This is a genomic window from Pseudomonas sp. MIL19, from assembly GCF_028680365.1.
GTDB lineage: Bacteria > Pseudomonadota > Gammaproteobacteria > Pseudomonadales > Pseudomonadaceae > Aquipseudomonas > Aquipseudomonas spirodelae.
In genome coordinates this window covers 1-53,504 of record NZ_JAPPVG010000024.1, presented here as the reverse complement: position 1 = coordinate 53,504, position 53,504 = coordinate 1, and the positions used below count along the sequence as shown (strand labels likewise).

Below are 53,504 nucleotides of genomic sequence, written 5' to 3'. Positions count from 1 at the left end.
CAGCGAGATTGGCCAACTACTGCCGCATCAATGGGCACCCGCCTGAATTACGCAAGGTGAGTTCGGCAGACGCTTACGACACTTCACCTATGGCCCAAATAAAAAAAGCCACCCGAAGGTGGCTTTTCTTAAGTTAAAAAGCCTTAGGCTTTTTTAACTTCCCAACCTGTCAGCTCAGCCAGGGCTTTGCCGATGTCAGCCAGGGAACGCACGGTTTTCACGCCGGCGTCTTGCAGGGCTGCGAACTTCTCGTCTGCAGTGCCTTTGCCGCCGGAGATGATTGCACCGGCATGGCCCATACGCTTGCCCGCCGGAGCGGTTACACCAGCGATGTAAGAAACTACAGGCTTGGTCACGTTGGCCTTTATGTAGGCAGCCGCTTCTTCTTCAGCCGAACCACCGATCTCACCGATCATCACGATCGCTTCGGTCTTCGGGTCTTCCTGGAACAGCTTCAGGATGTCGATGAAGTTGGAGCCTGGGATCGGGTCACCGCCGATACCAACACAGGTGGACTGACCGAAACCGGCGTCAGTGGTCTGCTTAACAGCTTCGTAAGTCAGGGTGCCGGAACGCGACACGATACCTACTTTGCCTGGCAAGTGGATGTGACCTGGCATGATGCCGATCTTGCACTCGCCCGGTGTGATAACGCCTGGGCAGTTCGGGCCGATCAGGACCACGCCCAGCTCGTCGCACTTAACCTTGGCTTCGAGCATGTCGATGGTCGCGATGCCTTCGGTGATGCAAACGATCAGCTTGATGCCGCCCATGGCCGCTTCAAGGATCGAGTCCTTGCAGAACGGAGCTGGAACGTAGATCACGCTGGCAGTGGCGCCAGTCTGCTCAACCGCTTCACGCACGGTGTTGAACACCGGCAGATTCAGGTGAGTGGTGCCGCCTTTACCTGGGGTCACGCCGCCAACCATCTTGGTGCCGTAAGCGATGGCTTGTTCGGAGTGGAAAGTGCCCTGCGAGCCGGTGAAGCCCTGGCAGATAACTTTGGTGTCTTTATTGATCAGGACGCTCATTATTTGCCCTCCGCAGCTTTGACGACTTGCTGAGCAGCGTCGGTCAGGCTGGTTGCCGCGATGATATTCAGGCCGCTTTCAGCCAGAACTTTGGCGCCCAGCTCAGCGTTGTTACCTTCCAAGCGAACGACAACCGGAATTGTCACGCCGACTTCTTTCACTGCGCCGATGATGCCTTCAGCAATCATGTCGCAACGAACGATACCGCCGAAGATGTTTACCAGTACGGCAGCTACGTTGCTGTCGGACAGGATGATCTTGAAGGCTTCGGTCACGCGCTCTTTGGTTGCGCCGCCACCTACGTCGAGGAAGTTGGCTGGCTTGCCGCCGTGCAGGTTGACAATGTCCATGGTGCCCATGGCCAGGCCAGCACCGTTGACCATGCAGCCGATGTTGCCTTCCAGCGCAACGTAGTTCAGTTCGAACTTGGCAGCGTGGGCTTCGCGTGGATCGTCCTGGGACGGATCGTGCATAGCGCGCAGCTTAGGCTGACGGTACAGGGCGTTGGCGTCGATGTTGATCTTGGCATCGAGGCAATGCAGATTGCCGTCAGCCTTGATCACCAGCGGGTTTACTTCCAGCAGCGCCAGGTCGTAGTCCTGGAACAGCTTGGCCAAACCAACGAAGATTTGGGTGAACTGCTTGATCTGATCACCTTGCAGGCCCAGCTGGAAAGCCAGGTCGCGACCCTGGAACGGCTGAGCGCCGACCAGTGGATCGATGGTAGCTTTGAGGATCTTCTCAGGAGTGTCGTGAGCGATCTTCTCGATGTCCACGCCACCTTCAGTGGACGCCATGAACACGATACGACGGCTGGAACGATCAACAACGGCGCCCAGGTACAGTTCCTTGGCGATGTCGGTGCAGGATTCGACCAGAATCTGGTTGACCGGCTGACCGCTAGCATCTGTCTGGTAAGTCACCAGACGCTTGCCCAGCCAGTTAGCGGCAAAGGCCTTAGCGTCTTCTTTGCTCTTAACCAGCTTCACGCCGCCCGCTTTACCGCGACCACCGGCGTGGACCTGAGCCTTAACGACCCACTCGGTACCGCCAATTTTGTCGCAAGCTGCTGCGGCTTCTTCTGGGGTGTTTACCGCGAAGCCCTTGGATACGGGCAGGCCGTATTCAGCGAACAGCTGCTTACCCTGATACTCGTGGAGATTCATGCTTGTCTACCGTCTTCGTTTAGGTATTGCGCATACGGTGCTGCACTTGTGGTGCCGCACCACCTGTGACTGCTTCTAGGGCAATCCGGCTGATATTCCGCGCAGCAGCTTAAGAAGCTGAACGCGGGTCATCTGCCGTGGTTCTTCCTGTTTGAGCGGTGGACTGCGCCGGTACACAACGCCGGCGCAGGCCACCATTCAAACCAACAACGATTTAACGCTTCTTACGGTTGGCGATGTGAATGGCCTGGCCATTCACTGCCAATGCAGCTTCGTGCAGTGCTTCGGACAGCGTCGGGTGGGAGAAGACCATCATCCCCAGATCCTCGGCGCTGGTGCCGAATTCCATACCGATTGCGCCCTGCTGGACCAGCTCGGCAGCGCTCGGACCAATCACGTGGACACCCAGAACACGGTCGGTAGTGGCATCAGCAATTACTTTAACCAGGCCGCCGGTGTCGTTAGCCGCCATGGCACGACCGCTAGCTGCGAACGGGAAGGTGCCAACGTTAACGGCCACACCTTCGGTCTTCAGCTGCTGCTCGGTCTTACCGACCCATGCGATTTCCGGGTGGGTGTAGATAACGGACGGGATCAGGTCGTAGTTCATCTGGGCTTTGTGACCGGCGATGCGCTCAGCAACCATGATGCCTTCTTCCGAGGCTTTGTGAGCCAGCATCGCACCACGCACCACGTCACCAATGGCATAAACACCTGGGACACTGGTGGCGCACTGGTCGTCAACAAAGATGAAGCCACGCTCGTCCATGTCGACACCGCTATCAGCGGCCAACAGGTCAGTGGTCACTGGGCGACGGCCGACAGCAACGATCAACTTGTCGAAAACGATGCTCTGCTCGCCTTCAGCGTCGGTGAAGTTAACAGTAACCTGCTTCTTCTTCACTTCCGAACCGGTAACGCGTGCGCCCAGACGGATTTTCAAGCCTTGCTTGGTGAAGGTCTTCAGTGCTTCTTTGGCGATCTGCTCGTCGGCAGCCGGGAGGAACTTGTCCAAAGCTTCCAGCACTGTGACTTCAGCACCAAGACGCGCCCAGACCGAACCCAGCTCCAGACCGATGACACCGGCGCCAATCACGCCCAGCTTCTTCGGTACGCTCTGGAATTCCAGAGCGCCAGTGGAGTCGACGATCACATCTTGATCAACTGGAGCCGGTGGGATGTCAATCGGCTTGGAGCCGGAGGCCAGAATCACGTTCTCAGCTTCAACGATCTGCGTCTTGCCATCAGAACCGGTGACTTCAACCTGCTTACCCGCCAGCAGCTTGCCGTGACCTTCGAGCAGGGTTACGCCGTTGGCCTTGAACAGAGTAGCGACGCCACCGGTAAGGTTTTTCACGATGTTGGCTTTACGGCCAATCATTGCCGGTACGTCGATGGTAACGCCCTTGGCTTCGATACCGTGAATGGCGAAATGGTCCTTCGCTTCGTAGTATTTCCAGGAGCTGTCCAGCAGTGCCTTAGACGGAATACAGCCGACGTTCAGGCAAGTACCACCGAGGGCAGTCTTACCCTCCTTATCCTGATACTTCTCAATGCACGCTGTTTTCAGACCAAGCTGAGCGGCTTTGATCGCGGCTACATAACCGCCAGGGCCGGCACCGATGACTACCACGTCGAATTTTTGGGTCATAACGTATTCCTTCTCGAATAAACCGGACGGCCCCATTTGCAGGGCCGCCGTGGGAGAAACTGGCTGTTAGATATCCAGCAGCAGACGCGCCGGGTCTTCCAGCAAGTTTTTGATGGTTACCAGGAAGGTCACGGCTTCCTTACCATCAATCAGGCGATGGTCGTAAGACAACGCCAGGTACATCATTGGACGGATCACCACTTGGCCGTTGATTGCCATCGGGCGCTGCAGGATATTGTGCATCCCCAGGATCGCAGCTTGCGGTGGGTTGACAATCGGCGTCGACATCATCGAGCCGAAGGTGCCGCCATTAGTAATGGTGAAGGTACCGCCGGTCATTTCATCGATCGACAATTTACCGTCACGGGCCTTCTTACCGAAAGTAGCAATACCGTTTTCGATTTCAGCCAGGCTCATCAGTTCCGCATTACGCAGTACCGGTACCACCAGCCCACGATCGCTGGATACTGCGACGCCTACGTCCGCGTAGCCGTGGTAAACAATGTCGGCGCCATCAATCGAAGCGTTGACCGCTGGGAAGCGCTTCAGTGCTTCAGTAGCGGCTTTGACGAAGAACGACATAAAGCCCAGGCGCACGCCGTTATGGGACTTCTCAAACAGGTCCTTGTACTTCGAACGCAGCGCCATGACTTCGGTCATGTCGACTTCGTTGAAAGTGGTCAGCATAGCCATGTTCGACTGCGCCTCAACCAGGCGGCGGGCCACGGTGGCACGTACGCGGGTCATCGGTACGCGCTTCTCGGTACGATCACCCGAAGCGAAGACTGGCGCTGCAGCAGCAGGAGCAGCTGGCTTGGCAGCTGGGGTTGCAGGGGCGTTCTTCTTCGCGTCAACGGCGGCCACGACGTCTTCTTTAGTCACCCGACCACCTTTGCCGGTGCCCGCGATGCTGTTCGGATCGATGCCATTTTCTTCGGCGATTTTGCGCGCAGCCGGCGAAAGGATCTGGTCATCACCAGCGGCAACCGCTGGAGCAGCTGCAGGCGCAGCAGCCTGAGCGGCGGCAGCCGGGGCCGGAGCAGCAGCGCCACCCTCACCCAGCGAACCCAGCACTTCGTTACTGAGGACGGTATCGCCTTCATTTTTGATGATTTGCGCGAGGACACCATCGGCCTCGGCCAGCACTTCGATCACCACTTTGTCGGTTTCAATGTCGACGATCAGCTCGTCGCGCTTGACCGCATCGCCCGGTTTCTTGTGCCAAGTGGCCACGGTGCCGTCGGCAACCGATTCGGGGAAAGTAGGGGCTTTGATCTCGATAGCCATTGTGTGTGGTTCCTTAAATTCGGTTTCTTCTAGCAGGCGACCCATTCGGCCGCCTGCTGCACGAAGGCGTTAAACAGTAAAGGCGTCTTGCAGGAGTTTTTCCTGCTGTTCGGCGTGCATCGATGCATAACCACAGGCTGGAGCGGCAGACGCATCACGACCGGCGTACTCGAGGAACAGCGATTTTTTGTGCGCTGTTGCCACGCGACGCATGTGATGCTGGCTACAGTACCAGGCGCCCTGGTTCATCGGCTCTTCCTGACACCAGACGATGTGTTTGAGGTTCTTGTACGCAGACAAGGTCTCGGTCAAATCATCTTCCGGGAACGGATAGAGCTGCTCGATACGCACAATAGCGATGTCTTCGCGGCCTTCGTTGCGGCGTTTTTCCAGGAGATCGTAGTAAACCTTGCCGCTGCACAGGACCAAGCGCTCGACTTTTTTCGGGTCGATTGCATCGTTTTCTGGGATCACGGTCTGGAACGAACCCTCGGCGAGATCTTCGAGCGTCGAGATGGCCAGTTTGTGGCGCAACAGCGACTTCGGCGTCAATACGACCAGTGGTTTGCGCAGCGGACGGATCACCTGACGACGCAGCAAGTGGTAGATCTGTGCTGGGGTGGTCGGTACTGCCACTTGCATGTTGTGCTCAGCGCACAGTTGCAGGTAGCGCTCCAGACGCGCTGAGCTGTGCTCTGGCCCCTGCCCTTCATAACCGTGCGGCAGCAACATGGTCAGACCGCACAGGCGACCCCACTTGTGCTCACCACTGGAGATGAACTGGTCGAATACCACCTGGGCACCGTTGGCAAAGTCACCAAACTGGGCTTCCCAAATAACCAGCGCATTTGGCTGAGTGGTGGCGTAGCCATATTCAAAGGCCAGTACTGCTTCTTCCGAGAGGAAGGAGTCATACAGGTCAAAGGCTGGCTGGCCGCCATATAGGTTCTTCAGTGGCACATAGGCACTGGCATCTTTCTGGTTATGCAGTACCGCATGGCGGTGCGAGAACGTACCACGGCCGATGTCCTGGCCGGTCATGCGGATAGGATGGCCTTCAAACAACAGGGTCGCGTACGCCATTGTTTCGGCGTAACCCCAGTTGATCGACAGCGCACCCGCACCCATTTTCTGCCGGTCTTCCAGAATCTTCGCCACCTGGCGCTGGACAACCACACCTTCTGGGATTTCCAGCAGCTTGTTCGAGAGTTCTTGCAGGGTTTTCAACTCGAAACGTGTGTCGTGCCGTGCGGTCCAGGTATGCCCCAGATACGGACGCCAATCGACGAAAAGCTCCTTGTTCGGCTCTTTGACCAGACTCTTGACCACATGCTGGCCGTTATCCAGCGCAGTGCGGTACTCGTCGATCTTAGCCTGCACCTCTTCAGTCGTCTGACGCTGTGCAGCGGTCAGCGCGTCGGCATACAGCTCACGGGTGGTGCGCTGCTTGCTGATCTGCTGATACATGATCGGCTGAGTGCCGCTCGGCTCGTCGGCCTCGTTGTGACCGCGACGGCGGTAGCAAACCAGGTCAATGACCACGTCACGCTTGTACTGCATGCGGTAATCGACGGCCAGCTGCGTTACAAACAACACAGCTTCTGGATCGTCACCGTTTACGTGCAGGATCGGCGCTTGAATCATCTTCGCCACATCGGTGCAGTACTCGGTGGAACGCGAGTCCAGCGGGTTGCTGATGGTAAAGCCAACCTGATTATTGATGACGATATGGATGGTGCCGCCCGTTTTGAAGCCACGGGTCTGCGACATCTGGAAGGTTTCCATGACCACACCCTGACCGGCAAATGCCGCGTCACCATGTAGGGAAACAGGAAGAACCTTCTCACCGGATGCATCGTTACGACGATCCTGACGAGCACGCACGGAACCCTCGACCACCGGAGAAACGATCTCCAGGTGCGAAGGGTTAAACGCCATCGCCAGGTGCACTTCGCCGCCAGCGGTCATCACGTTGGAGGAGAAACCCTGGTGGTATTTCACGTCACCAGAAGACAAGCCGGCGGTTTTTTTGCCTTCGAACTCGTCGAACAAATCACGCGGGTTCTTACCGAAGGTGTTAACCAGTACGTTGAGGCGGCCACGGTGGGCCATGCCGATAACGACTTCCTTGGTGCCGTAAGAACCAGAGCGCTGAATCAGTTCATCGAGCAGCGGGATCAGGCTCTCGCCACCTTCCAGACCAAAGCGCTTGGTGCCCGGGTATTTAGTGCCCAGGTACTTCTCCAAACCTTCGGCGGCAGTCAGGCGCTCCAGCAGATGGCTCTGCACGTCGACCGAATATTGCGGACGGCTACGCACGCTTTCCAGACGCTGCTGGAACCAGCTGCGCTGCTCGGAATCGACGATATGGGTGAACTCGGCACCGATGGTGCGGCAATATGTCTGCTGCAACGCATCACGAATTTCGCGCAGAGTGGCTTCTTCCTTACCAAGGTGAAGCCCGCCGGTGCGGAATGTGGTGTCGAGATCAGCATCCGTCAAACCATAGTGATTGATCACCAGATCATCCGGAGCAGGACGTTGCCAGAGGCCAAGCGGATCGAGCTGAGCAGCCTGATGGCCGCGCATGCGATAAGCCTGAATCAGGCGCAGCACTTCGACTTGCTTCTTCTCGTGCTCACTGCTGACGCTACCAGCGGACACCGGTTGGGCGCGGCGCTGATTTTTAGCGAGCAAGACGAAATGATCGCGAATCGTTGAGTGCGATACGTCTGTAGCGGCGCTGCCGTCAGTCGGCAACTTCTGGAAGTAAGTGCGCCACTCTTCTGGCACAGCGTTGGGATCGTGCAGGTAAAGCTCATAGAGCTCTTCCACATAGGCAGCGTTACCACCGGATAGGTGGGCACTGTCCCACATGCGCTGCATCACGCTTTCTTGCATGCTTGGTCACCCTCGGTAAGGGGACACCACCGGCGAAGAAACCGTATGGCTGTCAGTCCTGAAGCAGCGACTGGTAAGCCACCACGGATCCCGCAGATAGTCCGGGCACCAGCCCGGATGCCCCTGCTGGTCGTCATATTTTTCAAGGTAGAACCACCGCTTTGTGAGCAGCAGTTCTGGCTAAAACCACGGCGCTGGATAGAAACCAGCGCCGCAGGTGTTACAGGTCTAGCAAACAATCGTGAATCAGGTACCGCTCTGCAACAGCATATTGCGTACGTGGCCAATTGCCTTGGTCGGGTTAAGACCCTTAGGGCAAACGTTCACGCAATTCATGATGCCGCGGCAGCGGAACACACTGAACGGATCGTCCAGGGACGCCAAGCGCTCTTCGGTCTTGGTGTCACGGCTATCCGCCAGGAAACGATAAGCTTGCAGCAATGCAGCCGGGCCGAGAAACTTATCTGGATTCCACCAGAACGACGGGCAGCTGGTGGAGCAGCAGGCGCACAGAATGCACTCATACAGGCCGTCCAACTTCTCGCGTTCTTCTGGGGTCTGCAGACGCTCAATGGCCGGGGCCGGTGTATCGTTCTGCAAAAACGGCTGCACCTTCTCGTACTGCTTGTAGAAGATGCTCATATCAACAACAAGGTCACGAATGACCGGCAGGCCAGGCAGCGGACGGATCACCAGCTTGCCACCTTTAAGGCCAGCAGCCGAAAGCGGCGTGATGCAGGCCAGGCCATTTTTACCGTTGATATTCATGCCATCAGAGCCACATACACCCTCACGGCAGGAACGACGGTAAGAAAACCCCTGATCCTGTTCCTTGATCAACGCCAGTACGTCAAGAACCATAACGTCCTTGCCACCGGTATCGACCTGGAATTCCTGCATAAACGGCGCAGCGTCCTGCTCCGGGTTGTAACGATAAACGCTTACTTGCAACAGATTGGCTTGCGACATATCGGCCACCCTTAGTAAGTACGAATCTTGGGTTCGAACGCCGGCACTGTTTTCGGCGTGAAGTTGACGGCACGCTTGCTGACGCGCTTCTCACCTGGGAAGTACAGGGAGTGGCACAGCCAGTTTTCGTCGTCACGCTCTTCAAAGTCTTCACGAGCGTGAGCACCACGGGATTCTTTACGAACCTCAGCGGCGATCGCAGTGGCTTCAGCCACTTCGAGAAGATTTTGCAGTTCCAACGCTTCAATACGCGCAGTGTTAAACGCCTGACTCTTATCTGCGATTTTAACGTTCGAGATACGCTCACGCAGGTCGGTCAGTTGTTCGATGCCCTTTTGCATGTACTCACCGGTGCGGAACACACCGAAGTAATTTTGCATGCAGTTCTGCAGTTCTTTACGCAGCGGCGCAACATCTTCGCCGGTTGTGCGCTCGTTGACGCCAGCCAGACGCTTGAGCGAATGTTCAATGTCCGTCTCGGACGCGCCACGCGCATCTACGCCTTCTTTCAGCGCTTTCTCCAAGTGGATACCGGCCGCACGACCGAACACCACCAGGTCAAGCAACGAGTTACCGCCCAAACGGTTAGCACCGTGTACCGATACGCAGGCCACTTCACCGACCGCAAACAGACCGTCGATGATCTTGTCATTGCCATTAGCATCCTGGGTGATCGCCTGACCATGAATATTGGTCGGCACGCCGCCCATCATGTAATGGCAGGTTGGCACCACAGGGATTGGCGCAACAACCGGATCCACGTGAGCAAAGGTCTTTGACAGCTCACAGATACCAGGCAGGCGGCTGTGCAGCACTTCCTCACCTAGGTGATCGAGCTTGAGCATTACATGGTCGCCATCAGGGCCACAGCCGTTACCGGCAATGATTTCCTTGACCATCGAGCGTGCAACTACGTCGCGACCGGCGAGGTCTTTGGCGTTTGGCGCATAGCGCTCCATGAAACGCTCGCCGTGCTTGTTGATCAGGTAACCACCTTCACCACGGCAACCTTCGGTTACCAGCGTACCGGCACCTGCGATACCCGTCGGGTGGAACTGCCACATTTCGATGTCTTGCACCGGAACGCCAGCACGCAGCGCCATGCCCACGCCGTCACCGGTGTTGATCAGGGCATTGGTGGTGGAAGCGTAGATGCGACCCGCACCGCCAGTTGCCAGAACTGTGGCCTTGGAGCGGATATAAACGGTTTCGCCAGTTTCGATGCAGATAGCGATCGTACCGACCACACCACCGTCTTGGTTCTTAACCAGATCGACCGCATACCACTCGTTCAAGAACGAAGTGCCGGCTTTCAAGTTGGCCTGATACAGGGTGTGCAGCAGAGCGTGACCAGTACGGTCAGCTGCAGCGCAGGTACGGGCTGCCTGAGTCGGGTTATCCGGCCCCTTGGACTGACCGCCGAACGGACGCTGATAGATGCGACCTTGTTCGGTACGGGAGAACGGCAAGCCCATGTGTTCGAGCTCGAATACGGCTTCTGGGCCTACGGAACACATGTACTCGATCGCGTCTTGGTCACCGATATAGTCGGAACCTTTGACGGTGTCATACATGTGCCAGCGCCAATCGTCGTTCGGGTCAGCCGAAGCGATGGCACAGGTGATGCCACCCTGTGCAGACACAGTGTGCGAACGGGTCGGGAAGACCTTAGTGACTACAGCAGTCTTGTGACCACCTTGTGCCAATTGCAGTGCAGCGCGCATACCCGCGCCGCCGCCACCAATAATGATGGCGTCATAAGAAAGAGTGCGAATGCTTGTCATGGATCAGTTACCCCAAAAAATCTGCACGCCCCAGACAAAGAACGCGAACATGGCAACGCCACACGCGGCCTGGAACAGAAAACGCACGGTAGTAGCCCACTTACCCAGCGCCATCGGCGTCAAGTAGTCGGTGGAAATTGTCCACATGCCAACCCAGGCGTGAACGCTGAGCGCCACCAGAGTTAACAGGCTAAAGATACGCATGGCGTTATTGGAGAACAGCCCCTTCCACTCGGCATAACCCAAACCTGGGTTGCACACGACAAAGCCGAGTAAAAACAGTACATAAGCCGCGAGGACAACAGCAGACACACGCTGCGCCATCCAGTCATAAAGACCCGAACGCGAGAAGTTCGTGACGTTGGTTACCATATCCACACCCCCAGTAGCACGATCACGATCGTCGATACGACGAGAACGATTTTCGAACCCAGCTTGCCGCCTTCCAGCGTCTCACCGATGCCCATGTCCATGATCAAGTGGCGAACACCTGCCACCAGGTGGTACAGCAGAGCGGACAACAGACCCCAAATCACGAACTTGGCCAGCGGGCTGGTCAAACATTCCTGCACCTGGGCAAAGCCCTCTTCGGACGCCAGCGACTTGTCGAGGCCATAAAGCAGAATGGCAATACCAACAAAGAGGATGACACCGGAGATACGGTGAAGAATGGATGTATAAGCAGTGATTGGGAGTTTGATAGTCCTAAGGTCTAGGTTTACAGGTCTTTGGCTATTCACGGCTTTTTTATCACACTGAGAGCCCCTAACTATCAGGGCAAAGTTGTAGGGAGGCGCACTGGTCAGGTACCCATCACACAAGGAGTGACAACCACCAAAATACGGGCGTACAGCCCTTGGTAGTTGGGCCAAGAGTATAGACAGTTAGGTTACTAATGACAATGCAATGCACCCTACCTAAAAGCGCATTGCAGGCCGTTAATAAAAGGCGTAAAAGGGCGATTTTTTGTATACAAACCGCCCGCAAACCCTTCTGCCGCCTAGGTTTACCTAAATTGACATTCAAATTTATGGCTCTATAGTGTGGCGGGCCCTGCGTGGGGGGCAGACAGATGATTTCAAGCATAACTAGGAGGCCACACATGGCTGACAAAAAAGCGCAGTTGATCATCGAGGGCGCAGCCCCCGTCGAGCTGCCCATTTTAACCGGCACCGTTGGTCCCGATGTAATTGACGTACGGGGCTTAACCGCCACGGGCCGTTTCACATTTGATCCTGGCTTTATGTCCACCGCCTCGTGCGAGTCGAAGATCACCTATATTGATGGTGATCAGGGCATCCTGCTGCACCGCGGCTATCCCATTGAGCAGTTGGCAGATCAATCCGATTACCTGGAAACCTGCTACCTACTGCTGAACGGCGAACTGCCGAACGCTGAAGAAAAAGCCACCTTCGTCAGCACGATCAAGAACCACACCATGGTTCACGAGCAACTGAAGACCTTCTTCAACGGCTTCCGCCGTGACGCTCACCCAATGGCCATCATGTGCGGTGTAGTAGGTGCGCTGTCTGCCTTCTACCACGACTCTCTGGACATCAAGAACCCGCATCATCGCGAAGTTTCGGCCATGCGCCTGATCGCCAAGATGCCAACCATCGCCGCCATGACCTACAAGTACTCCATGGGTCAGCCGATGATGTACCCGCGTAACGACCTGAACTACGCGGAAAACTTCCTGCACATGATGTTCAACACGCCGTGCGAGATCAAACCGATCAGCCCGGTGCTGGCCAAGGCCATGGATAAAATCTTTATCCTGCATGCCGACCATGAGCAGAACGCCTCCACCTCGACCGTTCGCTTGGCAGGTTCTTCGGGCGCCAACCCGTTTGCTTGTATCGCGGCCGGCATCGCCGCCCTCTGGGGCCCGGCACACGGCGGCGCGAACGAAGCTGTTCTAGCCATGCTTGACGAGATTGGCAGTGTCGACAACATCGACACGTTTATTGCCAAGGCTAAAGACAAGGACGATCCGTTCAAATTGATGGGCTTCGGCCACCGCGTTTACAAAAACCGCGACCCGCGCGCCACCGTGATGAAACAAACCTGCGACGAAGTTCTGAAAGAGCTGGGCATCACCAACGATCCGCAGCTGGCACTGGCCATGCGCTTGGAAGAGATCGCCCTGACCGACCCGTACTTCAAAGAACGCAACCTGTACCCGAACGTTGACTTCTACTCGGGCATCATCCTCAAGGCTATCGGTATTCCGACCAGCATGTTCACCGTGATCTTCGCCCTGGCGCGGACCGTCGGCTGGATCTCACACTGGAAAGAAATGCTCTCCAGCCCTTACAAGATTGGCCGTCCACGCCAGCTGTACACCGGCTACCCGCAGCGTGACCTGAAGAAATAATTCAGTTAATGCCGCACAAAAAAGGCTGCCCACGGGCAGCCTTTTTTGTACCTAAACACTTAGCCTTATCGTTGCTCGGCAAGCTGGCGCAGCGCCTGCAGGGTATTGAACGGCGCATCCACCACAAAGCCATTGGCCAGCCAGGCGAGCACACTACCGCCCGGTTCGGAATGCACCTGATAGATCACTTCGATTTCACCATCACGCGGCGTGAGCTGCCAGAAACCCTCGACCCTGTTAATGCGAACGAAGCCCGGCCGCACCGGCAAATAATCGGCAACGCCATGCAACTTGCGAATTACCCGCCCATCAGCCGCATGCAGCGTGGTTACTTGCACGATCGAGTCACGCGCCTTCACTGGCCAGGGCGCCTGAAAGCGACTGTAGACCCAACGCACATTTCCCTTATGCTTTAGCAGCTTCTGTTCGCCACAGGCATGCATCCAGGCACACGCTGCACTGACATCATCCTGCAAAGCTAGAAGCCTGGGCATGCTCACGCGCATCCGGGTAACGCCACGAAACGCCTGAAAACTCGACCCAGGAATGGTTTGCAGGTACACCTGAATGCCGGCTTGATCTTTGACAACGCGCCATTGCCCAGCCTGCGCAGCACTGATCACCAGCAGCGAAACAACGCCCAAGAGCAGCCTGGCCAACCGTAACATCACGCCTCCAGCAGAACCGCAATCGCGCACCAGCACATCAAACCGCAACTGACGTGCTCTGCTCCAACCAACCAATCAGCTGCAGAGCTTCTGCCGTATTACGGCCGCAAACATACTCGGCAGCCTGAAATGCCGAACAGACAGCAGGCCGCTCAGGCTGACCAAAGATCAGGCAGTGGTTATTGGCATCCAGCTGAACGCAACGCACGCCCGCAGGCTTACCGCCAGGCATACCTGGGATGGGCGAGCTGATAGAGGGCGCAATGCAGCAGGCACCACAGCCTGCACGGCAATTCATCAGGGACAAACCTCGAAACCAAGTGAAACCGAAAGAGCGGCCAAGTTTACGCCGCCTTACCTGCTTGCGGTATTCGGGCTTTTGTAGACTCAGGCGAAAGGCAATATAACGACCACACGCGACAACACTAAGAGCCGCCGCGGACCACCAACAATAAGCAGCCCTTATCGCCCCTGCAGGCGGGCCAACAGGCTGGACGTGTCCCAGCGCCCGCCGCCCATGCCTTGCACGTCGGCGTAGAATTGATCAACCAAGGCCGTTACCGGCAGTTGCGCGCCATTACTTCGGGCCTCGGCCAGCAAGATCGACAAATCCTTGCGCATCCAGTCCACGGCAAAACCGTGCTCGAACTCGCCTGCCAACATGGTTTTATGGCGATTTTCCAGTTGCCAAGACTGCGCAGCCCCCTTGCTGATCACCTCCATGGCACCCTGCGCATCAAGCCCTGCGCACTGGGCGAAATGCAGCGCCTCGGACAACCCTTGAACCAAACCAGCGATGCAAATCTGGTTAACCATCTTGGTTAGCTGACCGCTGCCGGCCTCACCCATCAGCCGCTGCATACGCGCATAAGCCTGAATCACAGGCTCAGCCTTGGCATAGGTTGCTGCATCACCGCCGACCATGACGGTCAACGCCCCGTTCTGCGCGCCGGCTTGACCACCGGATACCGGCGCATCGAGAAAACCCAACTGGTGCTCGGCGGCATAGGCGGCTAGCTCGCGGGCCACCTGCGCCGAAGCGGTGGTGTGATCGACCAACACGGCGCCAGGCTGCATGCCGGCAAAAGCACCCTGCTCACCCAATACAACGCCGCGCAAATCATCGTCATTACCGACGCAAACCATTACAAACTCAGCGCCTGCCGCCGCTTCACGCGGGGTCGGTGCATGGCTGCCGGCGTATTCGGCGGCCCATTGCTCAGCCTTAGCGACAGTGCGGTTATACACGCACACCTGATGCCCGGCGCGTGCCAAATGCCCGGCCATTGGGTAACCCATTACGCCCAGTCCGATAAACGCCAGCTTTGCCATATACACCTCTGTATTCGAACGCCATCAACAGCGCACGCTTGTGCTAAACCCCATATCAGCGCTGCACGGCTAATACGAATCCGACCGTAAGCATGCCCGCCACATGAAATCAGCGCCAGTACAGCCGCCTGGCAAAACTGTATGAATGCGCCCAGGCAACAGGCTTTACCCACAGACAACACTCATTCCATACTCGCCGCACGCTAAGGAGGGCTTATGCCGCATTGGCTGGTAATCGACCTGGAAGCCACCACCGAAGAAGGCGGCTGGCCGATCAACGAGATGGAAATCATTGAAATTGGCGCCAGCCTGGTCAACCCGGGCGGTCATGAGATCGAGCATTTCCAGCGTTTTGTAAGGCCCACCCGACGCCCGCACCTGACGCATTTCTGCCGTCAGCTCACACAAATCAGCCAGGCCGATGTCGATGCCGCGGCACCATTGAGCACGGTCTGGGTGCAATTTGAGCGCTGGTTACTGGCCCACCGGCCACAGCTGGCGGGCTGGGCAAGCTGGGGCGACTACGATCGCCGTCAGCTCGAACAGGAATGGCGCACCCATGCACTGAGCAGCTATCTGAGCGATATCCCCCATATCAACCTGAAAAAACGTTTCGCCGAAGCCCGCCACCTGCCCAGGCCAGTCGGCCTGAAAATGGCCCTCAACCTGGCCGGTTTACAGTTTCAAGGCCAGCAACACCGCGCCCTGAGCGATGCACGCAATACGGCACGGCTGCTGCCACTGGTATTGCCTGCGCAAAGCAGATGACGAAGAAATAGCGCTTGGGCATACTGGCGTGCCTTTTTATGACCGGTCTTAACGCCCCCTTCGGGCCGTTGATAGCCGCCAGCCTTTCTAATCCCCTTTCGAGGAATTGCAGATGTTCAAGGTCAATGAGTACTTCGACGGCACCGTTAAATCGATCGCCTTCGGCATGGCTGAAGGCCCGGCCACCATCGGGGTGATGGCGGCGGGTGAATATGAATTTGGCACCAACCAGCTGGAAGTGATGCACGTGGTTGCCGGCGCCCTGACGGTCAAACTGCCCGGCAGCGAGAACTGGGAAACCTTCACCAGCGGTAGCAACTTCACCGTACCGGCCAACAGCAAATTCCAACTCAAGGTCGCCGCGGACACGGCCTACCTGTGTGAATACCGCTAAGCCATAGCGTTTGCGCTGGGTGCAGAACAAATAAAACCCGATCCCTGCAGAGGGATCGGTTTTTTTATGATTCAAGGCCCAGGCTTTAAATTCACCTAGAGACGATGGCTGCACAGGTTTGCGGTTTCACTTGTAGCCGTGAAGCACAGGGCGACAGCTAGAACCTAACCGCCAGTCATGCTCATAAAACGCACGACCTGCACCTGCTCATCGGCCTGGAAGTGATGCCGCTCAGGCTTGAGCTGCAGAGCATTAAGCAAGGCCTCGCGCAGCCGCTGACTGTCACCGGGATGAGCGCGCATCAGGCCTTTAAGATCCAACGCATTTTCATGCCCCAGACAGAGCACCAACTTGCCCTCAGCGGTCACCCGTACACGGTTGCAGTCGCCACAAAAATTGTTGCTGTGCGGCGAGATAAATCCCACCTGAGTATCGCTGCCAACCACCTGCCAATAGCGCGACGGGCCGCCGGTTAACTTGCTGCTGCGCACCAAGGCATAGCGCCGCTCGATAAGCGCGCGCACCTCGTCGCTGGAACAGAAAGTCTGCTCGCGTTGATGGCTGGAAATACTACCCAGCGGCATTTCTTCGATAAAGCTGATATCCAAACCACGCGCCATGGCGAACTCAACCAGGTCGAGCACTTCGTCATCATTGCGGCCCTTCTGCACCACAGCATTGAGTTTGATTTTGTTGAAACCAGCAGCACGCACCGTCTCGATACCGTCCAACACCTGATCGAGCTTGTCGCGCCGAGTAAACGCGGCAAAGCGATCACGCTGCAGCGAGTCCAGGCTGACATTCAGCCGCTTAACCCCGGCAGCGCGCAATTGCGGCGCCAGCTCAGCCAGTTGCGAGCCGTTGGTGGTGATCGCCAGGTCTTCCAACTCCGCGCGCTGCCCAAGGCGGGCCAACAGACTGAGCAGGTTCTTGCGCACCAACGGCTCGCCGCCGGTGATGCGGATGCGCTTGACCCCAAGGCCGATAAAGGCGTCCGCCACTGCATAAAGTTCTTCAAGGCTGAGGATCTGCTCGCGCGGGGCGAACTGCATGTTTTCGCTCATGCAGTAGATGCAGCGGAAATCACAGCGATCAGTAACCGATAAGCGCAGATAGGTGATACGCCGACCGAAGGGGTCAACTAACTGATGGTTCACGGCATCTCTCCTGAGAACCTACGCAACGTCTGCTGCGCGTCGGCCCTGCTGCGTTAAGTACAGGTTTTGACGCGCAGTGAGGCGAGACGTTTTGTTATGAATACACAGGCAAGGATAAAAACAGAAAAGCCAAACCTTGTACACAACTACCTGACCCAGTAGTCAGGTAGGTCGCCAAGACCCAGCCCACTCGCCTTGAGCGCCCCGCAAAGCCGGTGCTACCATGCCGGCCGCTGCCCTGCGCCGGGCGAACGACAGAAGCAACGAGGCTTATGACCAGTATTCGCGAACGTAACAGAGCGCTGATTTTACGCGCAGCCAGTGAGGAGTTCGCCGACAAAGGTTTTGCGGCCAGCAAAACCAGCGATATCGCCGCTAAGGCCGGGGTGCCAAAACCCAACGTCTATTACTACTTCAAGTCGAAAGAAAATCTCTACCGCGAAGTGCTGGAAAGCATTATCGAACCGCTGCTGGAGGCCTCTGCGCCCTTCAACCAGCCAGGCCAGCCTGCCGACGTGCTGCGCGCCTACATCCGCTCAAAGATCCGCATCTCCCGCGAACTGCCATCAGCCTCCAAGGTATTCGCCAGCGAAATCATGCACGGCGCGCCACACCTGTCCGCCGATCAAGCCGCGCAACTCAATGCTCAAGCCAAGCACAATATTGCCTGCATCCAACGCTGGGTCGACCAGGGCCTGATGGCCAAGATTGACCCGCACCATCTGCTGTTCAGCATCTGGGCCGCCACCCAGACCTATGCGGATTTCGATTGGCAGATTTCCACCGTCACCGGCAAAGCCAGCCTCGATGATGCCGATTACGAAGCGGCCGCACAGACCATCATTCGCCTGGTCATCAAAGGCTGTGAGGTGGATGAAGGACAAGCCAGGCCGTCGGCGCAGATCATCAGCGCTTAACCCTGCCCCTCAAACGGCACCCATAAAAAACGGTGAATGCCTGCACAGCATTCACCGTTTTTATTTCTGTTTCACATACAAAAGACCTGTGCGAGGCGCTTTAGCGACGAGTTGTTAGTCGTCACAGTCGCGGCTACGACTGCATGGATGCAGGAGGTAGGGCGAAGCAGGATGCCAGAGCCGAAAGCCCCTCCTACAAGCCGCGCCCTATCAAGCGGCGATGCCTGCATCCGGCGTGAACCCAACCGACTCCACTGCACTGATGGCGCACTGTTCATCGATGTCCGAGGTATCGCCAGTGATACCTACCGCGCCGATCACCTCGCCCCGCTCATTGCGAATCAACACGCCACCCGGTGCCGGCACCAACTGGCCGCCAGCCAAGTTATTCACTGCACCGATAAACGCCGGGCGTTGCTGCGCATCTGCGGCGATCAACCGTGAGCCCTTGCCCAGCGCCAGTGCGCCCCAGGCCTTGCCGATAGCTATTTGCGGGCGCAGCAGGCTGGCGCCGTCCTCACGCTGCAAGCTAATCAGGTGACCACCGGCGTCCAACACCGCCACTGTCAGGGGCGCGGCTGATATTTCCCGGGCGACGGCCAGTGCATGGCTACTGATGCGGGTTGCGATCTGCAGATTCAACGTACTCATAGTGATGACTCCTCAAGGCTGATAAATCCGACGAAGCACCCGCGCTTAGCCGCTTGCAGAGCCTGCGGGCAAACAACGGGTAATCCAAAGCTCAGCACCACTATCCCACTAGAGACAAAAAACTCAATAGAGGAATACAATTTATTATTTTTTTGTATACATAGATAATAGCTACTGGCCACGACTTACCTGGCGCGCTCGCTAAAACGCTTGTTTTAAAAGATTTTCCGCTGAGCGAGCGCTGCTTGAGAAAACTTATTGACCAGAAGGTCAAGCCATGAATAGAATCCTAGCCAGCTGTTTTGTATACAATCTGATAAAAAACGAGGCACAAGACAATGGCCAAAATGAGAGCAATCGAGGCCGCCGTACTGGTGATGCGCCGCGAAGGCGTTGAAACTGCGTTCGGCGTTCCCGGCGCCGCCATCAACCCCCTGTACGCTGCACTGGAAAAAATCGGCGGTATCGACCACGTCCTGGCTCGCCACGTCGAAGGCGCCTCGCACATGGCAGAGGGCTACACCCGTACCAATGCCGGCAACATCGGCGTGTGCATCGGCACATCCGGCCCGGCGGGTACCGACATGGTCACCGGCCTGTACTCGGCCAGCGCCGACTCCATCCCAATTCTGTGCATCACCGGCCAAGCGCCGCGTGCCCGTATGCACAAGGAAGACTTCCAGGCCGTCGACATCACCAGCATCGTTAAGCCGGTGACCAAGTGGGCGACCACGGTGATGGAGCCAGGCCAAGTACCACGCGCCTTCCAGAAAGCCTTCTATGAAATGCGCAGTGGCCGCCCAGGCCCTGTGCTGATCGACCTGCCGTTTGACGTGCAGATGGCCGAAATCGAATTCGATATCGACGCCTACGAGCCTCTGCCACTGGCCAAACCAGCCGCCAACCGCGTCCAGGCTGAGAAAGCCCTGGCTATGTTGAACGACGCCGAGCGCCCATTGCTGGTAGCCGGTGGCGGTATCTTCAACGCTGACGCGGCTGACAAACTGGTCGAGTTCGCCGAACTGACCGGCGTACCGGTTATCCCAACCCTAATGGGCTGGGGCGCAATCCCGGACGACCACAAGTTGATGGTCGGCATGGTCGGTCTGCAGACCTCGCACCGCTACGGCAACGCCACCCTGCTGGAATCCGACCTGGTATTTGGTATCGGTAACCGCTGGGCCAACCGCCACACCGGCAGCGTCGATGTGTACACCGAAGGCCGCAAATTCATTCACGTGGACATCGAGCCGACGCAAATCGGCCGCGTATTCAACCCGGACCTGGGCATCGTTTCTGACGCCGCCGCCGCTCTGGATGCGTTCATCGAAGTGGCCAAGGAATGGAAAGCCGCTGGCAAGCTGAAAAATCGCAGCGCTTGGGTCGAGTCGTGCCAGCAGCGCAAGCGCACTCTGCAGCGTAAAACTCACTTCGACAACGTGCCGGTCAAGCCGCAGCGCGTGTACGAAGAGATGAACGAATTCTTCGGCAAAGACACCTGCTACGTCAGCACCATCGGTCTGTCGCAGATCGCTGGCGCGCAGTTCCTGCACGTTTACAAGCCACGCCACTGGATCAACTGTGGTCAGGCTGGCCCGCTGGGTTGGACCATTCCAGCAGCGCTCGGCGTGGTTAAGGCCGACCCGAGCCGCAATGTCGTGGCGCTGTCCGGCGACTATGACTTCCAGTTCATGATCGAAGAAATGGCCGTGGGCGCGCAGTTCAACCTGCCGTATATCCACGTCGTGGTGAACAACTCCTACCTGGGCCTGATCCGTCAGTCGCAGCGCGGTTTTGATATGGACTACTGCGTGCAGTTGGCCTTCGAGAACATCAACGCGCCAGAACTTAACGGCTACGGCGTTGACCATGTTGCCGTGGTAGAAGGTCTGGGTTGCAAGGCCGTCCGCGTGTTCGAACCGAACGATATTCAGGCGGCACTGGCCAAAGCCAAGGCACTGATGGAAGAGTTCCGCGTACCGGTGATGGTTGAAATCATTCTGGAGCGCGTGACCAACATCTCCATGGGTGTCGAGATCAACGCAGTCAACGAGTTCGAAGAACTCGCCGAACGTGGCGTCGATGCACCCACCGCGATTTCCATGCTCGATTGATCCAGCCGTAGGGTGGCTGTCACTTAGCACATCCACCCTACGCAAATGATAAAGGAGCACACCATGCCCCGTTTTGCCGCCAACCTGTCCATGCTGTTCACCGAAGTGGACTTTCTGGAGCGTTTTGACGCCGCCGCTACCGCTGGCTTCAGTGGTGTCGAATACCTGTTTCCCTATGACTTCGCCGCCGAAGTGATCAAGGCGCGCCTGGAGGCCAACCAGCTTGAGCAGGTGTTGTTCAACCTGCCAGCCGGCGATTGGGCCAAGGGCGAGCGTGGTATCGCCTGCCACCCTGACCGCGTCGAGGAGTTCCGTGCCGGCGTCGACCAGGCTATCGCCTACGCCAAAGTACTGGGCAATACGCAGATCAACTGCCTGGCCGGTATCCGCCCGCAAGGCTACGACTGCGCAACGATTGAGCAAACCTTCGTTGACAACCTCAAGTTTGCTGCCGAGAAGCTGCAAGCCGCCGGCATCAAGCTGGTGATGGAGATGATCAACACCCGCGACATCCCCGGTTTCTACCTGAACACCACCAAGCAGGCCCTGGCCATTCGCGACAAAGTCGCCAGCGCCAACCTGTTCCTGCAATACGACATCTACCACATGCAAATCATGGAAGGTGACCTGGCACGTACCGTCGAGGCCAACCTCGCTGTGATCAACCACGTGCAGCTGGCCGATAACCCGGGCCGCAACGAGCCGGGCACGGGCGAGATCAATTACCGCTTCCTCTTTGAGCACCTGGATCGCATTGGTTACCAGGGCTGGATTGGCTGTGAATACAAGCCAGCCACCACCACCGCTGCCGGCCTTGGCTGGATGAAAGCGCACAACGCCATCTAATCGGAGGATCTCTCACATGGCTAAAATCGGATTTATCGGCACGGGCATCATGGGTAAGCCCATGGCGCAAAACCTGCAAAAAGCAGGTCACACCCTCTTCCTTTCCGAACACCACGACAAAGCTCCGGCTGATCTGGTCGCCGAAGGCGCTATCGCCCTGGCCAACCCGCGTGAAGTGGCGCAGGAAGCCGAATTCATCATCATCATGGTGCCGGACACCCCGCAGGTTGAAGACGTGCTGTTCAGCAAAGACGGTGTGGCTGAAGGCGCCGGCGCTGGCAAAATCGTCATCGACATGAGCTCGATCTCGCCGACCGCCACCAAGGTGTTCGCCGACAAGATCAAAGCCACAGGCGCTGCGTACCTCGACGCGCCGGTTTCCGGTGGTGAAGTGGGCGCTAAAGCCGCCACCCTGTCGATCATGGTCGGCGGCTGCCCGAAAGCCTTTGAACGCGCGCTGCCGCTGTTCCAGGCCATGGGCAAGAACATCACCCACGTAGGTGGCAGTGGTGACGGCCAGACCGCTAAGGTGGCCAACCAGATCATCGTCGCCCTGAACATTCAGGCTGTCGCTGAAGCCCTGCTGTTCGCCGCCAAGAACGGCGCCGATCCAGCCAAGGTGCGCGAAGCGCTGATGGGTGGTTTCGCCGGCTCGAAAATTCTTGAAGTGCACGGCGAGCGCATGATCAAAGGCACCTTTGACCCGGGCTTCCGCATCAGCCTGCACCAGAAGGACCTTAACCTCGCCCTCGCCGGCGCCCGCGAGTTGGGCCTTAACCTGCCTAACACCGCTAACGCCCAGCAAGTGTTCAGCACCTGCTCGGCCATCGGCGGCAGCAACTGGGACCACTCGGCGTTGATCAAAGGCCTGGAACACATGGCCAATTTCAACATCCGCGGCGAGTAAGCCCCAGCAGCGTTGCTCACTGCATCAGCGGGTTGAGCCAAGGTAGGTTGGCTCAACCTGATCGCCCCCACGCGCAACACGGGTGCGGCGCTTAGGACGCTCCAGCGTCAAACGTTATGATGCAGCAGCGCAAACGCTGCCCCACGCTGGAGCGTGGGGACGATTACCGTTCTGAGTCGGGGTCAGCCGCCTCAGAATGCCCCTTTCGATCTGCCCGGTAAAACGGTGTCACGGCCTGTTTGCCGGGTGGATCGATTCTAGTGCAGAGGGCCTTCCAAGAAGGCCCTGCGCACTAGAATTGAAGTTGGTCCAGACCTAGAGAGATCGCCATGTCCATCGATCCGCAACGCCTGCTGCGCGACTTGTTCGCCAGCGCCATCGAAGCCGCCCACCCGCGCCAGGTTTTGGCCAATTACCTCCCCGCAGACCGCAGCGGCCGCGTCATCGTCATCGGTGCCGGCAAGGCCGCCGCGGCCATGGCCGAAGTGATCGAGCAGGAATGGCACGGTGAGGTCTCAGGCTTAGTGGTGACCCGCTACGGACACGGCGCCAATTGCCAGAAAATCGAAGTCGTCGAAGCCGCGCATCCAGTGCCCGATGATGCCGGTGAGCGTGTCGCCCGCCGCGTCTTGGAGCTGGTGAGTAACCTCAGCGAAAGCGACCGGGTGATCTTCCTGCTCTCCGGCGGCGGTTCGTCCCTGCTCGCCCTGCCCGCCGCAGGCATCTCGCTCGCTGACAAGCAGGCGATCAACAAGGCGCTGCTAAAATCCGGCGCCACCATTGGCGAGATGAACTGCGTACGCAAGCACCTCTCGGCGATCAAGGGCGGGCGTTTGGCCAAGGCTAGCTGGCCGGCCAGTGTGTACACCTATGCGATTTCTGATGTACCCGGTGATGAAGCAACCGTGATCGCCTCCGGCCCGACCGTGGCCGACCCCACCACCTCCGCCGAAGCCCTGGCGATTCTCGCCCGCTATAACATCGAGATCCCCGCCAACGTGCGCAGCTGGCTGCAAAGCCCCGAGTCGGAAACGGTCAAACCCGGCGATCCGCGCCTGGCGCGCAGCCACTTCCAGCTGATCGCCCGCCCACAGAAATCGCTGGATGCCGCTGCTGCGGTGGTGCTCTCCGCCGGGTTGCCGGTGCTGATTCTCGGCGACCTGGAAGGCGAGTCGCGCGAAGTGGCCAAGGTCCACGCTGGCATCGCCAAACAGGTGGTGTTGCATGGCCAGCCGATCAAGGCACCCTGTGTGATTCTCTCCGGTGGCGAAACCACTGTGACCGTGCGCGGCAACGGCCGTGGCGGGCGCAATGCCGAATTCCTCCTTAGCCTGACCGACAGCCTCAAGGGCTTACCGGGTGTGTATGCCCTGGCCGGTGACACCGACGGCATCGACGGTTCCGAAGACAACGCCGGGGCAATCATGACCCCCGAGAGCCACGCCCGCGCCGCCGCACTGGGCCTGAGCAGCAGTGATGAGCTGGACAACAACAACGGCTATGGCTACTTCGCCGCCCTTGACCAGTTGATCATCACCGGGCCGACGCGCACCAACGTCAACGATTTCCGCGCCATTCTTATTCTCGAAGGTTCTGCCCAATGAACGCCGATAAAAAAGTAAAAATTCTCGCCACCCTTGGCCCTGCCATTAAAACCATCGACGACATCCGTCAGTTGGTGGAAAACGGCGCCAACCTGTTCCGCCTGAATTTCAGCCACGGTGAGCACGCCGATCACGCCGAGCGTTACAACTGGGTGCGTGAAGTTGAGAAACAGCTGAATACGCCAATCGGCATCCTCATGGACCTGCAGGGCCCGAAACTGCGCGTCGGCAAATTTGCCGAGGGCAAGGTCATGCTTGAGCGCGGGCAAAGCCTGCGCCTGGATCTGGACAAGACCCCAGGCAACAGCGAGCGGGTCAACCTGCCGCACCCAGAAATCATCGAAGCGCTGCAGCCGGGCATGAGCCTGCTGCTCGACGATGGCCGCCTGCGCCTGCAAGTCACCGCGAAACACAGCGATGCCGTCGACACCCAGGTGATCGCCGGTGGCGAACTGTCCGACCGCAAAGGCGTTAACGTCCCGGAAGCCGTGCTGCAACTCAGTCCGCTGACCGAGAAAGACCGCCGCGACCTGACCTTTGGCCTGGAACTGGGTGTGGATTGGGTCGCACTGTCGTTCGTGCAGCGTCCAGAAGACATTATCGAAGCGCGCGAGCTGATCCAGGGCAAAGCCTTGCTGATGGCCAAGATCGAGAAGCCCTCGGCCGTGGTGCACCTGGAAGAAATTACCAAACTGTGCGACGCGATCATGGTTGCCCGTGGCGACTTGGGCGTGGAAGTGCCGGCAGAAAACGTCCCACGTATCCAGAAAGACATCATCCGTACCTGCCGCCAGCTGGGTAAGCCGGTGGTGGTGGCCACACAGATGCTTGAATCCATGCGCTTCTCCCCAGCACCGACCCGCGCCGAAGTCACCGACGTGGCCAACGCCGTGGCCGAAGGCGCCGATGCGGTCATGCTCTCGGCGGAAACCGCTTCCGGTGATTACCCGCAAGAAGCCGTACAGATGATGAGCAAGATCATTCGCCAGGTGGAAAGCGGCCCGGACTTCCAGGCCCAGCTCGACGTTAGCCGGCCGGTCGCCGAAGCCACCTCCTCCGACGCCATCAGCTGCGCGATCCGCCGCATCAGCACCATTCTGCCGGTCGCCGCGCTGGTCAATTACACCGAGTCGGGCAGTTCCAGCCTGCGCGCCTCACGCGAGCGCCCTGCTGTGCCGATCCTCAGCCTGACCCCAAGCCTCAACACCGCCCGGCGCCTGAGTGTGGCCTGGGGGGTGTATTCGGTGGTCAACGCGCGCTTGAGCAAAGTTGAAGACGTTACCCGTACGGCCCTGGAAACAGCCCGCAGCACAGGCTTAGCCAAGACCGGCGACACCGTGGTGATTACCGCAGGCGAGCCGTTCGGCCAGCCCGGCAGCACCAACAGCCTGCGTATCGAAATTCTCCACTGAGTCCTAACTGCAGCGGGTTCTAGGCCCGCTGCATCAGAGCTCCCCCTGGCTTTGCCAGTTTCAAGGCACCCTCTGTTCCCGCAGTGGGTGCTTCTTTTTTATGCCCCGCGCCCCAGGCATGCATCACTTGGGCCGTCGCTGCGTGGCGTTAAAAAGAGCCCGGTCATTTATTCAGGTTCGTCTGCATGTCGTCACTCCCGCTCTCCATCAGCACCCGGCAAGGCTTGCGCATCGTGCTCAACGGTTTCAGCCAGATTTTCCTGCAAGCGCATCCCGGCTGCGGCCTGCTGGTGGTGCTGGCCATTGCCGTTGGCGCACCGCAGTTACTGGCAGGCGCATTGCTCGGCGGCTTCAGCAGCACGTTGACGGCGCAGCGCCGCGGCTTTACTAGCGCCGATATCGAACTGGGCCTGTATGGCTACAACGGCATATTGCTCGGCATGCTGATCAGCCTGCAGTTCACCTGGTCACTGTTACTGCCACTGTTGATCATCGCCATTGCCGGGCTGTCCAGCCTGTTGCTGGAACCCTGGATGCGGCGCATGCGTCAGCAGCAGTGGTTGCCGGCCTTCACCTTACCCTTTGTGACCCTAAGCTGGCTGGTGCTATGGCTGGCCCCGGCCCTGCAATTGCAGCTGCAACAGCCGGTACCGAGCCAGCTACTGCCGCTCGATTGGCTGGCCAGTGTGCTGGCGATGGCGCGCGGTGTGGGCCAGGTGATTTTCCTCGATCACCCCATAGCCGGTGCCTGCATATTAGTTGGCCTGCTGTTGGCTGATCGGCGCGCTGCCTGCTGGGCGCTCGTGGGCTCCGCCGGCGGCTTGGCCCTGGCGCTGAACCAAGGTCTGGGACAACAAAGCGCACTTATCGGCCTGTATGGCTACAACGCTGCGCTGGCCGCGATCGCCATTAATCAAGTGAACCACCAGGTGTGGCTGCCCGCATTGGGCATTGTGCTGGCGTTGGCGCTGCAACCTGGCTTCAGCGCACTGGGGCTGCCCGCCTTGACCATGCCCTTTATTCTTACCTGCTGGCTGGTGAGCGCCAGCCAACGCCTACTGCGTAAAGCCTTAGACGGCTCCACACCTCGGCCGCCGCGTAAGGGCAAAAGCTTGCATCGTCAGGATAAAACTCCCTAGGCTGCACGCTCAGTCGTGCGCTTGATATAGGGGCGACGTCAACGGAGCAGCCAGAACACCATGGACACGCCGCACACCCTGCGTCAGCAGCTATACCGCATCATTTTCTTTACTGACACGCCAGCCGGGCAGCGCTTCGACCGCTACCTGCTGCTGGCCATTTTGGCCAGCCTGGTCGTGGTGATGCTCGACAGCATCGATACGATTCGCAGCCAGTATCAACCGCTGCTGACCGGGATTGAGTGGGCGTTTACCCTGCTGTTCGCCATCGAATACGCCGTGCGGTTGTACTGCTCACCGAAGCCACTGCGCTACGCCTTTAGTTTCTTCGGCCTGATTGATCTGCTGGCCATCCTGCCGGGCATCTTGGCGCTGTTTTATGGCGACGCGCAGTACCTGATGATCATCCGCGTGATCCGCATGTTGCGGGTGTTCCGCGTACTAAAACTCAGCCCCTACCTGCGCCAGGCCAACTTTCTACTGACCGCCCTGCGCGGCAGTAAGCAGAAGATCATCGTGTTCTTCGCCTGCATTGCCACCCTGGTCACGGTGTTCGGCACCCTGATGTACGTGATCGAAGGCCCTGCCCATGGCTTTACCAGCATTCCCAAAGGCATCTACTGGGCTGTGGTCACCCTGACCACGGTGGGTTTCGGCGATATCGTGCCGAAAACTCCGCTGGGTCAGGCGCTCTCAACCCTGGTGATGATCACCGGCTACTCGATCATTGCCGTGCCCACCGGCATCTTCACCGCCGAACTGGCCAGCGCCATGCGCGACGGCGACCAACTGAGACACGACTGCCCCAGCTGCGCGAAAAACCTCCACGAACAGGGCGCCTCCTTCTGTAGCCGTTGCGGTAACCCCTTGTACACACGCACCACCGAGCAAAGCTGAGCAACACTCAGGCAATAAAAAACCGCAGCGAACTGCGGTTTTTTATTGCCTGGCGGCGACCTTCAACCGCGCTCAGCGGCGCTTGAAGTCAGCTCGAACGGACTGTTGCTGCGCCGCTGGTTGCGGTCTTCACGCGGGGTGGCGCCGAAGAAATTACGGTAGGCGCTGGAGAAGTGCGGCCCGGAAGAAAACCCACAGGATAAGCCAATCTGGATGATCGACTTGCTGGTTTGCATCAGCAGCTGCCGCGCCTTGTTCAGGCGCAACTCCAGGTAATACTGGCTTGGCACGCGGTTGAGGTATTGCTTGAAAATGCGCTCCAGCTGACGCCGCGACACACAGACGTGTTGAGCGATTTCGTCGGTGGTCAGCGGCTCTTCGATATTGGCTTCCATCAACAGCACGGCTTGAGTCAGCTTGGGGTGGCTGGAGCCCAGACGGTTTTGCAGGGGGATGCGCTGACGTTCGCCGCCTTCGCGGATACGCTCAACCACTAACTCTTCCGACACCGCGCCCGCCAGCTCAGCGCCATGGTCGCGGGCCAACAAGGCCAGCAGTAAGTCGAGGACCGCCAAGCCACCACAGGCACTCAAGCGATCACGGTCCCAGTCAAACAAGTGGCTGGTGGCAATTACCTTGGGGAAGCGCTCACTGAAATCATCCTGCCAACGCCAGTGCACCGACGCGCGGTAACCATCAAGCAGCCCCAGTTGCGCCAGGGGATAGACGCCAGCGGCGATCGCCCCGACCACACAGCCGCCGCGTACCACGTGTTTGAGCGCTGCGGATAACGCCACCGGTATCGGCCCAGGCGGCTCATCCGCCAGCAGGAAAAGCTTCTGGCAACCTTCAAGCTTGCCCACCCAAGACTCACCCGGCAGTTGCCAGGCCCCTGCAAGGGGCGCTTCAGCCTGCAGAAACACCAGCTCGTAGACCACCTCGGGGTGGACGCGCTGAGCGACACGCAGCGCTTCTTCGGCCAAGGCCAGGGTCAACGGCTTGGTGGAGGGCCAAAGCAGAAAGCCAATTCGGTGGGAGTTCATGAGGGGCAGTTTAGGCTCAGTTGGCAATTATGGGCATAGCAGAAATGGCTACAGCAGTTGCCACTGGTTATTTGAGACTGCCCGAGAGGAACTGCTGCAAACGCTCGGATTGTGGATTGGCCAACACCTCACGCGGGCAACCGCGCTCTTCCACCACGCCTTTGTGAAGGAACACCAACTGGTTGGACACTTCGCGGGCAAAGCCCATTTCGTGAGTCACCACCACCATGGTACGGCCTTCCTGGGCTAAGTCCTGCATTACCTTGAGAACTTCGCCAACCAATTCCGGGTCAAGGGCCGACGTCGGCTCGTCGAACAGCATCACCTCAGGCTCCATCGCCAAGGCGCGGGCAATCGCCACACGCTGCTGCTCACCACCACTCATGTGCGCGGGATAGGCGTCTTTGCGATGCGCCACACCGACCTTGTTCAGGTAGTGCTCGGCTTTTTCGAGGGCGTCCTTCTTGCTCATGCCGAGCACGTGCACCGGGGCTTCCATCACGTTTTCCAAGGCGCTCATGTGCGACCACAGGTTGAAGTGCTGGAACACCATCGACAGCCGTGAGCGCATGCGCTGCAGTTGCTTGGGGTCACCGGCCTTGAGGCCACCGTCCTTGTTGGCGACTAACTTCAGCTCTTCGTTGTTGAGAAGAATCTTGCCGCTGTGTGGCTGTTCCAGCAGGTTGATGCAACGCAGGAAGGTACTCTTGCCCGAGCCACTGGAGCCAATGATGCTGATCACATCGCCGGCCTTGGCGGCCAGCGACACGCCCTTCAATACTTCATGGCTGCCGTAGCGCTTGTGCAGATCCTGAACTTCAAGTTTGTACATGGTTTCCACTCTCTTGAATCAGTCGCTGAGCAAGCGACCCTGGCGAATAGGGGTACGACCGGCCACCTTGGCCAACCACAAACCGGGCTGGGCAAAACGCAACCGCTCACGCGCATAGAGCACACCCTCGGTGACCGCACAGACGGTGGTGTGGCGATCATCCAGAGGGTCGATTACTTCAAACAATGGATCGCCGGTTTTAACGGTTGCCCCCACGGGTTGCAGAAAACTCACCACTCCAGCGTGCGGCGCATAGGCATATTGCGCACCGTTAAACGGTGTGGCGGCGCAGCTTTCAGCGGGCGCATGCGGCCAATCACCGGCAATCAGCCCTTGTTCAGCGAGAAACGCCAAAATGCTTTCGGCACTGGCTTGGGCATCAGGTTTGCCAGTATCGGCCATGCCGCCCAACTCGACGGTCACCGCCAGGCAGGCCAATGGCACAGCGGCCTGAGGAAACTGCCGCGCCAGCTGCACCCAGGGCAAGGCGCAGGCCTCATCGAAGGAGCTGCCACCGGAATCCTCAACGGTCAGTGCCGCACCGGCCTGCAACCGTGCGGCCAGCGAACGTAATTGCGGCCACTGCTGCGGCAGCAGGTACAGATGCACCGCCGCATCAAAATCACAGTGCAGATCGAGTACTACATCGGCATCGCAGGCATGCTTGAGCAGCAGGCGCTGCATGCCTTGCAGCTCTGAGCTGGCTGGCGGCAAGGCCTCCAGCGCGGCCTGCATGGCGGCGCGAATCAGCCTCACATTGCTCGGGCCATCACTGCCCAGACAGTCTTCCAGCGCTGGCGCGATGGCAGCAGCCAGATCAAAGAAATCGCGGTTGAAGTTCTTGCCGCTGCCCAGCTCGAAACGGCCCTGATGGGTTGCCTGAAACATCTGCCCCAAACCAATCGGGTTGGCCACGGGCACCAGCTCGATCACCCCGGCCAAACGACCCTGGGCTTCCAACTCACGCAAGCGGCGCTTGAGCTCAACCGCCACACGCATTCCTGGCAGCTCATCGGCATGCAAGGAGGCTTGGATATAGGCCTTGCATGGGCCATGGCCGAAACGAAACACGCTCAAGCGGCGTTCGGTTCCGGGGAAACCCCAGGGCAGTGGATGATCAATACGCTGCATGGCTTGTTCCTCAGGCTTTGCGCGGCGCCAGGTAGGCCAACCAGCGGCGCTCGGCCAACTTGAACAGACGGACGAGGATAAAGGTCAGGCACAGGTAGAACAGACCGGCGGTGATAAACGCCTCAAACGGCAGGTAATACTGCGAGCTAACGGTGCGTGCCGCGCCAGTGATGTCGATCAGGGTGACGATCGAGGCTAGCGAGGTGGTGTGCAGCATCATGATTACTTCGTTGCTGTACTGCGGCAGCGCACGACGCAACGCCGAAGGCAGGAGGATCCGCCGGTACAGCTTGAAACGCGACATGCCCATGGCTTTCGCCGCTTCAATCTCACCATGCGGCGTGGCCTTGAGGCTGCCCGCGAGAATCTCTGCGCTGTAAGCGCTGGTGTTGATGGCGAACGCCAGGCAGGCACAGAAGGTCGCGCTGGAGAAATATGGCCAGAGGAAACTCTCACGTATCGCTTCGAACTGGGCCAAGCCGTAATAGATGAGAAACAGCTGCACCAGCATCGGGGTGCCGCGAATCACATAGGTGTAGAGCCAGGCCGGGAAATTAACCCATGGCGATTTTGAAACACGCATCAGCCCCAGGGGAGTGGCCACAGCCAGACCACATGCCAGGGAAATCAGCAGAATTTTCAGGGTGACCAGTACACCGCCCAAGTACAGCGGCAGGTTTTCCAGGATTACGTTGTAGTCAAAAATCATCGCTGCGCTCCCCCGCTTACAGATCAGCGGCTTTGATGCCGACCGAGTAACGTTTTTCCAGGTAACGCAAAGCCAGCAGCGACACGCTGGTCAGCACCAGATACAGGGCGGCAACCGCCAGGTAAAAGGTGAAGGGCTCGCGGGTGGCATCGGCGGCACTTTTCGCCTTGAACATCATGTCTTGCAGGCCAACCACGGAGATCAGCGCAGTAGCCTTGGTCAACACCAGCCAGTTGTTGGTGAACCCGGGGATGGCGAAGCGAATCATCTGCGGCACCAGAATGCGGAAGAACACCTGCATGCCACTCATGCCGTACGCGGCACCGGCTTCGGCCTGACCTTTGGGAATGGCCATAAAGGCCCCACGGAAAGTCTCCGACAGGTAAGCACCAAAGATAAAGCCCATGGTGAACACGCCGGCAATAAACGGGTTGATGTCGATGTAATCGTCGTGACCAAGCATCGGCGCCAGACGGTTCACCATGTCCTGACCGCCATAAAAGATCAGCAGGATCAGCACCAAATCAGGAATACCGCGAATCACCGTAGCGTAGGTTTCCCCCAGTAGCGCCAGCCACTTGATGGGCGACAGGCGAAACGCCGCACCCAGCAAGCCCAACACGATGGCCACCGCCATCGACGTCAGCGCCAGAATCAGGGTGAGCCAGGCACCCTCTAAAATGGTCGAGCCGTAGCCGTTGAGCATGCTCTGAATACCTCATGCAAACGCCGGGCGGCGCCTGGGAGTACAACGAAAAAGTGGCGTAAACCTCAAATAAAGGCGGGTTTACGCCACTTTCAGTGAAGACGACCGAGCGAACTCAATCAGTCGCCGTAGACGTTGAAGTCAAAGTACTTGTCCTGCATTTCCTTGTACTTGCCGTTGGCACGGATGGCCAGAATGGCAGCGCTGATCTTGTCAGCCAGTGCTTTGTCGCCCTTGCGCACGGCAATGCCCTGACCTTCGCCGAAGTATTTGACGTCGGTGAAATCCGGGCCAACAAACGCAAAGCCTTTACCGGCGTCAGTTTTCAGGAAGCCGTCGTCGATATTCACCGAGTCAGCCAGGGTGGCATCCAGGCGGCCAGAGTTCAGATCGAGGAAGATTTCGTTCTGCGAGCTGTAACGCACGATCTCGGCACCTGCCGCCGCAAATACATCCGTGGCAAAACGGTCGTAAACAGAGGAGCGCTGCACGCCAATCTTCTTGCCTTTGAGATCTACCGCAGGGTCTTTCATCTCGGTACCGGCTTTCATCGCCAGCTTGGCCGGAGTGGCGTAGTACTTACCGGTGAAATCTACGGACTTCTTGCGATCGTCAGTAATCGACATGGACGACAGCACGGCATCAAACTTGCGCACTTTCAGTGCCGGGATCAGGCCGTCGAACTCCTGCTCGATCCACTTGCATTCAACTTTCATCTCTTCGCACAGGGCGACGCCGATGTCGTAGTCAAAACCGCTAATGGCACCTTCTGGAGTTTTGAAAGCAAACGGCGGGTAAGCCGCTTCGATACCAATACGCAGAGGCTTAGCCTCTTCAGCCATGGCCAGCGGCGACAGCATGGACAGCGCCAGTGCGCCGAGAAGTGCAATCTTCTTCATCTTATGACTCCTTCGAATGGGTATGGCTTTAAGGGGTATCAAACAGCAGGCCGGACATTGACCGTGCCTGTTGTGGCGCATTCAGGCTGCATAAATTGTAGTGAGTCGGCGTCAAGCTGCGCAGTGCACAGTGCTCAGACGGCCTCAGCCGAGTGAGCGGCATTCTAGCGACAGCTCGAAAGTCGATATTTCTTCAATGCGACAAGTAATTACAAAAGACCCGAACAAGCACCGCGGGGATATTGACAGCCCCGAAAAAACATGGGGACAGAAAGATAGCAAACCTGTTTGTAAAGCAATTAGCGCGCCGCATTTTATTCAGGCCCTTATTTTGGCGACCTGGCCACACATTTTATCTTCTCTAGCGCAGTAGCGGCGCGCCATTTTGGCGCAAAACGTTCCCGCACACCTCATAAAAGTGCGCGGTGTTACGCCAGGGTGACAGTCGGCTACCCAGATGAAAATCGATCACTGCGACTTTGCACTGATTTTCGACCAGAAAGCACAACGCCCTGCCCGGCTTGTGGCCGAAACAGGGCGTTGCTTGCAGGTGCTTTAACGGCTGTTAGGCAGCCTGCATCTGGCGGTGGGTGTCAATGAGGTGCTGCACCACGCCAGGATCGGCCAGCGTGGAGATATCGCCGAGTCCATCGTATTCGGCGGTAGCGATCTTGCGCAGGATACGGCGCATGATCTTACCCGAACGCGTTTTCGGCAGGCCTGGGGCCCACTGAATAACGTCCGGTGTAGCAATTGGGCCAATTTCCTTACGCACCCAATTCTTAAGTTCTTGTCGCAGCTGCTCGGACGGCTCCTGCCCCTGGTTCAAGGTCACGTAAACGTAGATGCCCTGGCCCTTGATGTCGTGCGGCACACCGACCACTGCGGCTTCGGCGACTTTCGGGTGAGCGACCATGGCGCTCTCCACTTCGGCGGTGCCCATGCGGTGACCGGAAACGTTGAGCACGTCATCCACCCGGCCGGTGATCCACCAGTAGCCGTCTTCGTCACGGCGAGCACCGTCACCGGTGAAGTACATGCCTTTGAAGGTCTTGAAGTAGGTATCGACGAAGCGGTCGTGGTCGCCATACAAGGTGCGCGACTGACCCGGCCAAGAATCGAGGATAACCAAGTTACCTTCGGCCGGCCCCTCGATGATGTTGCCCAAGTTATCGACCAAGGCTGGCACCACACCGAAGAACGGACGAGTCGCCGAGCCGGGTTTGAGCGCTGTGGCACCCGGCAACGGGGTGATCATGAAACCACCCGTTTCGGTCTGCCACCAGGTGTCGACAATCGGGCAGCGCGACTGGCCGATCTTCTCGTAGTACCAGTGCCACGCTTCAGGATTGATCGGCTCGCCCACCGAGCCAAGCAGACGCAGGCTGGAACCATCAGCGCCCTCAACAGCAGCATCGCCTTGGGCCATCATGGCGCGAATTGCAGTCGGCGCGGTGTAGAGGATGTTGACCTTGTGCTTGTCGATGATCTTCGACACACGGGTCACATCGGGATAATTCGGAATGCCTTCAAACATCAGCGTGGTCGCGCCGTTAGCCAGCGGGCCGTAGACGATATAGCTGTGGCCCGTGACCCAGCCAACGTCGGCGGTGCACCAGTAAACGTCGCCCGGCTTGTAGTCGAATACCCGCTCATGGGTCAGTGCGGCATAAAGCAAGTAGCCGCCGGTGGTGTGCAGTACGCCTTTAGGCTTACCAGTGGAGCCGGAGGTATAGAGGATAAACAGCGCTTCTTCGGCACCCATTTCTTTGGGCGCGCAAACGCTACCAGCCACTTTCAACAGGTCGTCGTACCAGATATCGCGATGCTGGTTCCACTTGATCTCGGAGCCGGTGCGCTTGACCACGATGACCTTCTGAATGCTGCGCGTCTCAGGGTTGGTCAGGGCATCGTCAACGTTGGCCTTGAGTGCAACCTTCTTACCGCCACGCAGGCCTTCGTCAGCGGTGATCACCACCTTGGACTGGCAATCGATAATGCGCCCCGCCAGCGCTTCCGGAGAGAAGCCGCCGAACACCACCGAGTGAATGGCACCGATGCGGGTACAGGCCAGCATGGCGACCACGGCTTCGGGGATCATCGGCATATAGATGGTCACCACGTCGCCGCGATGCACATCCTGGCCGCGCAGGGCGTTGGCCAGTTTGCAGACTTCTTCGTGCAACTCGCGGTAGGTGATGTTGCGGCTTTCAGACGGATCATCGCCTTCCCAGATAATCGCCACCTGATCACCGCGCTCGGCCAAATGACGGTCCAGGCAGTTGTAGGAAACGTTCAAGGTGCCATCGGCAAACCACTTGATGTCGACACGGTGATCGTCGAAAGAGGTTTGCTTGACTTGAGTAAACGGCTTGATCCAGTCCAGGCGCTGAGCCTGCTCACGCCAGAAACCATCGGGGTTGATCACCGACTGCTGGTACATGGCTTTATAAGTCGCCTCGTCAGTCAGCGACTGGGCCGCCGCCTCAGGGGACACGGGATACAAGGACGCAGCACTCATTAGAAACACCTCGGTGGGTAGTTGTTGTTCTATGCCCCATTTTGTAGCCAGCACGCCACTGCAGGGCCATTCGACCATGGTCTTAACGCTCTAAGACGATAGTCTCACGGGCTGGCCGGAGCTTTTTTGCGGGCAAAAAAAAGCGACCTAAACAGGTCGCCACCCAAATCATTCCGGGGGAGGAATGGAGAAACGCTTGAATTCAAATCACGCAGAATTTGAATGCAAGCAGTCTCCCCCGAAACCGCGCGCCCAGCTATTGCACCTTGGTCGTAGGCACGCTCACCTCAACAAACCAAGGTTCTAGACGCCGGCCAAAGGCGACATTAGCAGTAAAGCGCGGCTGATCAGCCGGGTAATCCATACCGGACAACTCGTCCTGCTGCGGCAAACTGTCGAACGCCGCATGCCAGCGTCTCGGCAGGTCAAGGCTGTACAGCCCGGGGGTACTTGCCGAACCACCCAACAGCCAGGTAACACGCTGGCTTTGCGGGCGCGGATCCTGGCCTTCTCCCGTCCACTCACTGACCACGCTGCCGACTCGCGCTTCGACAATGCCGCGAACGATGGCGTATCGCTGTCGATCCGGATAACGCGCGCGCAACGCCTGCTGATCAGCGCCAACGTCCACGACCAGCAGCCGGCTGGCGCGCTGCTGCTCATATTCCAGAGCGTTGCCGGCGTTCTTTGCCGCATCCTGCAGCTCTTTACTGTCCGGCACAGACGCTTGCAGACGCAGGGCTTCAGCATGTGCTGCCCGCTGTAACGCCACCTCACGCTGATAGGCCGGGCCATCAAGCTCCAGCACCAGCAGCGCCTCGCGGTCCAGCTGACGGCGATAGCGGCTTACTGCCGCCTCACTCACCTGCGCGGGTACCTGGAAACCCAGTGCTGCCATCTTTTCAGCACTGATCGACAAGCCGTATTGCTGATTATCGGCCTGACTGGGCCAGCGATAATCCAGGCGCAGCGCAAGGCTGCTGTTGTCCTTACGCCAATAGGTGTGGGTGCTGCCCAACTCGCGCTCGGATAACAGTAATTGGCTCTGCGCCGGTGGTTGGCGGTTCCAAGCCACACTCGCCAGGATGATGGCGTTCACCAGGCCAATCAGTGCCAGGCCAACAATCAGGTATCGCAGACGAAAGCCCTTCACTGCGCACCTCCCAACAAGCCATGGCGACTACGCAAGCGCCGCAGCACCAGCAAAATCAATACCGCACACAGGCCCAGCATCAGGAAAAACAGGTACTTGGGCATGCTCTGCCACCACCAGTCGAACAGCTTGCTGTAGAGGAAAAGTACAAAGAAAGTCAGCCCAGTAGTCACCGTATCCGGCCACTCACGGCGTACGCCCAGCCAGATCACCAAGGCTGCCAGAATAAAACCCGCGAACTGGTAAGCGCTCTCGATGTACTCAGGCGGAAAATCGAAATAACTGCCGTCGCCCCAATGCGCCAATAGCAATACGGGCAGGAACACCCCGAGCAGGCCGCTAACCCGGTAAATCAGCGCAAAACCATCAAAACGGCGTTGATCGAGCCACAACGGCAGCACAAAAATCAGCAACGCCGGGGCAATAAAACTCTCCGGGCGCTGAGCAAAACCCAGCCAGTAGATGCCATCCCAACTGCCGATGCGCATGGCGAAAAATGCCAGCAAACAACTCAGCCCAACAGCCAACAACAAGCGAGTACCACAGGCATACGCCAGCAACAGCGCATAGAGTGCCCAGGGCAACAGCGCATTAGCCGAAGGGGTGATATTGAAGACTTGCCCGAGCATGACGATGTTCAGCACAAAACAGGTAAACGCCACCAAGGCCGCCAGTTTGCTGAAATATCCGGCGCCATCACGATGCCGTACCCACAGCGTCAAGCCAAACGAAGCAATGCTCGCCGTTAACAGAACCGCCACCTGCCCCGCCGTGCTGAAAAAGCCCCAGAACTGGTAGAACAGAAAAAACACACTGGCCGCCAACGTTAATGCGCCCAGAAACGACGCAATGCGCATACCCAGCGACAGTTGGCGGGTTTGAGTGTCGTGATCAATATCAAAAGCGGCCCGGTAGCGATCAAGCAATTGCTGTTGGTATTCCTGCAGGTTGGCGCGCTGACTGTCGCTCAGGCATAACACCTGCTCAGCCTCTAGGCGTGCCAACTCACGGTTAAACACGCCGATATCGTCGGCACGTTGTTGGGCATCGCTGCGGTTCAAACTTGGCATAGCAATCCTTACTGCAGTTACATTGACCCGATCCGTCAGCACACTCTAGCGCTAATGCCTTTGCGTTGCTCTGCACCAGCAAGTCTTTACAAAGCCTATAACCTTCGAGCGCCTAACGCCCTACTGGCCTCATCTATTACCAGCCACAGCTAAGCTGTAACGGCCAACACAGCACATGCCACGGACGCCGCGATGAACGAACAGCATGCCGCCCTACTGCACCATGCCCCGCACAGCCAAAAACCTGCCGACACCTGGGCCAGGCTGTGCTGCGAACAGGCGATTCTGGCGGTGGAACACGGTTGTTATGGTGTAGGTGCCGTTCTGGTTAACCAGGCGCACGAATTGCTGTGCAGTGCACGCAACCATGTGTTTGTCGATGACCATTACAACAGTTCCGGGCATGCTGAGATGCAGCTGCTCGACACGCTGGAGGCCGAGCACCCACAGCAAGACCGCAGCGTTCTCACGCTGTACGTAAGTTTGCAGCCCTGCCTAATGTGCTATGGCCGTATCTTGCTGGCGGGCATACCCCGTGTGCGTTACCTGGCCGTCGATAAGCCCGGCGGTTTTACCGGCAAAGGGTTGCCGCCGGCATGGGCCGAGCTGGCGGCCCACACCTCAATCCACCAAGCCCGCGTGGACAGTTACTGGATCAATTTGGCAGAACAGGCAATCAGCACCCTGCAAGATCGCCAGGTGATGCGCCAACGCGTCCTATCAGCCTGGCGCGGCACATTGCAGCCTTGAGCGCACTACTCCTTCCCCAAGCGATGCTGACGCAGTTTGTTGGCGATGGTGGTGTGTGACACACCGAGGCGCTTACCCAGCTGGCGGCTACTGGGGTGATCGTGAAACAAACGCTCCAACACAGCCTTCTCGAAACGCCCGAGAATCTCATCCAGCCCGCCTTCAACTGAGAACTCACCCAGCGGCTGCGGCGCACCATAGTCCGGCAGACGGATATGCTCGGCCTTGACCATGCCGCCGTCACACAGCGATACGGCCTGAAACAGCACGTTCTCCAGCTGGCGCACGTTACCCGGCCAATGGTAATGACTGAGTTTGTCCAGCACAGCAGGCGCAAGCGTGGGCAGCGGGCAACTTATTTGCCGGCTGGCCTGATCGAGAAAATGCTCAACCAAGGGCGGCAAGCCGTCCAGACATTCGCGCAGCGGCGGAATGTGCAGGCTCAGCACGTTAAGCCGGTGATAGAGGTCCTGCCGGAACTCGCCCTTGGTGCACAGTTCGGACAGATCAACCTGGGTGGCGCACATCACCCGCACATCCAGATAGACCTCCTCGTCACTGCCCACACGGCGGAAGCAGCCATCCTGCAAAAAGCGCAGCAGCTTGGCCTGTAAGCGTGGGCTCATCTCGCCCACGCCATCGAGAAACAGCGTGCCACCGGCTGTCAGTTCCAGCAGGCCGAGCTTGCCTTCTGGGCGCGCGCCTTCGAAGGCACCGGGGCCGTAGCCAAACAGCTCAGTCTCGGCCATGGACTCCGGCAACCCGGCGCAATTAAGCGCCATAAAGGGCGACTGTCCACGCGGGCTGGCCAGGTGGCAGGCACGTGCCAGCAGCTCTTTACCGGTGCCGGTTTCGCCCTCAATCAACAGCGGAGCATCCAGCGGGGCCATTCGCCGCGCCTCGCGCACCACTGCCGCCATCACCTTGGAGCTTTGGAAAATACTGTCAAAACCGCGCAGTTCCTGTTTGCGTACGTTGTAGATGCGCTCACCAACACGGTCCGCCCGGTGCAACGTCAACACCGCACCTGCGAGGGCGTCGCTTTCATCGTGCTCGGTTTGCAGCGGCGCGATGTCTGCGAGAAACACGTCGCCTTTGATCTTCACGCGCAAGCCATTGATCCGCGATTTATTGCTGCGCACCAGTTCGGGCAGGTCGAAATCCTCGGCGTAGCGCGACAGCGCAATGCCCGGCACTTCATCCACCCGCACGCCCAACAGCTGCGCGGCGCTGCGGTTGGCGGCGACAATCGAGCCGCCCATGTCGATGGACAACACAGGAAAATCCAGCGCACCGAGCAAGGCGTTCAACTCAAGATGACGCCGCTCGCTGGGCATCAACCCAACGCGTTTCACCCCAAACACCCCGGCAATGGCCTCAAATTTGGGCCGCAGCGACTGGAACTGCAGGTTGATAAGGTTCGGGCAGTGCAGGTAGATAGCATTGCCCTGCTCGCCGCCCACCTCCCCTCGAGCGACGTTAATCCCGTATTCGACCAGCAGGTTGAGGATGTCGCGCAGGATGCCAATTCGGTTCTGACAGTGGACTTTGATACGCATAGCAGGGCTCTGATCAGGCTTCTTATTAGACCGCTGCGCAAAAGAATCAACGCTGGCGGCGGATTGTTCGTCAAGAATATGTGACAGATCAGCGCAGCAGCAAGGCGATAGTTCGCCACGCCGGCAGCCACGTAATCAATTCTTTACAGAAAATCACCCTAAACCCGTGCTGCGCGCGCGCCAAAGCGCTGCGCCCGGGCACCAAGCGAGGTATTTCTAGCTCAAATACAACAACAAAGCCCCAGCAGGAGGCTGCAATGAAGAGCACGCACTACACAGCGCGCGAACCGGATGACAGTGGTTTTATTGCTTACCCGGAAGCTGAGCATCAGGTGTGGAATACCCTGATCACCCGCCAGCTAAAGGTGATTGAGGACCGTGCCTGCCAGGAATACCTGGACGGCATCGAACAGCTCGGCCTGCCCCATGAGCGCATCCCGCAGCTGGGTGAAATCAATCAGGTGTTGCAAGCCAGCACCGGCTGGCAGGTGGCGCGGGTGCCGGCGCTGATTCCGTTTCAGACCTTCTTTGAATTACTGGCCAGTAAACAATTCCCGGTAGCCACCTTTATCCGTACGCCAGAGGAGCTGGACTACCTGCAGGAACCGGACATCTTTCACGAAATATTCGGCCACTGCCCACTGCTGACCAACCCCTGGTTTGCCGAGTTCACCCACACCTACGGCAAGCTCGGCCTGGCCGCCAGCAAGGAAGAGCGCGTGTACCTGGCGCGGCTGTACTGGCTGACCATCGAGTTCGGCCTGCTCGACACCAGCCAGGGCCGCAGGATTTACGGCGGCGGTATTCTCTCCTCACCGAAAGAAACCGTGTATTGCTTGTCCAATAAACCTGAGCACCAGGCCTTTGACCCCATCGAGGCGATGCGCACGCCTTATCGCATCGACATTCTGCAGCCTGTGTATTTCGTCCTGCCGGAGCTCAAGCACCTCTTCGAACTGGCCCATGAAGACATCATGAGCATGGTCCGGCAGGCCATGCGCCAGGGCTTGCACGCCCCAAAATTTGCGCCAAGAGCTGCCTAACCTTTGTAGGATGGGTAGGGCCGCGCAGGTCGAGCGATGCTCAACAGACCGCCGTCCACCCCATCCTACGGCCCACCTTTGCCCCAGGAGAAACCTCATGTCCCTTGCCCAAGCCCAATGCGAAGCCTGCCGTGCAGATGCGCCGAAAGTCAGTGATGACGAGTTAGCGGAACTGATCCGTGAGATCCCCGATTGGAACATCGAAGTACGCGACGACCACATGGAGCTGGAGCGGGTTTACGCGTTCAAGAACTTCCGTCATGCCCTGGCCTTTACCAACGCCGTAGGAGCCATTGCTGAAGAAGTCGGCCACCACCCAGCGCTGCTAACCGAATGGGGCAAGGTCACCGTGACCTGGTGGAGCCATGAAATGCGTGGCCTGCACCGCAACGACTTCATTATGGCCGCGCGCACTGATGTACTGGCCGCCAGTGCCGAGGGCCGCAAGTGAGTCATTTCCAGCACATTGCCCGAGTGCCGGGGGACCCCATTCTCGGCCTGATGGACGCCTATCGCGCCGACCGCAACCCCGCCAAGCTCGACCTGGGTGTCGGGGTTTATAAGGATGCCCATGGCCTGACGCCCATACCTCGGGCAGTCAAGCTGGCGGAGCTGACACTGCAACAAAGCGAAGCCACTAAAAGCTACATCGGCGGCCATGGTGATGCGCTGTTCGGCCGCCTGCTGAGTCAGCTGGTGCTGGGCGCAGACAATCCTTTACTGGAAGACCGTGCAGCAGCCACGCAAACCCCTGGCGGTACTGGCGCGCTGCGCCTGAGCGCGGAGTTTATTGCTCACTGCCTGCCGGGCCGCGGCATCTGGCTGAGCGACCCGACCTGGCCGATCCACGAAAGCATTTTTGCTGCCGCCGGTTTACGCGTCGGCCATTACCCCTATGTGGGCGCGGACAACCAGCTGAATGTCGAGGCAATGCTCGCCGCCCTCAGCCATGTACCGAAAGGCGATGTGGTGCTGCTGCATGCCTGTTGCCACAACCCCACCGGGTTCGACCTCACGGCAGACGACTGGACGCGCGTGCTGGCGGTGGTCAAGGCGCGCGAGTTGTTGCCATTAATCGATTTTGCCTACCAGGGCTTTGGCGACGGCCTGGAAGAAGACGCCTGGGCGGTGCGTCTGTTTGCGGCTGAGTTGCCTGAGCTGTTAATCACCAGTTCTTGCTCGAAAAACTTCGGCCTTTACCGCGAGCGCACGGGCGCGTTGATCGTCTGCGCTGAAACGCCGGCAAAACTGCAGGATGTGCGCAGCCAACTGGCGTTTCTGGCGCGCAACCTGTGGTCTACGCCGCCCGCCCATGGCGCGGCCGTGGTCGCCAACATTCTCGCCGACAGCGAGCTGCATACGCTGTGGATGGACGAACTGGACAGCATGCGGCAGCGGATTGTCAGCCTGCGCGCGGGCCTGGTTGAAGCATTACAAGCCCATGGGCTGGCCGAGCGCTTCGCGCACATCAACCAACAACGCGGGATGTTCTCCTACACTGGCCTTAGCGCCCAGCAGGTGCAGCGCCTACGTGATGAATTCAGTGTGTACATGGTCGGCAGCGGCCGGGCCAATATGGCGGGGTTGGATGCCAATCGCCTCGACCAGTTGGCCAATGCCATCGCCCGCGTATGCCTGGACTAAAGCGCCACCGAGCGCCTTAACCAAAGCGCTCGGCCTCAAGCCACTGCACACAAACCCAGGCTTGCTATAGTCGGGGCACACCCATCATCTCGAGATGCCTGTGTCCCGCCTTTCTAATATCGTGTTTCGCGTGTACCAACGCACCCTGCACAGCCTGGCACTCTATCCAACGCTGATCGCCGTGGGCTTTTTTGGCCTGTGCCTGCTAGTCATGAGTATCGAGTATCAGCCCTGGCTGATGTCTCTCAAGCGCAACGTCGATGTGGGCCTGGTGCGCAACGCCGAAAATGCCCGTTTGATACTCAGCACCCTGGTAGGGGGCATCCTGTCGTTGACCGTTTTTAGCTTCTCCATGGTTATGGTGGTGCTGAATAACGCATCCGCCGCCCTCTCACCCCGTGTGCTACCGGGCCTAATCAGTGACAAGGGGCACCAGAAAACTCTGGGTTTCTATCTCGGCACCATTCTCTATTCGCTGTTACTGATCACCAGCATCGAGCAAGGTAACTCCAGCCAGGTGCCCAGCCTTGGGGTGCTGATAGCACTGGGCATGGGCATCGCCTGCCTTGGCCTGTTTGTTCACTTTATCCACTCGATTTCCCGCTCGATTCAAGTCGAATACATCCTCAACAACCTCTACCAGACCACCCTGAAGAAGCTCGCCGCACGCGAAGCCAAATTGGCCAGCGTCGATACAATCCCCAGCTGGCCCGATGACCAGCAATGGCAACAGGTTCGCGCCCAGCGCAATGGGTACTTCAAAGAACTCAATATCAACGCAATCAACACCCTATTGATTGAACACGACCTGCGCATGACGGTAATGATCCACCATGGTTTCTTCGTGACGAGTGGTCGCCCACTATTCAAGTTGGATCGGCAAGTGGATGAGGACATATCCAGCGCCCTGCTCGACTGCTTCGACTTTTTTATCGAAGAGTACGCCCACGCCCATTACCTGTTTGGCTGCACGCAAATCTCTGAAATCGCCGTCAAGGCACTCAGTCCAGGGATCAACGACCCAGGTACCGCGCTCACCGCCATCGATTTACTCAGCGTGTTATTGAGCAAACGCTTGGCTTTACCCGACTTGGATTTCGCGCTGCTGGATGATGAGCCGCCGCGCCTGTTCCATTACGAATTGTCGCTGGATGAATTGCTGCTGCTGGTTTTTGGCCCTATTCGTAACTACGGCCGGGCAGATGCCAGTGTGCTGTTCGGGTTGCTACAGGCTTACAAAAACCTGCTTTACCATCCCCTACGCGCGCAGCAAAAAACAGATTTACTCAAGCATGTTCACAGCGTCCAAGAAACCGCGGACCACTGCCTGCATAACAGCCGTGAGCGTGAGGCCATTAACCAGTTGATCGAACGCATTAACCAGAACAACGACCTCCAAGAACCTGTTGCGTTGCTGGCAGTACCTAGGAAAACCGCCGCTGAAAAATAATTAGCACGCTCATATACGAAAATAAAATCAATTAAAACAATAACTTAAAAACCAAGTACACCTTCCTAAACGCCGCCTGTGATTTGCCATGCGTGGCTGTTTTGCTTAGGGTAGGTCGCTATGTGGTCCTTAATTGCCCCAATCAGCTCGTTGCTGGGGGGGGTGGCATTACTCCTCCTCGGCAATGGCCTGCTTAACACTCTACTGACCCTGCGTGGCGTCGCCGAAGGCTACTCCACCTCGATGCTCGGGCTGATTATGTCTGGGTACTTTGTCGGTTTTCTCCTTGGCACCTGGCTAGCGATTCCGCTGGTTCGCCGCGTTGGGCATATCCGTGCGTTTGCCTTTTGCGCCGCACTGGCTGCCATCACCGCCCTGCTGCATGTACTGATCGTCGACCCCTGGGTTTGGCTGGGTTTACGCGTGCTTTACGGCCTGGCGCTGGTCAGCCTGTACATGGTGATCGAGAGCTGGCTTAACGCCCAGGTGCCGAACGACAAGCGTGGCCAAGTGTTCGCGGTGTACATGGCGGTCAACCTCGGCGCACTCGCCGCCGCGCAGCAGTTGCTGAACCTAGCATCGCCAACTGACTTCGTGCTGTTCGTGCTGGCTGCCATGCTGATCAGCGCGGCCTTGATGCCCATTACCCTGACCCGCCAAATCCAGCCCAGCGTACCCGAGACCCTGCACACCAACCTGCGCCAGATTGTCGGCATTGCACCGCTGGCCATCGCCGCAGCAGGCTTATCCGGCTTAGCGCTGGGTGCGTTCTGGGGCATGGCACCGGTGTATGCCAGCTTGAATGGCTTTGATGCGACAGGCGTGGGCCTGCTGATGAGTAGCAGCATTCTCGGCGGCGCACTGCTGCAATGGCCCATTGGCATCTACTCCGACAAACACGACCGCCGCGTGGTGTTGCTCTGGGTCGTCACGCTGTCAGTCGTGGTGGCCCTGCTGATGAGCCTGTTGCCGGCAGGTTCATTGCTGCTCGGGCTGATGTTTATCTGGGGCGGGCTGACCTTTGCCATCTACCCGATTGCCGTGGCGCAACTGATCGACCAGTTGCACAGCGATGAAGTTCTCGCCGGTTCCAGCAGTTTGCTAATGGTTAACGGCATCGGTTCGGTCTGCGGGCCGCTGCTTGCGGGCCTGTTGATGCAGCATCTGGGCGCCAAGGCGCTGCCGCTGTATTTCGCGGTAACCCTCGGCCTGCTCGCGGCTTACACGCTGTACCGCCTGCGCCATGTCAGCGATCTGGTCAGCGCACCCGCTGGGCACTTCATGCCTATGCTACGGACCAGTCATACGGTGCTTGAGCTAATGCCCGACGCACCAGCAACAGATGCCACAGACTCTAACGAGGAACCGCATAACCCGGCGCCGCAGACGCCGGGATAAAAAGAAGAGGCGAACGCAGCATTGCGCATTCGCCCCACACAGCTCGTCGGCCTATGTCGGCGCGTCACTGCACCCACTTAACTGGACAGGAAGACAGCGCATGTTACTTGCCACCGATCTCGATGGAACCTTTCTCGGCGGCGATCCCAAGGATCGTCTGAGCCTCTATCAGACCATTGCCGCCCACCCAGAAATTCGTCTGGCCTATGTCACCGGGCGCAGCCTGGAATCGGTTTTGCCCCTGCTGGCTGACCCCACCTTGCCGCAACCTGACTTCATCATCTCCGATGTCGGCGCCAGCCTGGTGCATGGCGACACCTTGCAGCCAATCCAACCCTTGCAAAGCGCGGTAGATGCGCTCTGGCCCGGCGACAGCCAGGTCGCCAGCGCCATCGAACACCTGGCCCTAGAGCGCCAGGACGTGCCGCAAGTGCGCCGCTGCTCCTACTTCTGCAGCCCTGAAGAAGCCGGCAACCCGGAACTGCTGAAAATCGCCGAAAGCCTGGGCTGCGACCTGCTGTATTCCGCCGAGCGTTATCTGGACTTCCTGCCCAAAGGCGTCAACAAGGGCAGCAGCCTGCAAGCACTGATCGACTGGTTGGAACTGGACCATGACCAGGTGCTGACCGCCGGCGACACCTTGAACGACCTGAGCATGCTCAGCGGGCAGTTCAAGGGCGTATGCGTTGGCGAATCCGAAGACGGCTTGCTGCAAGCCACGCGTCAGTACTCACGCGTGCTGCATGCCGAGCGCGCCGGTTGCGGTGGCATCCTCGAAGCCTTTGTGCATTTTGGCTTTCTCGGTAAACAAGGCATCGCCGCCGAGGGCAAACAAGTCGCTGAACCCGGCAAAGCGGATCTGGTGATGGTTTACCACCGCCTGCCCTATGAGGAGTACCGCGGCAAGGATGGCAAGTTGCAACGCCGCCGCCCGACCTCACCCAACGGCATTATCCCAACCCTGCTGAGTTTTTTCGGCGATGGCCGTGCGGGCTCTTGGGTGGCCTGGGCCGAACATGACGCTGCCGGCGGCGAAACCTTTGAAAGCCACACCACCGTGGATGCCGAACGCTACCCCACGCTGACCGCTGCACGGGTGGCGTTGAGCAAAGAAGAAGTCGACATCTTCTACAAACGCTTCTCCAAAGAGGCCTTCTGGCCAACCCTGCACACTTTCTGGGAGCGTGCACAGTTCCGCGAAGACGACTGGCAAGTATTCCTCAAGGTCAACCGCGCCTTTGCCGAACGCACCGCGCTGGAAGCTGCCGAAGGCGCTACCGTGTGGCTGCATGATTACAACCTGTGGATGGTGCCGGGCTACTTGCGCGAACTGCGTCCCGACCTGCGCATCGCCTTTTTCCACCACACTTACTTCCCTTCGGCCGATGTGTTCAACGTGCTGCCGTGGCGCCGGCAGATCATTGGCAGCCTGCTGCAGTGCGACTACATCGGCTTCCACATCCCGCGTCAGGTGGAGAACTTCGTCGATGCCGCGCGCGGCGTGATGCCGCTGCAAACCATCAGCCGGCAGAACTGCGCCCCGCGCTTTATCACCTATGGCTGCGCCGTGGGCCTGGAGCGCATGACCACGGCCGTGGACACCGGTACGCGGGTGGTCAAACTCGGCGCGCACCCGGTGGGCTTGGACATCAACCGGGTCAGCAGCGCCCTGGAGTCACCTAAGATCAAGGACATGATGGAGCGCCTGCGTACCGAGCTGAGCGGAGTCAAACTGATTCTCTCGGTCGAGCGCCTCGACTACACCAAAGGCATCCTGGAAAAACTCAACGCCTACGAGCGCTTGCTGGAAGAAAACCCGGAGCTGCTGGGCAAAGTCACCCTGGTCACGGTCTGCGTCCCGGCGGCCAAAGAAATGACCATCTACGACGAACTGCAAGGACAAATCGAGCAAGCCGTGGGCCGGATTAACGGCCGCTTCGCGCGCATCGGCTGGACGCCGCTGCAGTTCTTCTTCCGCAGCCTGCCATTCGAAGAAGTCAGCGCCTGGTATGCCATGGCCGATGTGATGTGGATTACCCCACTGCGCGACGGCCTTAACCTGGTGGCCAAGGAATTCGTCGCCGCCCAAGGCTTGCTCGGTGGGCGTGGCGTACTGGTACTGTCGGAGTTTGCCGGCGCGGCCGCTGAGCTCAAAGGCGCGCTACTGACCAACCCGCACGACCCCATGGATATGGTGCAAACCTGCTATGTGGCACTCAACATGCCCAAGGCGGAAGCCCAGGATCGCCTGCGTGAACTGTTCGATATCGTCAGCTATAACGATATCCGCCGCTGGGGCGATGAGTTCCTTGCGGCCGTCAGCGACCCGGAAGAAAAGCTCGACCGCGCACTGGGCTTAGTCGTTTGAACTGAGCCTGTATGCAAACAGCCCGGCCCATGGCCGGGCTGTTGCGTATTGGCTTAGTGGCTTAGCCCATCTGCGCATCAATGTTGCAATTGATCATCCAAGACACGCCAAAGCGGTCCGTGAACAGGGCAAACCGCGTGGCCCAAAACGTTGGCTGCAGCTCCATCTGCACCGAGCCCTGGGCAGACAGCGCTTCGTACAGGCGCTCGGCCTCGGGCACGTTCTCCACCTGCAGAGAAATCGAACAGCCCTTGATGCCCTCATACGGCGTGCCCATGCCTGGGCAGGTGTCGGACGCCATCAGCAGCTGATCACCCACGGCGAGGCTCACATGCATGACCCGATCGTGGAATTGCGCTGGAACACTGCCTGCCTCCGGGCCCTCACCGAAACGCATCAACTCCAGGCTTCCGTTCAGGCAATCGGCATAGAATTTAAACGCCGCCTCGCATTGGCCATCGAAGGTTAAATAGGCATGAATTTTCATCTGCTTACTCCTTTGCGTTAACAGTCGTTATGCATCGGTCACAGGTAGATTAGCCCAGGTACAGCAGCGTCCACCCTTTAAAGCAGACCCCACCCGGCCAGCGAGGTTCGCCTTGCAAAGGCCCTGGCAGTGCCGAAGATGCAATGCCGCGTGCCATGCAACGAAAGCCCTGCCGCTCAGGCGCAACGTTTAGAAATCGACTTTCCCTCTACCAGCCTTGATCGCCCCGTGCTTGGTTTTACCTTCCAGGCGGCGCTTTTTCGAGCCCAGGGTAGGCTTGGTCGGGCGGCGGACTTTCTCGGTTTTGCCGGCGTTACGGATCAGCTCGGCGAGGCGTTCCAGGGCATCGGCGCGGTTCTGCTCCTGGGTGCGGTACTGCTGGGCTTTGATGATCACCACACCCTCGGCGGTGATACGGCTGTCGCGCAGCGTCAGCAAACGCTCCTTGTAGAACGGCGGTAAGGATGACGCCTGGCTGTCGAAGCGCAAATGCATCGCGCTGGAGACCTTATTGACGTTCTGCCCGCCCGCGCCCTGGGCACGGATGGCCGTCAGTTCGATTTCGTCATCGGGGAGATGAACGCTGTTGGAAATAACCAGCATGGCCAGGCTTCAACACAAGAAAGGCCGCTCAGGATAACGCGAACGCTGCCTGACTGCCGCCATTAGCCCGGTCTTTATCAGGCCGCGTGCCGTGACGCTGGCCGAGCTAAGCCCATACATACCCGACAAATGCCCCCTGCATGAGCGCACTCAGCAAGCATGCGCAGGATTACGAAAATGTAACCCCAGCTTCAGCTTACTGACGGGGTGCCCTGGTTAATCTTGTTTCGAACGCAACACTCAACGCCCGCTGTTAGCAGGGGCTTACCGAAACAATGAGGAATACCTAAATGAAATCGCTGAACACCCTTCTCGTACTGGCTGCTCTAAGTGTCTCCAGCCTGGCCATGGCCGAAGGCGGCTCTGATCGCACCTTCGCACGTATGGAACAAGCCCGCGAAGCATCGCTGCAAGCGTTCCAGGCCGCCAAGCAGGAACAGGCTGACGCGTCCGTGAACACCGATCAGAGCAACGGCTGAAGCAATACTGTATCGCCCTAATGGTTGAAATAGCCGCTGCCTGCAGCGGCTGTAGACCAGGCGCAACGCCTACCAACCGAGGCAGATGCCAGAACACTCTGGCGCAAAACAGCTACTTGCTCGCGGCGATAAGCGAGCACCATCTTGCCGCCGAATTCTGCAACCCCACATCCGCCGCCATACATCCCCCCGCCTCTCGTCCGGATCTGCTGATCACAGCGCAAGCCGACGCCCGCATATATCGCCTATGCGTTTGCCGTTAACGCTGCGACAAATAATACGCAGCAGGCCCATGACCCACTTGTGCGAGGCTACGTGACAGGAACGGTCAATGCTCGGCTGTTGCTGACACGACACACGGCGCCCGCAAACTTAAGTCGGGCGCTGCATCTCGTCTAAGGTAAATACACGGCCTAAAGCAACCCGGACGCCGCTTGCTTGAGTGAGCGCCCTGCAGCAATCGCAAGGTGTTCGAGCACCAAGCCGCTGAAATCACTTATCGGGCGCTCTGCGCGAAGTGTTAATCCACGACCAAGCAGCCCAGTGCCGTTACCTGAATATCATGTGGAGGCTACATGAACCTCGCTCACTGGCCCTTTGCCGGGCTGCTTCTGGCGCTAGCGCTGCCTACCCACGCAGCCGATGCGGCCACTGTCTATAGCAAAGGCGGTAGCAACCCGGCGGCGATGGCCTGCGTCACCTGCCATGGTGCCGAGGGTGAAGGCCTGGCCGCTGCCGGGTTCCCGCGGCTGGCTGGCCTGTCCGCCGGTTATCTGAAAAAACAGCTGGCTGATTTTGCTTCCGGCGCACGCGCCAACCCGATCATGCAACCGATAGCAGCCGCCTTGACTGCCGAAGAAGCAGACGCGGTAACGGCGCTGCTCGCCAACAAGCCGTCACCACAGGTCGAGCGCATTAGCCGCGCCGCGCCGGCGGCAGAGTTAGGCGCCGTGCTTGCATTGCGTGGTGCCTGGGAGCGCAATATTCCTGAGTGCGTGTCTTGCCACGGGCCAAGCGGTGTAGGCGTTGGCGAGACCTTTCCGCCCCTTGTCGGGCAGTCCGCCCAGTACCTGTCTGCGCAGCTCGTCGCTTGGCAGCAAGGCACTCGCAAGAATGACCCCAACGACCTGATGGGGCACATCGCCCGCAGCCTCAGCCAAGACGAGGTCAATGCCGTGTCGCAGTACTTCGCCACCCTGACCGAAACAGGAGCCGGCCAATGAACGCCCCCACAAGCGCCTTGTTGCTAATCGCACTGGCCACCCCAGCGCATGCAGCGGACATCGCCATGGATGATCAATCACAAATCACCACCGCCGCAGCGGTTCCTGCCAGCAACGCGGCCTTCCAGCCACCGCTGGAAAGCCAGCTTGAAGATAACGCCTTTGGCAAGCTGGTACAGCAAGGCCGCGCCATCTTCGTCGACACTAAAACACACGCGCCAGACTATGTAGGTAATAGCTTGGCCTGCACCAACTGCCACCTGGAGCAGGGCCGCAAAGCCAACTCTGCGCCGCTTTGGGCGGCGTACACCATGTACCCGGCGTACCGTAAGAAAAACGACAAGGTCAACAGCTACACCGAGCGTTTACAGGGCTGCTTTCAATTCAGCATGAACGGCAAAGCCCCTGAAGCCAACGGCCCGGTGATCGCCGCGCTCACCGCCTACTCCTATTGGCTTGCAACCGGCGCACCCACCGGGCAAGAGCTGCCAGGCCGCGCCTATCCATCAGTGTCAGAGCCCAAGGGCGGATTCGACCTTGCCCAAGGCGAGAAGGTTTACGCAGCACAGTGCGCGGTATGTCACGGCAAGAATGGCGAGGGGCAGAAAGCCGGCGAGGATTACGTGCTCCCCCCACTGTGGGGGGCAGACTCGTTCAACTGGGGCGCCGGTATGCACCGGATCAACACCGCCGCAGCGTTCATCAAAGAGAACATGCCGCTGGGCAAAGGCGGCACCTTGTCCGATGAGGATGCCTGGCATGTGGCCGCCTTTATGAACAGCCACGAACGCCCGCAAGACCCGCGTTTGATCGATGGTTCAGTCGAGAAAACCCGCGACAAGTACCACGCCAATGACGGCGTCAACTTATACGGCAAAACCATCAACGGGCAGATGTTGGGCAAGGGCCTCTAGCTCAGCCTCGCCCGCCCTGCCCCTGACTGGGCACTCCTCGCCCAGTCATATGCTTGAGTGCTCGGCCTTACTGCTTGGCCGGCAGCTGCTGGTCATTCATCAGCTTCATCATCATGTCCATCATCTCCGTGCGCCGGTCCGCGCCGGCGCAGTCCATCGGCATACCGTTGGCCATGCCCATGCCACCCATATGCTTGCCCATAGGCATGTCGCCCCCCATAGGCATCTGCTTCATCATCGTCATGCCATCCTGCATGGCAGCCATGCCGGTTTGACGTAACGCATCACGTTCTTCAGGTGTACGGGCTGCCATAAATTGTTGGTGTATGGCCTGCATCGCCTTGATGTGCTGATCGAATTTACCAGCGTCGAACTGTGGCGCCACAACTGCAGCAGCGCCATCAGCCGCCTGCTGGCCCGGCATAGCAGGCGTCGCGGCCTGCGCACCGGCCACAAAGGTGAATGCCAGGGTGGCGATAAGCTGTTTAGTGTTCATGCGAACCTCCAATGATTAGGTCGTAAATCTACGTCTGTGTCATCGGCGCGTATTGATCAATATCAATGCACGGCGTTGCCCCGGCTCAGCTACAGCAGCAGCCACCGGCCTTCTTGGCCGGCGTACTGATGGCCGGCTCGCCAGTCAATAAAACCGGGCTATAGCCCGCCTGCACAATGGCCTGGCTGAGTTCCGCCTCGCCGGCAACCGACTCAATTTGTACCCGCTGTGACGGCAGGTCGACCTGCACCTTGGCAGCTGCATCCACGGCCAGCACTGCTTGGGTAATCGCCTTTATGCAATGTCCGCAGGTCATGCCTTGTACGTCGAAAGTAATCATCGCGTGCTCCTTAAAGGGCAGTGGTTGTTGACTCACCCTCACCTTCAGCCTTGCCATTGTGGCAAGGTCAAGCACATATCGGCACGCCGTCCCGCCACCACAGCACCACCACCCGTGGACACAACGCCTTGCGCACCAGTAATGTGCATGTAACTCATGTCGCGTTTACCCATCGCAATCTCGTGCGTGCAGACTAAATAGTTAGTCTGCGCAGTATTTACAGATAAATAGGGAGCGCTATACGACGCTCTTTTCGACGTTATGCGACAGCATGTCGCTTAATTAATAGTTAGGCATTCGGAGGTAAAGTGGAAAGTTGGCTCACTCAGAACTGGCTTGCGTTACTTGGTGCTGTTACTGGCTCGTTTGCTCTACTCATCAACTATCTTTCATATCGGCATAGCCGCAAAAAAGAACACATTAGTTTAGTTTTGTCCTGTGCTGCACACCATCAGCAAGTAGAAAATCTTCGCACTCTAGAGGAAACCAAAAACAAAGAAGCATGGCATGGGCCTAGCATGGTTGAGTTTTATACCGTGACTGTTAGAAACAGTGGCAGCATCAATGCCCCATTGGCTAAAGTCGGTGTTGTAACTCAGTCCGGTACAGAGCGAACTGCACATGTAGTTAAGGGGCAATATTAACCTGGCAAATAAATAGGGCATATTGGGTAATCTGTCCCTATGAAAACAGATGCCCGCAAACTCAGCCCCC

50 protein-coding genes are annotated in these 53,504 nt (G+C 58.4%); 22 read left to right on the top strand and 28 right to left on the bottom strand.

From position 1 onward, the window contains the following. Positions 1-143: 143 nt before the first annotated feature. From sucD to sdhC, 9 genes are all read right to left on the bottom strand, one after another. Complete coding sequence (sucD, locus tag N1078_RS14810; RefSeq protein ID WP_090242057.1) at positions 144-1,031, bottom strand: succinate--CoA ligase subunit alpha; 888 nt, start codon at positions 1,029-1,031, stop codon at positions 144-146. Continuing rightward, a complete protein-coding gene (gene sucC, locus N1078_RS14805) occupies positions 1,031-2,197 on the bottom strand; it encodes an ADP-forming succinate--CoA ligase subunit beta (protein WP_274088928.1) in 1,167 nt (388 codons plus the stop codon). Before sucC ends, sucD begins: the two co-directional genes overlap by 1 nt. A 214-nt stretch (positions 2,198-2,411) precedes the next feature. Then, the gene (lpdA, locus tag N1078_RS14800) at positions 2,412-3,848 is read right to left on the bottom strand and encodes a dihydrolipoyl dehydrogenase (RefSeq protein WP_274088927.1); all 1,437 of its coding nucleotides are present in this window, start codon (positions 3,846-3,848) and stop codon (positions 2,412-2,414) included. Between the two features lie 66 nt (positions 3,849-3,914). Further along, positions 3,915-5,135 carry a 2-oxoglutarate dehydrogenase complex dihydrolipoyllysine-residue succinyltransferase gene (gene odhB, locus N1078_RS14795; protein ID WP_274088926.1) on the bottom strand — a complete coding sequence of 407 codons (1,221 nt, stop codon included), beginning with the start codon at positions 5,133-5,135 and terminating at the stop codon, positions 3,915-3,917. Positions 5,136-5,204: 69 nt separating this feature from the next. Next, positions 5,205-8,036, bottom strand: a complete 2,832-nt coding sequence (locus N1078_RS14790) for a 2-oxoglutarate dehydrogenase E1 component (protein ID WP_274088925.1) — start codon at positions 8,034-8,036, stop codon at positions 5,205-5,207. A 246-nt stretch (positions 8,037-8,282) separates the two neighbouring features. Continuing rightward, a complete protein-coding gene (locus tag N1078_RS14785) occupies positions 8,283-8,990 on the bottom strand; it encodes a succinate dehydrogenase iron-sulfur subunit (protein ID WP_274088929.1) in 708 nt (235 codons plus the stop codon). Between the two features lie 26 nt (positions 8,991-9,016). After that, positions 9,017-10,789 (bottom strand): succinate dehydrogenase flavoprotein subunit, encoded by a 1,773-nt coding sequence (sdhA, locus tag N1078_RS14780; protein WP_274088924.1) that lies wholly within the window; start codon positions 10,787-10,789, stop codon positions 9,017-9,019. 3 nt (positions 10,790-10,792) lie between these two features. Then, the gene (sdhD, locus tag N1078_RS14775; RefSeq protein WP_274088923.1) at positions 10,793-11,161 is read right to left on the bottom strand and encodes a succinate dehydrogenase, hydrophobic membrane anchor protein; all 369 of its coding nucleotides are present in this window, start codon (positions 11,159-11,161) and stop codon (positions 10,793-10,795) included. Next, on the bottom strand, positions 11,155-11,529 hold the full coding sequence (gene sdhC / locus N1078_RS14770) for a succinate dehydrogenase, cytochrome b556 subunit (RefSeq protein ID WP_090253269.1): 375 nt from the start codon (positions 11,527-11,529) through the stop codon (positions 11,155-11,157). Before sdhC ends, sdhD begins: the two co-directional genes overlap by 7 nt. A gap of 362 nt (positions 11,530-11,891) precedes the next feature. Between sdhC and gltA the strand changes: the two genes are divergently transcribed. Further along, complete coding sequence (gene gltA / locus N1078_RS14765; RefSeq protein WP_274088922.1) at positions 11,892-13,166, top strand: citrate synthase; 1,275 nt, start codon at positions 11,892-11,894, stop codon at positions 13,164-13,166. Between the two features lie 65 nt (positions 13,167-13,231). Here the strand turns inward: gltA and N1078_RS14760 are convergent, their stop codons facing one another. From N1078_RS14760 to N1078_RS14750, 3 genes are all read right to left on the bottom strand, one after another. Beyond that, positions 13,232-13,834 (bottom strand): START domain-containing protein, encoded by a 603-nt coding sequence (locus tag N1078_RS14760; RefSeq protein ID WP_274088921.1) that lies wholly within the window; start codon positions 13,832-13,834, stop codon positions 13,232-13,234. A 37-nt stretch (positions 13,835-13,871) separates the two neighbouring features. Next, a complete protein-coding gene (locus N1078_RS14755; protein ID WP_274088920.1) occupies positions 13,872-14,132 on the bottom strand; it encodes a YkgJ family cysteine cluster protein in 261 nt (86 codons plus the stop codon). Between the two features lie 164 nt (positions 14,133-14,296). Continuing rightward, entirely contained in the window at positions 14,297-15,172 is an 876-nt protein-coding gene (locus N1078_RS14750) for an NAD(P)-dependent oxidoreductase (protein WP_337993327.1), read from the bottom strand. 210 nt (positions 15,173-15,382) lie between these two features. Between N1078_RS14750 and N1078_RS14745 the strand changes: the two genes are divergently transcribed. Together N1078_RS14745 and ppnP are read left to right on the top strand one after the other, a co-directional pair. Beyond that, entirely contained in the window at positions 15,383-15,934 is a 552-nt protein-coding gene (locus N1078_RS14745) for an exonuclease domain-containing protein (RefSeq protein ID WP_274088918.1), read from the top strand. 112 nt (positions 15,935-16,046) lie between these two features. Then, the gene (gene ppnP, locus N1078_RS14740; protein WP_274088917.1) at positions 16,047-16,328 is read left to right on the top strand and encodes a pyrimidine/purine nucleoside phosphorylase; all 282 of its coding nucleotides are present in this window, start codon (positions 16,047-16,049) and stop codon (positions 16,326-16,328) included. Positions 16,329-16,492: 164 nt separating this feature from the next. Here ppnP and moaA read toward each other — a convergent pair whose 3' ends face one another. Beyond that, the gene (gene moaA / locus N1078_RS14735) at positions 16,493-17,485 is read right to left on the bottom strand and encodes a GTP 3',8-cyclase MoaA (protein WP_274088916.1); all 993 of its coding nucleotides are present in this window, start codon (positions 17,483-17,485) and stop codon (positions 16,493-16,495) included. A gap of 272 nt (positions 17,486-17,757) precedes the next feature. Between moaA and N1078_RS14730 the strand changes: the two genes are divergently transcribed. Beyond that, entirely contained in the window at positions 17,758-18,402 is a 645-nt protein-coding gene (locus tag N1078_RS14730; protein ID WP_274088915.1) for a TetR/AcrR family transcriptional regulator, read from the top strand. 210 nt (positions 18,403-18,612) lie between these two features. Here N1078_RS14730 and N1078_RS14725 read toward each other — a convergent pair whose 3' ends face one another. Further along, positions 18,613-19,053, bottom strand: a complete 441-nt coding sequence (locus N1078_RS14725) for a GlcG/HbpS family heme-binding protein (RefSeq protein WP_274088914.1) — start codon at positions 19,051-19,053, stop codon at positions 18,613-18,615. 338 nt (positions 19,054-19,391) lie between these two features. Between N1078_RS14725 and gcl the strand changes: the two genes are divergently transcribed. The 7 genes from gcl to N1078_RS14690 all read left to right on the top strand — a co-directional run bounded on the left by gcl (position 19,392) and on the right by N1078_RS14690 (position 27,972). Further along, positions 19,392-21,167, top strand: a complete 1,776-nt coding sequence (gcl, locus tag N1078_RS14720; protein ID WP_274088913.1) for a glyoxylate carboligase — start codon at positions 19,392-19,394, stop codon at positions 21,165-21,167. Positions 21,168-21,230: 63 nt separating this feature from the next. Next, complete coding sequence (gene hyi / locus N1078_RS14715; protein ID WP_274088912.1) at positions 21,231-22,013, top strand: hydroxypyruvate isomerase; 783 nt, start codon at positions 21,231-21,233, stop codon at positions 22,011-22,013. Positions 22,014-22,029: 16 nt separating this feature from the next. Further along, entirely contained in the window at positions 22,030-22,920 is an 891-nt protein-coding gene (locus N1078_RS14710) for a 2-hydroxy-3-oxopropionate reductase (RefSeq protein WP_274088911.1), read from the top strand. A 329-nt stretch (positions 22,921-23,249) separates the two neighbouring features. Continuing rightward, entirely contained in the window at positions 23,250-24,524 is a 1,275-nt protein-coding gene (locus N1078_RS14705; protein ID WP_274088910.1) for a glycerate kinase type-2 family protein, read from the top strand. After that, positions 24,521-25,936: a pyruvate kinase gene (pyk, locus tag N1078_RS14700; protein WP_274088909.1), complete on the top strand. Its 1,416-nt coding sequence runs from the start codon at positions 24,521-24,523 to the stop codon at positions 25,934-25,936. Before N1078_RS14705 ends, pyk begins: the two co-directional genes overlap by 4 nt. Before the next feature lie 185 nt (positions 25,937-26,121). Beyond that, positions 26,122-27,075 carry an urea transporter gene (locus N1078_RS14695; RefSeq protein WP_274088908.1) on the top strand — a complete coding sequence of 318 codons (954 nt, stop codon included), beginning with the start codon at positions 26,122-26,124 and terminating at the stop codon, positions 27,073-27,075. Between the two features lie 60 nt (positions 27,076-27,135). Beyond that, on the top strand, positions 27,136-27,972 hold the full coding sequence (locus tag N1078_RS14690) for an ion transporter (RefSeq protein WP_274088907.1): 837 nt from the start codon (positions 27,136-27,138) through the stop codon (positions 27,970-27,972). Positions 27,973-28,034: 62 nt separating this feature from the next. Here N1078_RS14690 and N1078_RS14685 read toward each other — a convergent pair whose 3' ends face one another. From N1078_RS14685 to N1078_RS14645, 9 genes are all read right to left on the bottom strand, one after another. Next, positions 28,035-29,015, bottom strand: coding sequence for a GlxA family transcriptional regulator (locus tag N1078_RS14685; protein WP_274088906.1), 981 nt, complete (start codon positions 29,013-29,015; stop codon positions 28,035-28,037). Between the two features lie 67 nt (positions 29,016-29,082). Continuing rightward, the gene (locus tag N1078_RS14680; protein WP_274088905.1) at positions 29,083-29,847 is read right to left on the bottom strand and encodes an ABC transporter ATP-binding protein; all 765 of its coding nucleotides are present in this window, start codon (positions 29,845-29,847) and stop codon (positions 29,083-29,085) included. An 18-nt stretch (positions 29,848-29,865) separates the two neighbouring features. After that, positions 29,866-30,978 (bottom strand): succinylglutamate desuccinylase/aspartoacylase family protein, encoded by a 1,113-nt coding sequence (locus N1078_RS14675; protein WP_274088904.1) that lies wholly within the window; start codon positions 30,976-30,978, stop codon positions 29,866-29,868. 10 nt (positions 30,979-30,988) lie between these two features. After that, the gene (locus N1078_RS14670) at positions 30,989-31,687 is read right to left on the bottom strand and encodes an ABC transporter permease (RefSeq protein WP_274088903.1); all 699 of its coding nucleotides are present in this window, start codon (positions 31,685-31,687) and stop codon (positions 30,989-30,991) included. Positions 31,688-31,703: 16 nt separating this feature from the next. Continuing rightward, positions 31,704-32,393, bottom strand: coding sequence for an ABC transporter permease (locus tag N1078_RS14665; protein ID WP_274088902.1), 690 nt, complete (start codon positions 32,391-32,393; stop codon positions 31,704-31,706). 119 nt (positions 32,394-32,512) lie between these two features. Continuing rightward, the gene (locus N1078_RS14660) at positions 32,513-33,292 is read right to left on the bottom strand and encodes an ABC transporter substrate-binding protein (protein ID WP_274088901.1); all 780 of its coding nucleotides are present in this window, start codon (positions 33,290-33,292) and stop codon (positions 32,513-32,515) included. A 565-nt stretch (positions 33,293-33,857) separates the two neighbouring features. Then, a complete protein-coding gene (gene acs / locus N1078_RS14655; protein ID WP_274088900.1) occupies positions 33,858-35,813 on the bottom strand; it encodes an acetate--CoA ligase in 1,956 nt (651 codons plus the stop codon). A 256-nt stretch (positions 35,814-36,069) separates the two neighbouring features. Continuing rightward, positions 36,070-36,966 carry a DUF4824 family protein gene (locus N1078_RS14650; RefSeq protein WP_274088899.1) on the bottom strand — a complete coding sequence of 299 codons (897 nt, stop codon included), beginning with the start codon at positions 36,964-36,966 and terminating at the stop codon, positions 36,070-36,072. Further along, positions 36,963-38,036 carry a DUF2157 domain-containing protein gene (locus N1078_RS14645; RefSeq protein WP_274088898.1) on the bottom strand — a complete coding sequence of 358 codons (1,074 nt, stop codon included), beginning with the start codon at positions 38,034-38,036 and terminating at the stop codon, positions 36,963-36,965. The genes N1078_RS14650 and N1078_RS14645 overlap by 4 nt, the downstream gene beginning before the upstream one ends. 192 nt (positions 38,037-38,228) lie before the next feature. Here N1078_RS14645 and N1078_RS14640 point away from each other — a divergent pair, with 192 nt between their 5' ends. Continuing rightward, positions 38,229-38,786: a nucleoside deaminase gene (locus N1078_RS14640; protein ID WP_274088897.1), complete on the top strand. Its 558-nt coding sequence runs from the start codon at positions 38,229-38,231 to the stop codon at positions 38,784-38,786. A 5-nt stretch (positions 38,787-38,791) separates the two neighbouring features. Here N1078_RS14640 and N1078_RS14635 read toward each other — a convergent pair whose 3' ends face one another. Then, positions 38,792-40,345 (bottom strand): sigma-54-dependent transcriptional regulator, encoded by a 1,554-nt coding sequence (locus N1078_RS14635; protein WP_274088896.1) that lies wholly within the window; start codon positions 40,343-40,345, stop codon positions 38,792-38,794. Between the two features lie 257 nt (positions 40,346-40,602). Between N1078_RS14635 and phhA the strand changes: the two genes are divergently transcribed. The 6 genes from phhA to ggpS all read left to right on the top strand — a co-directional run bounded on the left by phhA (position 40,603) and on the right by ggpS (position 48,248). Then, positions 40,603-41,388 (top strand): phenylalanine 4-monooxygenase, encoded by a 786-nt coding sequence (gene phhA, locus N1078_RS14630; RefSeq protein ID WP_274088895.1) that lies wholly within the window; start codon positions 40,603-40,605, stop codon positions 41,386-41,388. A gap of 97 nt (positions 41,389-41,485) precedes the next feature. Beyond that, a complete protein-coding gene (locus tag N1078_RS14625; RefSeq protein ID WP_274088894.1) occupies positions 41,486-41,839 on the top strand; it encodes a 4a-hydroxytetrahydrobiopterin dehydratase in 354 nt (117 codons plus the stop codon). Further along, on the top strand, positions 41,836-43,032 hold the full coding sequence (locus N1078_RS14620; RefSeq protein WP_274088893.1) for an amino acid aminotransferase: 1,197 nt from the start codon (positions 41,836-41,838) through the stop codon (positions 43,030-43,032). Before N1078_RS14625 ends, N1078_RS14620 begins: the two co-directional genes overlap by 4 nt. A gap of 100 nt (positions 43,033-43,132) precedes the next feature. Further along, positions 43,133-44,482, top strand: coding sequence for a DUF2254 domain-containing protein (locus N1078_RS14615; protein ID WP_274088892.1), 1,350 nt, complete (start codon positions 43,133-43,135; stop codon positions 44,480-44,482). Positions 44,483-44,602: 120 nt separating this feature from the next. Further along, the gene (locus N1078_RS14610; RefSeq protein WP_274088891.1) at positions 44,603-45,880 is read left to right on the top strand and encodes an MFS transporter; all 1,278 of its coding nucleotides are present in this window, start codon (positions 44,603-44,605) and stop codon (positions 45,878-45,880) included. 100 nt (positions 45,881-45,980) lie between these two features. Further along, the gene (gene ggpS, locus N1078_RS14605; protein ID WP_274088890.1) at positions 45,981-48,248 is read left to right on the top strand and encodes a glucosylglycerol-phosphate synthase; all 2,268 of its coding nucleotides are present in this window, start codon (positions 45,981-45,983) and stop codon (positions 48,246-48,248) included. Between the two features lie 61 nt (positions 48,249-48,309). Here ggpS and N1078_RS14600 read toward each other — a convergent pair whose 3' ends face one another. Together N1078_RS14600 and arfB are read right to left on the bottom strand one after the other, a co-directional pair. Then, on the bottom strand, positions 48,310-48,735 hold the full coding sequence (locus tag N1078_RS14600) for a VOC family protein (RefSeq protein ID WP_274088889.1): 426 nt from the start codon (positions 48,733-48,735) through the stop codon (positions 48,310-48,312). A gap of 189 nt (positions 48,736-48,924) precedes the next feature. After that, positions 48,925-49,338 (bottom strand): alternative ribosome rescue aminoacyl-tRNA hydrolase ArfB, encoded by a 414-nt coding sequence (gene arfB, locus N1078_RS14595; protein ID WP_274088888.1) that lies wholly within the window; start codon positions 49,336-49,338, stop codon positions 48,925-48,927. Positions 49,339-49,628: 290 nt separating this feature from the next. On the opposite strand from arfB, the gene N1078_RS14590 reads away from it, so the two are divergent. From N1078_RS14590 to N1078_RS14580, 3 genes are all read left to right on the top strand, one after another. Beyond that, complete coding sequence (locus tag N1078_RS14590) at positions 49,629-49,817, top strand: co-regulatory protein PtrA N-terminal domain-containing protein (protein WP_274088887.1); 189 nt, start codon at positions 49,629-49,631, stop codon at positions 49,815-49,817. Between the two features lie 575 nt (positions 49,818-50,392). Continuing rightward, positions 50,393-51,040, top strand: a complete 648-nt coding sequence (locus tag N1078_RS14585; RefSeq protein ID WP_274088886.1) for a c-type cytochrome — start codon at positions 50,393-50,395, stop codon at positions 51,038-51,040. Further along, positions 51,037-51,954 (top strand): c-type cytochrome, encoded by a 918-nt coding sequence (locus N1078_RS14580; RefSeq protein WP_274088885.1) that lies wholly within the window; start codon positions 51,037-51,039, stop codon positions 51,952-51,954. Before N1078_RS14585 ends, N1078_RS14580 begins: the two co-directional genes overlap by 4 nt. Positions 51,955-52,021: 67 nt before the next feature. On the opposite strand, the gene N1078_RS14575 is transcribed toward N1078_RS14580, so the two are convergent. Beyond that, positions 52,022-52,450: a hypothetical protein gene (locus N1078_RS14575; protein ID WP_274088884.1), complete on the bottom strand. Its 429-nt coding sequence runs from the start codon at positions 52,448-52,450 to the stop codon at positions 52,022-52,024. An 85-nt stretch (positions 52,451-52,535) separates the two neighbouring features. Further along, a complete protein-coding gene (locus tag N1078_RS14570; RefSeq protein WP_322950485.1) occupies positions 52,536-52,790 on the bottom strand; it encodes a heavy-metal-associated domain-containing protein in 255 nt (84 codons plus the stop codon). 308 nt (positions 52,791-53,098) lie between these two features. On the opposite strand from N1078_RS14570, the gene N1078_RS14565 reads away from it, so the two are divergent. Beyond that, positions 53,099-53,434, top strand: a complete 336-nt coding sequence (locus N1078_RS14565) for a hypothetical protein (protein ID WP_274088883.1) — start codon at positions 53,099-53,101, stop codon at positions 53,432-53,434. The last annotated feature ends 70 nt before the right edge of the window (positions 53,435-53,504 follow it).

Bases quoted from the DNA above. Each gene is read 5' to 3' on its own strand.
- sucD (WP_090242057.1), bottom strand. From the start codon at position 1,031: ATGAGCGTCCTGATCAATAAAGACACCAAAGTTATCTGCCAGGGCTTC.
- sucC (WP_274088928.1), bottom strand. From the start codon at position 2,197: ATGAATCTCCACGAGTATCAGGGTAAGCAGCTGTTCGCTGAATACGGC.
- lpdA (WP_274088927.1), bottom strand. From the start codon at position 3,848: ATGACCCAAAAATTCGACGTGGTAGTCATCGGTGCCGGCCCTGGCGGT.
- odhB (WP_274088926.1), bottom strand. From the start codon at position 5,135: ATGGCTATCGAGATCAAAGCCCCTACTTTCCCCGAATCGGTTGCCGAC.
- N1078_RS14790 (WP_274088925.1), bottom strand. From the start codon at position 8,036: ATGCAAGAAAGCGTGATGCAGCGCATGTGGGACAGTGCCCACCTATCC.
- sdhA (WP_274088924.1), bottom strand. From the start codon at position 10,789: ATGACAAGCATTCGCACTCTTTCTTATGACGCCATCATTATTGGTGGC.
- sdhD (WP_274088923.1), bottom strand. From the start codon at position 11,161: ATGGTAACCAACGTCACGAACTTCTCGCGTTCGGGTCTTTATGACTGG.
- gltA (WP_274088922.1), top strand. From the start codon at position 11,892: ATGGCTGACAAAAAAGCGCAGTTGATCATCGAGGGCGCAGCCCCCGTC.
- N1078_RS14760 (WP_274088921.1), bottom strand. From the start codon at position 13,834: ATGTTACGGTTGGCCAGGCTGCTCTTGGGCGTTGTTTCGCTGCTGGTG.
- N1078_RS14755 (WP_274088920.1), bottom strand. From the start codon at position 14,132: ATGAATTGCCGTGCAGGCTGTGGTGCCTGCTGCATTGCGCCCTCTATC.
- N1078_RS14745 (WP_274088918.1), top strand. From the start codon at position 15,383: ATGCCGCATTGGCTGGTAATCGACCTGGAAGCCACCACCGAAGAAGGC.
- ppnP (WP_274088917.1), top strand. From the start codon at position 16,047: ATGTTCAAGGTCAATGAGTACTTCGACGGCACCGTTAAATCGATCGCC.
- N1078_RS14730 (WP_274088915.1), top strand. From the start codon at position 17,758: ATGACCAGTATTCGCGAACGTAACAGAGCGCTGATTTTACGCGCAGCC.
- N1078_RS14725 (WP_274088914.1), bottom strand. From the start codon at position 19,053: ATGAGTACGTTGAATCTGCAGATCGCAACCCGCATCAGTAGCCATGCA.
- gcl (WP_274088913.1), top strand. From the start codon at position 19,392: ATGGCCAAAATGAGAGCAATCGAGGCCGCCGTACTGGTGATGCGCCGC.
- hyi (WP_274088912.1), top strand. From the start codon at position 21,231: ATGCCCCGTTTTGCCGCCAACCTGTCCATGCTGTTCACCGAAGTGGAC.
- N1078_RS14710 (WP_274088911.1), top strand. From the start codon at position 22,030: ATGGCTAAAATCGGATTTATCGGCACGGGCATCATGGGTAAGCCCATG.
- N1078_RS14705 (WP_274088910.1), top strand. From the start codon at position 23,250: ATGTCCATCGATCCGCAACGCCTGCTGCGCGACTTGTTCGCCAGCGCC.
- pyk (WP_274088909.1), top strand. From the start codon at position 24,521: ATGAACGCCGATAAAAAAGTAAAAATTCTCGCCACCCTTGGCCCTGCC.
- N1078_RS14695 (WP_274088908.1), top strand. From the start codon at position 26,122: ATGTCGTCACTCCCGCTCTCCATCAGCACCCGGCAAGGCTTGCGCATC.
- N1078_RS14690 (WP_274088907.1), top strand. From the start codon at position 27,136: ATGGACACGCCGCACACCCTGCGTCAGCAGCTATACCGCATCATTTTC.
- N1078_RS14685 (WP_274088906.1), bottom strand. From the start codon at position 29,015: ATGAACTCCCACCGAATTGGCTTTCTGCTTTGGCCCTCCACCAAGCCG.
- N1078_RS14680 (WP_274088905.1), bottom strand. From the start codon at position 29,847: ATGTACAAACTTGAAGTTCAGGATCTGCACAAGCGCTACGGCAGCCAT.
- N1078_RS14675 (WP_274088904.1), bottom strand. From the start codon at position 30,978: ATGCAGCGTATTGATCATCCACTGCCCTGGGGTTTCCCCGGAACCGAA.
- N1078_RS14670 (WP_274088903.1), bottom strand. From the start codon at position 31,687: ATGATTTTTGACTACAACGTAATCCTGGAAAACCTGCCGCTGTACTTG.
- N1078_RS14665 (WP_274088902.1), bottom strand. From the start codon at position 32,393: ATGCTCAACGGCTACGGCTCGACCATTTTAGAGGGTGCCTGGCTCACC.
- N1078_RS14660 (WP_274088901.1), bottom strand. From the start codon at position 33,292: ATGAAGAAGATTGCACTTCTCGGCGCACTGGCGCTGTCCATGCTGTCG.
- acs (WP_274088900.1), bottom strand. From the start codon at position 35,813: ATGAGTGCTGCGTCCTTGTATCCCGTGTCCCCTGAGGCGGCGGCCCAG.
- N1078_RS14645 (WP_274088898.1), bottom strand. From the start codon at position 38,036: ATGCCAAGTTTGAACCGCAGCGATGCCCAACAACGTGCCGACGATATC.
- N1078_RS14640 (WP_274088897.1), top strand. From the start codon at position 38,229: ATGAACGAACAGCATGCCGCCCTACTGCACCATGCCCCGCACAGCCAA.
- N1078_RS14635 (WP_274088896.1), bottom strand. From the start codon at position 40,345: ATGCGTATCAAAGTCCACTGTCAGAACCGAATTGGCATCCTGCGCGAC.
- phhA (WP_274088895.1), top strand. From the start codon at position 40,603: ATGAAGAGCACGCACTACACAGCGCGCGAACCGGATGACAGTGGTTTT.
- N1078_RS14625 (WP_274088894.1), top strand. From the start codon at position 41,486: ATGTCCCTTGCCCAAGCCCAATGCGAAGCCTGCCGTGCAGATGCGCCG.
- N1078_RS14610 (WP_274088891.1), top strand. From the start codon at position 44,603: ATGTGGTCCTTAATTGCCCCAATCAGCTCGTTGCTGGGGGGGGTGGCA.
- ggpS (WP_274088890.1), top strand. From the start codon at position 45,981: ATGTTACTTGCCACCGATCTCGATGGAACCTTTCTCGGCGGCGATCCC.
- N1078_RS14600 (WP_274088889.1), bottom strand. From the start codon at position 48,735: ATGAAAATTCATGCCTATTTAACCTTCGATGGCCAATGCGAGGCGGCG.
- arfB (WP_274088888.1), bottom strand. From the start codon at position 49,338: ATGCTGGTTATTTCCAACAGCGTTCATCTCCCCGATGACGAAATCGAA.
- N1078_RS14590 (WP_274088887.1), top strand. From the start codon at position 49,629: ATGAAATCGCTGAACACCCTTCTCGTACTGGCTGCTCTAAGTGTCTCC.
- N1078_RS14585 (WP_274088886.1), top strand. From the start codon at position 50,393: ATGAACCTCGCTCACTGGCCCTTTGCCGGGCTGCTTCTGGCGCTAGCG.
- N1078_RS14580 (WP_274088885.1), top strand. From the start codon at position 51,037: ATGAACGCCCCCACAAGCGCCTTGTTGCTAATCGCACTGGCCACCCCA.
- N1078_RS14575 (WP_274088884.1), bottom strand. From the start codon at position 52,450: ATGAACACTAAACAGCTTATCGCCACCCTGGCATTCACCTTTGTGGCC.
- N1078_RS14570 (WP_322950485.1), bottom strand. From the start codon at position 52,790: ATGATTACTTTCGACGTACAAGGCATGACCTGCGGACATTGCATAAAG.